Annotated in this window: 52 protein-coding genes and 1 pseudogene (2 of these 53 only partly in view); 28 read left to right on the top strand and 25 right to left on the bottom strand. The window is 72.4% G+C overall.

What is annotated here, in order from left to right:
• From ACQEVU_RS51535 to ACQEVU_RS51520, 4 genes and pseudogenes are all read left to right on the top strand, one after another.
• On the top strand, window positions 1–1,319 hold the 3' portion of the coding sequence (locus ACQEVU_RS51535; RefSeq protein WP_433337952.1) for an NlpC/P60 family protein. 223 nt of this gene lie to the left of the window's left edge; only the last 1,319 of its 1,542 coding nucleotides appear in the window; its start codon lies off the left edge, out of view; the stop codon is at window positions 1,317–1,319.
• Window positions 1,320–1,495: 176 nt separating this feature from the next.
• A complete protein-coding gene (locus ACQEVU_RS51530) occupies window positions 1,496–6,559 on the top strand; it encodes a hypothetical protein (RefSeq protein ID WP_433337950.1) in 5,064 nt (1,687 codons plus the stop codon).
• A gap of 78 nt (window positions 6,560–6,637) precedes the next feature.
• Window positions 6,638–7,924: pseudogene (locus tag ACQEVU_RS51525) on the top strand (DEAD/DEAH box helicase); the annotation flags it as partial.
• Window positions 7,925–7,989: 65 nt separating this feature from the next.
• Window positions 7,990–8,595, top strand: coding sequence for a putative glycolipid-binding domain-containing protein (locus tag ACQEVU_RS51520; protein WP_433337948.1), 606 nt, complete (start codon window positions 7,990–7,992; stop codon window positions 8,593–8,595).
• 5 nt (window positions 8,596–8,600) lie between these two features.
• Here the strand turns inward: ACQEVU_RS51520 and ACQEVU_RS51515 are convergent, their stop codons facing one another.
• Window positions 8,601–9,047, bottom strand: a complete 447-nt coding sequence (locus ACQEVU_RS51515; RefSeq protein WP_433337946.1) for an Lrp/AsnC family transcriptional regulator — start codon at window positions 9,045–9,047, stop codon at window positions 8,601–8,603.
• 185 nt (window positions 9,048–9,232) lie between these two features.
• Between ACQEVU_RS51515 and ACQEVU_RS51510 the strand changes: the two genes are divergently transcribed.
• Window positions 9,233–9,460, top strand: coding sequence for a BldC family transcriptional regulator (locus ACQEVU_RS51510; protein ID WP_350610253.1), 228 nt, complete (start codon window positions 9,233–9,235; stop codon window positions 9,458–9,460).
• Here the strand turns inward: ACQEVU_RS51510 and ACQEVU_RS51505 are convergent.
• Together ACQEVU_RS51505 and ACQEVU_RS51500 are read right to left on the bottom strand one after the other, a co-directional pair.
• Window positions 9,423–10,055, bottom strand: a complete 633-nt coding sequence (locus ACQEVU_RS51505) for a UbiX family flavin prenyltransferase (RefSeq protein WP_433337942.1) — start codon at window positions 10,053–10,055, stop codon at window positions 9,423–9,425. The two genes, ACQEVU_RS51510 and ACQEVU_RS51505, sit on opposite strands and share 38 nt — an antisense overlap.
• 72 nt (window positions 10,056–10,127) lie before the next feature.
• Entirely contained in the window at window positions 10,128–10,622 is a 495-nt protein-coding gene (locus ACQEVU_RS51500; protein ID WP_433337940.1) for an LPXTG cell wall anchor domain-containing protein, read from the bottom strand.
• 299 nt (window positions 10,623–10,921) lie between these two features.
• Between ACQEVU_RS51500 and ACQEVU_RS51495 the strand changes: the two genes are divergently transcribed.
• From ACQEVU_RS51495 to ACQEVU_RS51475, 5 genes are read left to right on the top strand one after another with little or no spacing between them, the layout of a single operon-like run.
• Window positions 10,922–12,382, top strand: coding sequence for a menaquinone biosynthesis decarboxylase (locus ACQEVU_RS51495; protein ID WP_433337938.1), 1,461 nt, complete (start codon window positions 10,922–10,924; stop codon window positions 12,380–12,382).
• On the top strand, window positions 12,379–13,299 hold the full coding sequence (gene mqnP, locus ACQEVU_RS51490; protein WP_433337936.1) for a menaquinone biosynthesis prenyltransferase MqnP: 921 nt from the start codon (window positions 12,379–12,381) through the stop codon (window positions 13,297–13,299). The genes ACQEVU_RS51495 and mqnP overlap by 4 nt, the downstream gene beginning before the upstream one ends.
• Before the next feature lie 26 nt (window positions 13,300–13,325).
• On the top strand, window positions 13,326–14,519 hold the full coding sequence (locus ACQEVU_RS51485) for a mannosyltransferase family protein (RefSeq protein ID WP_433337934.1): 1,194 nt from the start codon (window positions 13,326–13,328) through the stop codon (window positions 14,517–14,519).
• Between the two features lie 16 nt (window positions 14,520–14,535).
• Window positions 14,536–14,997, top strand: a complete 462-nt coding sequence (locus ACQEVU_RS51480) for a PH domain-containing protein (RefSeq protein WP_433337932.1) — start codon at window positions 14,536–14,538, stop codon at window positions 14,995–14,997.
• On the top strand, window positions 14,984–16,546 hold the full coding sequence (locus ACQEVU_RS51475) for a mannosyltransferase family protein (RefSeq protein ID WP_433337930.1): 1,563 nt from the start codon (window positions 14,984–14,986) through the stop codon (window positions 16,544–16,546). Before ACQEVU_RS51480 ends, ACQEVU_RS51475 begins: the two co-directional genes overlap by 14 nt.
• Window positions 16,547–16,550: 4 nt before the next feature.
• Here the strand turns inward: ACQEVU_RS51475 and ACQEVU_RS51470 are convergent, their stop codons facing one another.
• Complete coding sequence (locus tag ACQEVU_RS51470; RefSeq protein WP_433337928.1) at window positions 16,551–18,482, bottom strand: SpoIIE family protein phosphatase; 1,932 nt, start codon at window positions 18,480–18,482, stop codon at window positions 16,551–16,553.
• A gap of 92 nt (window positions 18,483–18,574) precedes the next feature.
• Between ACQEVU_RS51470 and ACQEVU_RS51465 the strand changes: the two genes are divergently transcribed.
• Both ACQEVU_RS51465 and ACQEVU_RS51460 read left to right on the top strand, forming a co-directional pair.
• Complete coding sequence (locus ACQEVU_RS51465) at window positions 18,575–22,957, top strand: HAMP domain-containing protein (RefSeq protein ID WP_433337926.1); 4,383 nt, start codon at window positions 18,575–18,577, stop codon at window positions 22,955–22,957.
• Between the two features lie 39 nt (window positions 22,958–22,996).
• Entirely contained in the window at window positions 22,997–23,575 is a 579-nt protein-coding gene (locus ACQEVU_RS51460; RefSeq protein WP_433337924.1) for a response regulator, read from the top strand.
• A 663-nt stretch (window positions 23,576–24,238) separates the two neighbouring features.
• Here ACQEVU_RS51460 and ACQEVU_RS51455 read toward each other — a convergent pair.
• Window positions 24,239–24,562: an STAS domain-containing protein gene (locus ACQEVU_RS51455; protein ID WP_433337922.1), complete on the bottom strand. Its 324-nt coding sequence runs from the start codon at window positions 24,560–24,562 to the stop codon at window positions 24,239–24,241.
• Between the two features lie 100 nt (window positions 24,563–24,662).
• Between ACQEVU_RS51455 and hemL the strand changes: the two genes are divergently transcribed.
• From hemL to ccsB, 6 genes are read left to right on the top strand one after another with little or no spacing between them, the layout of a single operon-like run.
• The gene (gene hemL, locus ACQEVU_RS51450) at window positions 24,663–26,012 is read left to right on the top strand and encodes a glutamate-1-semialdehyde 2,1-aminomutase (protein ID WP_433337920.1); all 1,350 of its coding nucleotides are present in this window, start codon (window positions 24,663–24,665) and stop codon (window positions 26,010–26,012) included.
• Complete coding sequence (locus ACQEVU_RS51445) at window positions 26,009–26,653, top strand: histidine phosphatase family protein (protein ID WP_433337918.1); 645 nt, start codon at window positions 26,009–26,011, stop codon at window positions 26,651–26,653. Before hemL ends, ACQEVU_RS51445 begins: the two co-directional genes overlap by 4 nt.
• Window position 26,654: 1 nt before the next feature.
• Window positions 26,655–27,194: a TlpA family protein disulfide reductase gene (locus ACQEVU_RS51440; protein ID WP_433337916.1), complete on the top strand. Its 540-nt coding sequence runs from the start codon at window positions 26,655–26,657 to the stop codon at window positions 27,192–27,194.
• Window position 27,195: 1 nt separating this feature from the next.
• Window positions 27,196–27,954 (top strand): cytochrome c biogenesis CcdA family protein, encoded by a 759-nt coding sequence (locus ACQEVU_RS51435; RefSeq protein WP_433337914.1) that lies wholly within the window; start codon window positions 27,196–27,198, stop codon window positions 27,952–27,954.
• A complete protein-coding gene (resB, locus tag ACQEVU_RS51430; protein ID WP_433337912.1) occupies window positions 27,954–29,525 on the top strand; it encodes a cytochrome c biogenesis protein ResB in 1,572 nt (523 codons plus the stop codon). The genes ACQEVU_RS51435 and resB overlap by 1 nt, the downstream gene beginning before the upstream one ends.
• Window positions 29,525–30,487, top strand: a complete 963-nt coding sequence (gene ccsB / locus ACQEVU_RS51425; protein ID WP_433337910.1) for a c-type cytochrome biogenesis protein CcsB — start codon at window positions 29,525–29,527, stop codon at window positions 30,485–30,487. Before resB ends, ccsB begins: the two co-directional genes overlap by 1 nt.
• On the opposite strand, the gene ACQEVU_RS51420 is transcribed toward ccsB, so the two are convergent.
• From ACQEVU_RS51420 to ACQEVU_RS51365, 12 genes are all read right to left on the bottom strand, one after another.
• Window positions 30,464–30,688: a DUF397 domain-containing protein gene (locus ACQEVU_RS51420; protein ID WP_433337908.1), complete on the bottom strand. Its 225-nt coding sequence runs from the start codon at window positions 30,686–30,688 to the stop codon at window positions 30,464–30,466. The two genes, ccsB and ACQEVU_RS51420, sit on opposite strands and share 24 nt — an antisense overlap.
• A gap of 139 nt (window positions 30,689–30,827) precedes the next feature.
• On the bottom strand, window positions 30,828–31,028 hold the full coding sequence (locus tag ACQEVU_RS51415) for a DUF397 domain-containing protein (protein WP_433337906.1): 201 nt from the start codon (window positions 31,026–31,028) through the stop codon (window positions 30,828–30,830).
• 54 nt (window positions 31,029–31,082) lie between these two features.
• Window positions 31,083–31,967 carry a helix-turn-helix domain-containing protein gene (locus tag ACQEVU_RS51410; protein ID WP_433337904.1) on the bottom strand — a complete coding sequence of 295 codons (885 nt, stop codon included), beginning with the start codon at window positions 31,965–31,967 and terminating at the stop codon, window positions 31,083–31,085.
• Between the two features lie 122 nt (window positions 31,968–32,089).
• Window positions 32,090–32,512 (bottom strand): DUF6232 family protein, encoded by a 423-nt coding sequence (locus tag ACQEVU_RS51405; RefSeq protein WP_433337902.1) that lies wholly within the window; start codon window positions 32,510–32,512, stop codon window positions 32,090–32,092.
• A 309-nt stretch (window positions 32,513–32,821) separates the two neighbouring features.
• Window positions 32,822–33,592: an oxygenase MpaB family protein gene (locus ACQEVU_RS51400; RefSeq protein WP_433337900.1), complete on the bottom strand. Its 771-nt coding sequence runs from the start codon at window positions 33,590–33,592 to the stop codon at window positions 32,822–32,824.
• Between the two features lie 24 nt (window positions 33,593–33,616).
• A complete protein-coding gene (locus ACQEVU_RS51395) occupies window positions 33,617–34,300 on the bottom strand; it encodes a hypothetical protein (RefSeq protein ID WP_433337898.1) in 684 nt (227 codons plus the stop codon).
• 99 nt (window positions 34,301–34,399) lie between these two features.
• On the bottom strand, window positions 34,400–35,617 hold the full coding sequence (locus ACQEVU_RS51390) for an ABC transporter permease (RefSeq protein WP_433337896.1): 1,218 nt from the start codon (window positions 35,615–35,617) through the stop codon (window positions 34,400–34,402).
• Window positions 35,614–36,348: an ABC transporter ATP-binding protein gene (locus ACQEVU_RS51385; protein ID WP_433337894.1), complete on the bottom strand. Its 735-nt coding sequence runs from the start codon at window positions 36,346–36,348 to the stop codon at window positions 35,614–35,616. Before ACQEVU_RS51385 ends, ACQEVU_RS51390 begins: the two co-directional genes overlap by 4 nt.
• Before the next feature lies 1 nt (window position 36,349).
• On the bottom strand, window positions 36,350–37,585 hold the full coding sequence (locus ACQEVU_RS51380) for an efflux RND transporter periplasmic adaptor subunit (protein ID WP_433337892.1): 1,236 nt from the start codon (window positions 37,583–37,585) through the stop codon (window positions 36,350–36,352).
• Between the two features lie 285 nt (window positions 37,586–37,870).
• Window positions 37,871–39,418 carry a sensor histidine kinase gene (locus tag ACQEVU_RS51375; RefSeq protein ID WP_433337890.1) on the bottom strand — a complete coding sequence of 516 codons (1,548 nt, stop codon included), beginning with the start codon at window positions 39,416–39,418 and terminating at the stop codon, window positions 37,871–37,873.
• Between the two features lie 11 nt (window positions 39,419–39,429).
• Window positions 39,430–40,161 carry a response regulator transcription factor gene (locus tag ACQEVU_RS51370; protein ID WP_433337888.1) on the bottom strand — a complete coding sequence of 244 codons (732 nt, stop codon included), beginning with the start codon at window positions 40,159–40,161 and terminating at the stop codon, window positions 39,430–39,432.
• Window positions 40,162–40,172: 11 nt separating this feature from the next.
• Window positions 40,173–41,330 (bottom strand): efflux RND transporter periplasmic adaptor subunit, encoded by a 1,158-nt coding sequence (locus tag ACQEVU_RS51365; protein WP_433337886.1) that lies wholly within the window; start codon window positions 41,328–41,330, stop codon window positions 40,173–40,175.
• A 169-nt stretch (window positions 41,331–41,499) separates the two neighbouring features.
• On the opposite strand from ACQEVU_RS51365, the gene ACQEVU_RS51360 reads away from it, so the two are divergent.
• From ACQEVU_RS51360 to ACQEVU_RS51335, 6 genes are all read left to right on the top strand, one after another.
• Window positions 41,500–42,075: a hypothetical protein gene (locus ACQEVU_RS51360; protein WP_433337884.1), complete on the top strand. Its 576-nt coding sequence runs from the start codon at window positions 41,500–41,502 to the stop codon at window positions 42,073–42,075.
• A gap of 256 nt (window positions 42,076–42,331) precedes the next feature.
• A complete protein-coding gene (locus ACQEVU_RS51355) occupies window positions 42,332–42,829 on the top strand; it encodes a hypothetical protein (protein ID WP_433337882.1) in 498 nt (165 codons plus the stop codon).
• A 136-nt stretch (window positions 42,830–42,965) separates the two neighbouring features.
• Entirely contained in the window at window positions 42,966–43,652 is a 687-nt protein-coding gene (locus ACQEVU_RS51350; protein ID WP_433337880.1) for a response regulator transcription factor, read from the top strand.
• On the top strand, window positions 43,645–45,003 hold the full coding sequence (locus ACQEVU_RS51345) for a HAMP domain-containing sensor histidine kinase (RefSeq protein ID WP_433337878.1): 1,359 nt from the start codon (window positions 43,645–43,647) through the stop codon (window positions 45,001–45,003). Before ACQEVU_RS51350 ends, ACQEVU_RS51345 begins: the two co-directional genes overlap by 8 nt.
• A 9-nt stretch (window positions 45,004–45,012) precedes the next feature.
• Window positions 45,013–45,654: a hypothetical protein gene (locus ACQEVU_RS51340; protein WP_433337876.1), complete on the top strand. Its 642-nt coding sequence runs from the start codon at window positions 45,013–45,015 to the stop codon at window positions 45,652–45,654.
• A gap of 92 nt (window positions 45,655–45,746) precedes the next feature.
• Window positions 45,747–46,178: a hypothetical protein gene (locus ACQEVU_RS51335; protein ID WP_433337874.1), complete on the top strand. Its 432-nt coding sequence runs from the start codon at window positions 45,747–45,749 to the stop codon at window positions 46,176–46,178.
• Window positions 46,179–46,255: 77 nt separating this feature from the next.
• Here ACQEVU_RS51335 and ddaH read toward each other — a convergent pair whose 3' ends face one another.
• Entirely contained in the window at window positions 46,256–47,059 is an 804-nt protein-coding gene (ddaH, locus tag ACQEVU_RS51330) for a dimethylargininase (protein ID WP_433337872.1), read from the bottom strand.
• Window positions 47,060–47,127: 68 nt separating this feature from the next.
• Here ddaH and ACQEVU_RS51325 point away from each other — a divergent pair, with 68 nt between their 5' ends.
• Window positions 47,128–47,616, top strand: a complete 489-nt coding sequence (locus ACQEVU_RS51325) for an Lrp/AsnC family transcriptional regulator (RefSeq protein ID WP_433337870.1) — start codon at window positions 47,128–47,130, stop codon at window positions 47,614–47,616.
• Window positions 47,617–47,650: 34 nt separating this feature from the next.
• The gene (locus ACQEVU_RS51320) at window positions 47,651–49,441 is read left to right on the top strand and encodes a beta-propeller domain-containing protein (protein WP_433337868.1); all 1,791 of its coding nucleotides are present in this window, start codon (window positions 47,651–47,653) and stop codon (window positions 49,439–49,441) included.
• Here ACQEVU_RS51320 and ACQEVU_RS51315 read toward each other — a convergent pair.
• The 3 genes from ACQEVU_RS51315 to mobA are packed head-to-tail and all read right to left on the bottom strand — an operon-like array spanning window position 49,438 to window position 51,675.
• Window positions 49,438–50,535, bottom strand: coding sequence for a T3SS (YopN, CesT) and YbjN peptide-binding chaperone 1 (locus ACQEVU_RS51315; RefSeq protein WP_433337866.1), 1,098 nt, complete (start codon window positions 50,533–50,535; stop codon window positions 49,438–49,440). The two genes, ACQEVU_RS51320 and ACQEVU_RS51315, sit on opposite strands and share 4 nt — an antisense overlap.
• Before the next feature lie 47 nt (window positions 50,536–50,582).
• Window positions 50,583–50,819, bottom strand: coding sequence for a DUF6457 domain-containing protein (locus ACQEVU_RS51310; protein WP_433337864.1), 237 nt, complete (start codon window positions 50,817–50,819; stop codon window positions 50,583–50,585).
• Entirely contained in the window at window positions 50,812–51,675 is an 864-nt protein-coding gene (gene mobA, locus ACQEVU_RS51305; protein WP_433337862.1) for a molybdenum cofactor guanylyltransferase, read from the bottom strand. Before mobA ends, ACQEVU_RS51310 begins: the two co-directional genes overlap by 8 nt.
• Window positions 51,676–52,281: 606 nt before the next feature.
• Between mobA and fdhD the strand changes: the two genes are divergently transcribed.
• Window positions 52,282–53,064 (top strand): formate dehydrogenase accessory sulfurtransferase FdhD, encoded by a 783-nt coding sequence (gene fdhD / locus ACQEVU_RS51300; protein ID WP_433339734.1) that lies wholly within the window; start codon window positions 52,282–52,284, stop codon window positions 53,062–53,064.
• On the opposite strand, the gene ACQEVU_RS51295 is transcribed toward fdhD, so the two are convergent.
• The 4 genes from ACQEVU_RS51295 to ACQEVU_RS51280 all read right to left on the bottom strand — a co-directional run bounded on the left by ACQEVU_RS51295 (window position 53,015) and on the right by ACQEVU_RS51280 (window position 55,986).
• A complete protein-coding gene (locus tag ACQEVU_RS51295) occupies window positions 53,015–54,091 on the bottom strand; it encodes a DUF4192 domain-containing protein (protein ID WP_433337860.1) in 1,077 nt (358 codons plus the stop codon). The two genes, fdhD and ACQEVU_RS51295, sit on opposite strands and share 50 nt — an antisense overlap.
• 81 nt (window positions 54,092–54,172) lie before the next feature.
• On the bottom strand, window positions 54,173–54,706 hold the full coding sequence (locus tag ACQEVU_RS51290) for an N-acetyltransferase family protein (protein ID WP_433337858.1): 534 nt from the start codon (window positions 54,704–54,706) through the stop codon (window positions 54,173–54,175).
• Between the two features lie 209 nt (window positions 54,707–54,915).
• A complete protein-coding gene (locus ACQEVU_RS51285) occupies window positions 54,916–55,116 on the bottom strand; it encodes a DUF397 domain-containing protein (protein WP_433337856.1) in 201 nt (66 codons plus the stop codon).
• Between the two features lie 30 nt (window positions 55,117–55,146).
• Window positions 55,147–55,986: a helix-turn-helix domain-containing protein gene (locus tag ACQEVU_RS51280; protein ID WP_433337854.1), complete on the bottom strand. Its 840-nt coding sequence runs from the start codon at window positions 55,984–55,986 to the stop codon at window positions 55,147–55,149.
• 175 nt (window positions 55,987–56,161) lie between these two features.
• Here ACQEVU_RS51280 and ACQEVU_RS51275 point away from each other — a divergent pair, with 175 nt between their 5' ends.
• Window positions 56,162–56,280 carry the start of a hypothetical protein gene (locus tag ACQEVU_RS51275; protein WP_350554385.1) on the top strand. It continues 139 nt past the right edge of the window, so the window shows 119 of its 258 coding nt (coding positions 1–119); its start codon is at window positions 56,162–56,164; its stop codon lies off the right edge, out of view.

Raw genomic sequence — 56,280 nt, 5'->3', positions numbered from 1 at the left:
CGACCACGACCACCACCGTGCAGGGCCCCAAGGCCGCCGAGATCACCCAGCTGCAGATCGTCGTCGCGCAGCTCGGCGAGAAACGCAACCGCGCCTCCCTCGACGTCGAGACCGCCCAGAACGCGCTGACCGACGCCCAGGCGAAGCTCACCGCCGCGGGCGCGAAGGTCGCCGATCTCAAGGAGAAGGCCGACGCGGCCGCCGCCGAGGCGTACAAGCACGCCACCCAGCTCGGCCCGCTCGACTCCTACGCCAACGACCTGCACCAGTTCGGCCTGCTCGCCCCCGGCCTCGGCAACCAGCCCGGCGGCCAGGAGGCGGCCCGCGACCTGCTCAACGCCCAGGCCGCCGAGTCCGCCGCCCGCCAGGAGGTCCAGGACGCCCAGGCGGCGCTGCAGGCGGCCCAGACGGCCTACACGCCGGTCGACGCCGACTTCCAGACGCAGAACGCGGCCCTGGTCAAGCTCACCAACGACAACCAGGCCCTGGTCCAGCAGATCGCGGCCCAGGAGGACGCCGCCGAGTCCTCCTACAGCCCCAACCTCGTCGACAACCCGATCGTCGACGGCATGGTGGCCAACCCGAAGGCGATCCAGGCGCTCAACTACGCGCTGAGCAAGGTCAACATCGCCTGGTACGTCTGGGGCGACGAGGGCCCGGACACGTTCGACTGCTCGGGCCTGGCGTACTGGGCGTACGGCCAGGTCGGGGTGCGCGTGCCGCGCGTGGCCGCCGACATGTACCACGGCACCCACGCCATCCGCCCGAGCAAGACCTCCCCGGGCGACCAGCTGCTCCCCGGCGACCTCGTGTACTTCGCCACCGACATGAGCGACTGGCGCACCATCTACCACATGGGCATCTACATCGGCGGCGGCAAGATGGTCAACGCCCCGACGAGCGGCCAGAAGGTCAAGATCGCCGAGGTCCGCTGGTCGAAGCTCTTCGGCGCGACCCGCATCTTCGAAGCCGTGCCGGCCCCCGGCCGCACCGCGACCCCGACGACCACGGCCCCCGGCAACGGCGGCACGACCAGCGCCTCGCCGACGCCGTCGTTCACGGTCGGCCCCAGCCCGTCGCGGACCACCACGAAGCCGCCGTCGACCCCGCCGTCCGACCCCCCGTCGTCCGATCCGTCGCCGACGCCGACGAAGGAGACGCCGTCGGATCCCCCGGCCGACAAGCCCTCGGACCCGCCGGCCGACAAGCCGTCGGACAACCCGAGCCCGGCCGCGTCGGCCCAGGCGTCGCCGTCGACCACCCGCTCCACCGCCCCCAGCGCGGTGGCCAAGCCGTCCACCAGCACCTCGAGCAACTGACACCCGTCCGGCGGCCATCTGGCACGGCCGCCGGTCCGGCGTGATCCAAAACCCGACGGACGCCGACCCGGCAACGCGTGACGCAATGTGGCACCGTGGACCCGTTGACCGACGGAAGGGGGGCCGTCGGGCACGCAATGATGCCCGGCAGGGCACCCGGTTCATGGAGGTCAGCGATGGACGAGCGGGAGACACGGGACGGCACACGCGGCGAGGCGGTGCAGACCGGCCCGTCGTTCGGCGGATCGGCCCCGGCGGGCGGCACACCTGCGTCGTTCGGCGGCTCAGAGCCGGCAGACAACACACCGGCGGAGGACAACGGCGACCTGCCGCCGCTGCCGCCCCCGCCCCCGGTCGGCGCGGAGCTGCCGCCGGAGCCTGCGGACGAGGACCTGCCCGACCGGGCGTACGAGCCTCCGCCGACCCCGCTGGACGGCCTCTGGCCCGGCGCGGCGCCGCTCGCCGGCGCGGCGGACGACGAGGAGGACCCGGAGGTCGCGGCCCTGATGGCCGCCTTCTCGGACACCTCCACGCCCGCCCCTTCGCCTGAGGCCCCGGCCCCTTCGGCTGAGGCCCCGGCCTCGGGCCCTTCGGCTGAGGCCCCGACCTCGGCCCCTTCGCCCGAGGCGCCCGCGCCCGAGGGTCCTGTCTTTACTCAGGCGGCCCCGGATGTGGAGCCCGAGGAGGAGGTCATCGCGGCCGCGGTCGACGAGGCCCCCGCCTACCAGCTGCCGAGCCTGGAGCCGGCCGCCGGCGTGTACGGCCCGCCCCCCACCGACTCGACCCCGCCCCCGCCGTCGGCGGCGCCCGCCCAGCCCGAGGTCAAGGAGTCCGACAGCCTCGCCAACCCGTTCGGCCCCGCCCCCTTGGAGGGCTTCGCGCCCGCCGCCGCGGAGGAGGAGCCCGACTCGGCGGACACCCCCATCGGCACCCCCGTCGTGGGCCGCGCGACGGTCGCCTCGTTCAGCACCCCTGCGGGTGATATTCCGGAGGTACGTCACGAGGCCGGCACCTACCGCGCCGGCGCCTACTCCGTGCCCGCCTCGGCGGACGACAGCGCCGCCCTCGATGTCCCGCCAGCTTCCTCGCCGGCCGATTCCGGGCCGTTCGCCGCCGAGCCCGCCGGTTCCGGTTCGCCGTTCGCGTCCGAGCCGTCCGTCGCCCCGTCGTTCGAGCCGCCCGCCGCGCCCGAGCCGGCGCCGTTCCAGCCGATCGCGCCGTTCCAGGCGGCGGCTGACGAGCCCGCGCCGTACCAGCCCGGCGCTGCCTACGAGCCCGCAGCCGGCGCGGAGGAGCCTGCGCCGTACCAGCCCGGCGGTGCATACGAGCCCGCGGCCGCCGCGGAGGAGCCCGCGCCGTACCAGCCGGTGAGCCCGTTCCAGCCGGAGTCGAGCGAGGAGCCGCCGCCGCTGCCGAGCCGCCTGCGCACCCCGCGGCCCCCGGTCGAGTCGTCGTGGGACGCCTTCGCCCGCCCCTGGGCCGCGCAGTCGTCCACGCCGGCCTCGGAGCCGGAGTCTTCCGCTCCGGCCGAGTCGTCCTCCGAGGCGCCGGCCCCGTACGCGGCCGCCGAGCCGCCCGTCGTCCCGGCCCCGGCGTCGTACCCGATCCCCGGCGTCGACCCCGCGCCGTCGTACCCGGCCCCGGCCAGCGAACCCGCGCCGTATGCGGCCGCCCAGCCGCCCGTCGTCCCGGCCCCGGCCGCCTACCCGATCCCGGAGCCGGCCTCGGCCGCCGCCGAGCCGCCCGTGGTGCCGGCCCCGGCCGTCTACCCGATCCCGGGCGTCGAGTCGGGGTACCCGCCGGCCGCGTCGGCCTACGGATCGCCGGAGGCCGGCCCGGGCGACCGCGGCAATGAGCACCCGGCGTACGAGCCGCAGCCCGTCCGGCACCCGTTCGCGGCCTCGGCCCGGCCGGCCCCCGCCGCCGAGCCGGCCGTACCCGCCGGAGCCGGCGCCGCGGCCGCCGTGGCCGCGGTCGCCGCCGCCCGGGCCAGCGCCTCGGTACCCGGCCTGCACACGGTGAGCGCCGCAGAGGCCGCCGAGGCCGCTCGGGGCACGACCGCGGGCCCGACGGTGTACCGCGGCGGCTCCGCGATGGCCGAGCCCGCGCCCGCCGAACCGGCCCCGGGCGAAGACGAGCCCGCCGAGCCGATTCCCGGCCCGGCCCCGTCGCCGTTCCCGAGCCCCGAGCCGGTACCGCAGCCGGAGCCCGGCCCGTTCCCCCCGTCACCGGCCCCGGAGCCGATCCCGACCCCGTACCCGCCGGCCCCCGAGCCCGAGCCGATCCCGGAGCCGGAGCCGACCCCGCAGCCCGGCCCGACGCCGGACCCGTTCCCGCGCCCGCAGCCCCAGCCGCCGTTCCCGTACCCGTCGCCGTCGCCGTTTGAGCCCAGCCCCTTCCAGCCCGGCCCGTTCCAGGCTCCGGACGCCCCCTCGGCCCCGTCGTACGGCGTCCCCGACGCCCACCCGGCCCCCTCCCTCGGCGGCACACAGCCACCGCCGCTGCCCGGCGTCGCACCAGTCTCGGGCCCGCCGCCCCTGCCCGGCACCCCGCCACCGCTCCCGGGCATGCCGCCCGTCGGGGGACCTCCGCCGCTGCCTGGCATCGCGCCGGTCTCCGGCCCGCCACCGATCCCCGGCGCGCCCGTCTCCGGCCCGCCGCCGATCCCCGGCGCGCCCGTCTCCGGCCCGCCGCCCCTGCCCGGCACGCCGCCCGTCGGCGGACCCCCGCCGATCCCGGGCGCACCGGTCTCGGGCCCGCCGCCGCTGCCCGGCACCCCGCCGCCGATCCCCGGCGCGTCGCCCCTGGGCGGACCTCCGCCGCTGCCCGGCATCGCACCCGTCTCAGGCCCACCGCCCATCCCCGGCGCACCCGTCTCCGGCCCGCCGCCCCTGCCCGGCACCCCGCCGCCGTTCCCTGGCGCTCCGGTCTCGGGTCCGCCGCCGCTGCCGGGCACCCCGCCGCCGCTTCCGGGCGCGCCCGTCTCCGGTCCGGCGTCGTCCGAAGGCACCGCATCGTCTCCGGATGAGCCGGCCGCGCCGTCCTACGGCCTCCCGGACTCGCAGCCCGCGTCCTCGTTCGACGGCAACGCCGCCGGGTCCTACGGCGTGCCGAGCTCGGAGCCCGCGTCCTCGTTCGGCGGCAACGCCGCCGGGTCCTACGGCGTGCCGAGCTCGGAGCCCGCGTCCTCGTTCGGGGGCGACTCCGGGCCGTCCTACGGCGTGCCCAGCTCCGAGCCGGCCGCGCCGTTCGGGGCCACGTCCGCGCCCTCGTACGGTGTGCCCGACTCGCAGCCCGCGGCGCCGTTCGGTGCCGGGTCCGCGCCGTCGTACGGGACGCCGGACGCCCCGCCCGCGGCGCCCTTCGGCGGCCGCGACGAGGCGCCGCCGCCCGTGTCCAGCTCGCCGTTCCTCGTAGCCGAGGAGCCGCCGCCCCTCCCCGCCGGCGGCGACGCCGATCGTGACGGCGGGCCGGCCGGCGGCGGTGACGACAGCGCGCCCAAGGCGGCCGAGGAGCCCCAGGGGCCGACCGCACCCGCGTACACGACGCCGTCCGCCGAACACCCCTGGGGTCACGACGACCCCTCCGCGCCGCCGCCCGGTGGCGCGCCGTGGCAAGGGGCCGGGCAGGGGCCGCCCGTGTGGAGCCCGCCGCAGGGCAACCGCCTCGGGTACGTCGCGCCGCCCCCCGGTCAGCAGAGCTGGGTGCCCAACCCGGGTCAGCCTCCGCAGCCGGGATGGCAGGCCGGACAGCCACCGGGGCAGCCGGGCTATCCCGGTCAGCCGGGACAACCCGGGCAACCCGTCCAACCCGGACAGCCGGGCTGGGGACAGCCGCCGGCCGCGCAGGGCTGGAACCCGCCGCAGCCGGGCGGATGGCAGCCGGGCCAGCCGGGCCACCCCGGACAGCAGCCCGGTCAGCCGGGTCACCCTGGTCAGCCGGGCGTGTACGGCCAGCCGGGCCACGCCGGTCCGCATGGCCAGCCTGGGCAGCCGGGTCAGCCCGGGCCCTACGGCCAGCCGGGACAGCCGGGTATGCACGGCCAGCCGGGTCAGCCGGGCCAGCAGCCGGGATGGAACCCGCCGCCCGCCCAGCAGGGGTGGAACCCGCCGCCCGCGCAGGGGTGGCAGCCCGGCGGCAACCAGCCGCCCCAGCAGGGGTGGACGCCGCCGCCCGCCTCGGTGCCGCCGGCCCAGCAGGGCTGGAACCCGCCCCAGCCGCCGCCCGGCCAGCCGCCGTCGTGGGGGCAGCCGCCCGCCCAGCCGGGGTGGACGCCGCCGCCCGCGTCCGCGCCGCCGGCCCAGCAGGGCTGGGGGCAGCCGCCGGCCTCGACCCCGCCCGCGCAGCAAGGGTGGGGACAACCGCCGGCCTCGACGCCGCCCGCGCAGCAAGGGTGGGGGCAGCCACCGACCTCCACGCCGCCCGCGCAGCAGGGCTGGGGGCAGCCGCCCACCTCGACCCCGCCGGCGCAGCAGGGGTGGGGGCAGCCGCCCACCTCGACGCCGCCCGCGCAGCAAGGCTGGGGACAACCGCCCGCGCAGCAAGGGTGGGGGCAGCCGCCGACCTCGACGCCGCCCGCCTCCGGGCCGCCGGCCTCGGACGCGGGGTGGCCGCCGCCCGCGTGGACCCCGCCGCCGATGCCGGGCTCGGGGGGTCCCTCGCCCGCCGCCGGTGCACCTGGAACGGAGAGCAGCGATCATGACGTACCGCCGCAGCAATGGCCCGGAAGGAACGACTTCCCGCCGCCGGCCAACCGGGCGCCGGGCAGCGTCTACCCGTCTACCGGGGCGCCCGCTCAGCCCGCGCCGGAGCACCAGCAGCCCCCGGCCATCCCTCCGCCCGACGAGGAGCCCGCTTTAGCGGAGAAATCCGACGAAGCCGAGGAATCCGAACCGGCCGCCCCGGCGGCCGAGAGCTATGGGAAGTGGGCCCGCGGCGAGCGGGCCTCCGCCGGCACCATCTATGGCGGTAAGGGCGGCGCCTCGGCGTCGACCGGACCGGCCGCCGGCGGGGGCAGTCCGCTCGAGAACTCCGGCTCACTCACCGGGCACATCCTGAGTCAAGGCACCGCGGAGTCCGATGACGACGACGAGGGGCCGGAGCGGTCCGGCAACCGTCGCGTCATGATCATCATCGCGGTGATCGTGATCGTCTTGCTCGTCGGCGGCTACCTGGCCGTCACGCTCGCCCAGAACTTCATCGACGACATATTCGGCGGCGTCACCGCGCCGAAGAAGTGACCGTGCGCACCACGGCTGGGATCGGCCATGGGGGATCGGATACTCTTAACCGTTCTCCAATCGGAAGGTCCCAGCTCCTTGCCGCTCGCTGATGCCAGCTCGTTCCCCTCACTCTTCGATACGCCCGACGCTCCGGGCTTCGCCCGCCTCGGCCTCCCCGCCCGCCTCGTGCGGGCACTCGCCGACCAAGGCATCACCGAGCCGTTCCCGATCCAGGCGGCGACCGTCCCCGACGTGCTCGCCGGTCGCGACGTGCTCGGGCGCGGCCGCACCGGCTCCGGCAAGACGCTGGCGTTCGGCCTGCCGCTGCTTGCCCGGCTCGCCGCCTCCGGCCGCTCCCGGCCCCACGCGCCCAAGGCGCTCGTGCTCGTGCCGACGCGCGAGCTGGCGATGCAGGTCAACGACGCGCTGACCCCGCTGGCCAAGACCCTGCAGCTGTACTGCAAGACGGCCGTCGGCGGCGTGCCGTACGACCGCCAGATCTGGTCCTTGGAACGCGGCGTCGACGTCCTCGTGGCCACGCCCGGGCGCCTCGGCGACCTGATCAAGCGCGGCGCGTGCCGGCTGGACGCGGTGGAGATCACCGTGCTCGACGAGGCCGACCAGATGGCCGACATGGGCTTCCTGCCGGAGGTCACCGAGATCCTCGGCCAGACGCCCGCGGGGGGCCAGCGGCTGCTGTTCTCGGCGACGCTGGACAAGGACGTGGACGCGCTGGTCGAGCGGTTCCTGGTGGACCCGGTGGCGCACTCGATCGAGCCGCCGGTGGCCTCGGTTGGGTCCATGGACCACCACGTGCTGCTGGTGCCGCCGCACGACAAGTTCGCCATCGCCGCGTCGATCGCGGCGCGCCAGGGCCGCACGATCCTGTTCGTGAAGACCCAGGACGGCGTGGACGAGCTGGTCGAGCAGTTCGCGCGGGTCGGGGTCCGGGCCGGCGCGCTGCACGGCGGCAAGACGCAGCGGGTGCGCACGCGCACGCTGGCCGAGTTCCGCGAGGGCACGGTGGACGTGCTCGTCGCGACCGACGTGGCCGCGCGCGGCATCCACATCGACGACGTCTCGCTGGTCGTGCACGTCGACCTGCCCCGCGACCAGAAGGACTACCTGCACCGGGCCGGGCGCACCGCGCGGGCCGGCGCGGCGGGGACCGTGGTCACGCTGGTGCTGCCCCGGCAGCGACGGCGGGCCGCGGCGCTGCTGGCCAAGGCCGGCGTGACGCCCAACGAGCTGCGCGTCCGCGCGGGCGACGCGGCGCTGGCCGAGGTCACCGGCGCGCGCCAGCCCAGCGGGGTGCCGGTGCGATCCGCGCCGCACCACCACGCGCCGGCCTCGGCCCCGGGGCGGCGCCGGGTGAACGACCGCCGGCCCCCGCGGTATCGGTAAACGCCTGGACAGCACGAACGCGCGCGGTCTTGTACGGTCCGGTAATGACCGTGCTACCGCGCGCGTTCGCTTGGCAGCGCACCGACACCACCGGGGGCGAGTTCGTCACCCTCGACGACCGGCGCGGGCTGCGCGCCAAGGGCATCGCGTTCGCCGCCGACAACGGGCTGTACTCCTGCCGCTACGAACTGCACACCGACGAGCACTGGGCCAGCACGCGGTTCGAGGCCGCCGTCGAGGGCGCCGGCTGGCTGCGCACGCTGCGCATGGAGCGGGCCGCCGGCCGCTGGCGGGTAACCACCAGCGAGCAGGGCGACCTCAACCGCGCAGTGCCGGCCGCCCCGCTGTCCGGCATCGAGGATCCCGACCGCCTCCACGCCGTGCTCGACGTCGACCTCTACAACTCCCCGCTGACCAACACCCTGCCGGTGCGCCGGCTGGGGCTGCACCGCGCCGAGAAGGGCACCACGGTGCAGATCGAGGCCGCGTGGGTACTGCTCCCAAGCCTCGCCGTGCTCCCCTTCCAGCAGAGCTACGAGGTGCTCGGCCCGCGGCGGGTGCGCTACCGCTCGGAGACCTTCACCGCCGACCTGGATCTCACCGACGACGGGTACGTCGCCGAATATCCGGGCCTCGCCACCCTCGCGTGATGGGTTCAGCTCGCCGGCTGGATCCGGCCCTCCCATTTCGTCGAAAGCGCAATCGTCGTGCGCGTCCGGGCCACGCCCTTGACCCGGTTCAGGTCCACGATGAGCCGTTCCAGATCGCCGATGGTTTTCACCCGCGCCTTACACAAAAACGATTCCTCACCCGCCATGAAGTAGCACGACTCGATCTCCTCGCGGGCCCGAAGGGCCTCGAGAACGGAATCGGCATCACCGCTGCTGTCCTGCACGATTCCGATGACCGCGGTGAGCGGAAGGCCGAGGGTCTCGGGCTCCACCTCGACGCGGTAACCCCGGATCACGCCGGACGATTCGAGCTTGGCGATGCGTTCGTGCACGGCCGGGGCGGAGAGGCCGACCTTCCGGGCGAGCTCGGCATATGGAAGCCGGGCGTTGTCGCGCAGGAGGTCGATGAGCTGACGATCGATCGCGTCCATCGCGACAAGCCTAACGGTCCGGCTTTTAACACAGCTAATTACCCAGAAGTGCGTTTTCCTCGTTTCCCGGACACGGCACGTGAGCGGTGCTGTAATGGGCGTACATCCCAGGATGACTCGCGCTTTCAGCTTCGCAGCATGGGGGTGCGCGGGCCCGGCGAGCCACCCAGGGTAAAGGAGGGGCCGTGGAGACGGGAGATCGTCTACTGACGCCCGGTGAAGTCGCAGCCTTGTTTCGCGTCGATCCGAAGACGGTGACGCGTTGGGCCGCGGCCGGCCGGATCAGTAGCATCCGAACCCCGGGTGGACACCGGCGGTTCCGGGAATCCGAGGTGAGGGCGTTGCTCGAAGGCGACGACGCCCTGGATGACACCTCTAACGGGAATGGCCGAGCTCACCCGACCAACGAGTGAACAGGCTGTGCGACACGCCGGCGGCATCAAGAACCTTGCCGGCGACGAAGTCGACCAGCTGCGCGGCCGTGGCCGCGGCGCCGGCGGCGTAGAAGCCGGGGCTCGCGGGCAGGATCACCGCACCCGCGTCGTGTAGTGCGATGAGGTGCTCCAGGTGACTGCGGGTCACCGGGGTCTCGCGTGGCACGACCACGACGGGGCGGCGCTCCTTGAGGTTCACCTCAGCGGCGCGCTGAAGGAGGTCCTTGGACAGTCCGATGGCGATGCCGGCACACGCAGCGGTGCTCGCCGGCACCACCAGCATGCCCTTGACCGGGTATGACCCGCTGCTCGGGCCGGCCGCCAGGTCGCCGGCCGGCCAGTGGGCTACGTCCGCGCCGTCGAGCGGGCGGCCGAGCCAAGCGGCGAGGTCGTCCTTCCAGTGCGCGTCACGGAAGGACACGCCGGTCTCGTCGAGGATCGTGAGGCGGGCGGCGCGGGAGACGACGAGGTCGACGGCCTCGCCGGCGTCGAACAGCGCCCGGATGACGGCCGCCGCGTAGGGCGTGCCCGATGCCCCGGACACCCCGACGACCCATGGCCTGCGCTGATCCACGCACCCACTCTGCCACGGCAAAGGGGCGGCCCCGCTGGGAGCCGCCCCCGTGCAAGGGCCGTGTTGGTCGGCTTACTCGGCGCCGCCGTCCTTGGGCGTGACGAGCACCACGCGACGCCGGCGGGCCATCATGAAGATGACCGCCCCGCCGACGAGCAGCGCGGCGCCCGCACCGGCCACCGCGGCTGTCTGCGTGCCGGTGACCGGCAGGCTGCCGCCGCCGCCCCCGTTGGGGTTGATGACGACCTCGGCGATGTCGTTGGCCGGGTTGTCGTCCTCGAGCTCGGCCGGGTTACGGAACGGGTTGTTGAACGACACCGTGCCGGTCGCGTGCGCGATCACCTCGGTGATCTTCAGCCCGAACTCGGGCTGCGAGGTCTTGCCCGGCAGGAACAGCGGGTCGTAGTTGTAGCACTCGTAGAACCGCTTGCCGGCGAGGCCCTGCTGAGCGTGGTCGCCGTCGCTCTCGTGCCACATGGCCGAGCAGTTGGACGGCACGTTCACGACGTCGGTGCCGTCCGGCACCACGAAGTCGTACGCCCACGACAGCTCGCCGCCGGTCCGCACGGCGTCGAGCGTGGCCGGGCCGTTGTTCTTGACCCCGATCTTGACCGAGGCTCAGGGCCCGGACGCGCTTGGCTTTGTGCATGGTTCGTCCTCACATCGTGGCAGGAAGCACGCAGAAAAGGACTCACATCCCTGGATGGCCGAAGCTGGGAACCGGCGCAGCTCAACCAAAACGAAAGACTTTCATTGCCCCGTGGCGGCGCCGAACAGGCGGCTCAAGAACGGCCGTTCGGACGAGGCCGGGCAGGCGGGCGGAGGCCGCTGCGGGAAATGTCGTACCCGGTTGGGAGGATGGCGCCATGGCGCGTGGATTTCCCTATGCAGACCTCAACGAGTTCCTGGCCGCGCTGGAGAAGGCGGGCGACCTGCACCGGGTCAGCGCGCCCGTCGACCCGCACCTGGAGATCAGCGAGGTCGTCACCCGCACCGTGCGGGCCGGCGGGCCGGCGCTCGTCTTCGACAAGCCGACCCGCGGCGACATGCCGGTGGCCATCAACCTGTTCGGCACCGAGCGGCGCATGGCCATGGCGCTCGGGGTCGAGCACCTCGACGAGGTCGGCGCGCGCATCGGCGAGCTGGTCAAGCCGGAGCTGCCGGTCGGCTGGGCCGGGATCCGCGACGGCATCGGCAAGCTGATGCAGCTCAAGTCGGTGCCTCCGAAGCACGTGAAAACCGCGCCGTGCCAGGAGGTCGTCTACAAGGGCGACCAGGTCGACCTCAACCGGCTGCCGGGGCTGCAGGTGTGGCCCGACGACGGCGGGATCTACCACAACTTCGGCCTGACCCACACGAAGCACCCAGAGACGGGCAAGCGCAACCTCGGGCTCTATCGGCTGCAGCAGCACAGCCACAACACGCTGGGCATGCACTGGCAGATCCACAAGGACTCGACGGCCCACCACGCCGTCGCGGAGCGGCTGGGGCGGCGGCTGCCCGTGGCCATCGCGATCGGCGCCGACCCCGTCGTCTGCTACACGGCGAGCGCGCCGCTGCCGTCCGACATCGACGAGTACTTGTTCGCGGGCTTCCTGCGCGGCGAGCGGGTCGAGATGGTCGACTGCCTGACCGTGCCGCTGCAGGTGCCGGCCAACGCGCAGATCGTGCTCGAGGGCTATCTGGAGCCCGGCGAGCGGCTGCCCGAGGGCCCGTTCGGCGACCACACCGGCTTCTACACGCCGGTCGAGGACTTCCCGGTGCTGCACGTGGAGTGCATGACGACGCGCAAGTCGCCGATCTACCACTCGATCATCACGTCGAAGCCGCCGCAGGAGGACCACGGCCTGGGCAAGGCGACCGAGCGCATCTTCCTGCCGCTGCTCAAGCTGCTGATCCCGGACATCGTGGACTACGACCTGCCGGCCGCCGGCGTGTTCCACAACTGCGTGATCGTGTCGATCCGCAAGCGCTACCCGAAGCACGCGCAGAAGGTGATGAGCGCCATCTGGGGCGCCCACCTGCTGTCGCTGTCGAAGCTGATCGTCGTCGTGGACGAGGACTGCGACGTCCATGACTACGCCGAGGTGGCGTTCCGCGCCTTCGGCAACGTCGACTACGCGCACGACCTGTTGCTCACGTCCGGCCCGGTCGACCACCTCGACCACGCCTCCTACCAGCAGTTCTGGGGCGGCAAGGCGGGCCTGGACGCCACGCGGAAGACGCCGGCCGAGGGCTACCATCGCGGCTGGCCGGAAGAGATGGTGATGTCGCCCGAGGTCGTGGCCCGGGTCGACAAGCGCTGGAAAGAGTATGGGTTCAAGTGACGCTCACTGAGGCACGCCCGAGCCGGGTCAAGGCATTCCTGCGGCTCGTCGCGATCGAGCACTCCGTCTTCGCGCTGCCGTTCGCCTACCTGGCCGCTCTGACCGTGATGACGACGACCGGCGCCCCGGCGGGCGGCCATCCGCACGTCGGGTGGCTCGACCTGCTGCTGGTGACGATCGCCATGGTCGGCGCGCGCACGTTCGCGATGGCCGCCAACCGGATCATCGACCGGCGCATCGACGCGCGAAACCCGCGCACCGCCGGGCGCGAGCTCGTCACCGGCGCGGTGAGCGTGCGCACCGCGTGGACCGGCGCGGCCGTCGCCCTGATCGTGTTCCTGGGCGCGGCCGCCCTGCTCAACCCGCTGTGCCTGGCGCTGGCGCCGCTCGCGGTGGTCCCGCTCGTCATGTACCCGTATGGCAAACGCTTCACCAACTGGCCGCACGCCCTGCTCGGCGTGGCCCAGCTCGTCGGGCCCGTCGGCGCCTGGCTCGCGGTCACCGGCGACCTGCGCGGCTCCGGCCCGGCCTGGGTGCTCGGCGCCGCGGTCGGCCTGTGGATCGGCGGCTTCGACCTGATCTACGCCTGCCAGGACGCCGAGATCGACCGCGAGATCGGCGTGCACTCGGTCCCGTCGCGCTACGGCGTGCCGTTCGCGCTGCACCTGTCCACCGCCGCGCACGTGGTGACGTTCGGCCTGTTCGTGTGGTTCGGTCAGCTGGTCGGGCTGGGCTGGCTGTGGTGGATCGGCCTGGTGGTGACGGCGGTCGCGTTCGTCTACGAGCACGCCATCGTCCGCCCCGGCGACCTGTCACGGGTCAACCGCGCGTTCTTCACCGCCAACGGCTTCGTCGGCATCGCGCTGTTCGTGTTCGCGCTGCTCGACCTCATCGTCCGAGGGGGCCTGCGCCCGTGAGCACGAGCCTGCCTACGATGCCGCCGATGGACGACGCGGAGGAGGCCGGGGCGTCGGCGCCGGAGCGGGCCGATCGGCCGTGGCGGCGGGCGGTGCTGTCTGGGCTGGGGATCTTCCTGGCGAGCAAGGTCGCGCTGGCGTTCGTGTCCGCGTTCGCGTGGATCGGGGTGAAGCGGCCCGGCGTCACGACGACCTACATCGCGGCCCAGTGGGCGGCCCAGTGGGACTCGGTGTGGTTCCGCAAGATCGCCGAACACGGCTACTACCACGACTACTACGACGCGCCGGCGGCCTTCTTCCCGCTGTATCCGGCGCTGATCCGGGCCTTCACGCCGCTGTGCTTCGGCAAGGACTGGATCGCCGCGCTGCTCGTGGCCAACCTGGCGACGCTCGGCGCGCTGATCGTGCTGTGGCGGCTCGTCGAGCACGAGTTCGACCGCGCGGTGGCCGGGCGCACGGCGTTCTACCTGGTGGCGTTCCCGACCGCGCTGTTCCTCACGGCCGCCTACAACGAGGGCCTGTTCATCGGGCTGATGCTCGCCAGCGTGTACTGCCTGCGCCGGCAGGCCTGGTGGTGGGCGGGGGCGTTCGGCGGGCTGGCCGCGTTCACCCGCTCGGCCGGGATCCTGCTGGCCGGGGCGTTCGTCTACGAGTACGTGCGGGTCAACCGGTTCGCCCTGCGCCGCAGCGCGCTCGCCGTGCTGCTCGTGCCGCTGGGCGTGGCCGGCGTGGCCGCGGTGTCGGCCGCGTATTACCGCGCGCCGCTCGCGTTCCTGCACGCCCAGCGCTACTGGGGGCGGCACCTGGACTGGCCGTGGGCGACGGTGTGGCGCGGGTTCCAGTCGCTGCACAACGGCGCGAGCCTGCGCTACGGCTTCAGCGACGAGTGGGTGCACAACCTGCTGGAGCTCGCGTCGGTGCTCCTGGTGATCGCCATGCTGGTGCTGTGCTTCGTCGGGCCGTGGAAGCTACGGCGCGATCAGTGGATCATGCCGCTGATGGGGATCGTGCTGACCTTCCTCATGATCAGCTTTCCGTCGTCGCATCAGCCTTATCCGCTGTACTCCGCCTCGCGGCTGAGCCTCGAGGTGTTCCCGGCCTTCATGATTCTCGGGCGGATGGGTGCGCGGCCGGCGGTCGATCGCCTGCTTCTCGCCCTCTTCCTCATGCTCCAGGGGATTCTTGCCGCTTACTTCGTGCGGGGCGGCTGGGTCGCGTAATCGTAGGGGTGTGCAGATGCGCAGCGGTGCGTTCTCCAACCAGCCGGCAGCGTCGCCGACCAGCATGCGCTGGCGGGTGTCGCCGGCCTTCACGGCGCTCAAGTGCGCCGTCGCCGTCGCGCTGGCGATCGCCGCCGTCTTCTTCGCCGAGGACCGGCCGGCGCTGAGCGCCGCGCTGGTCGCCGCCGTCGTCGCCGGGGCGTATGCGCTGCGCGACCTGCTCGCGCCGGTCCGGCTCGCGGCCGACGCCGGAGGGGTGACCGTGGTCACCGGCTACGCGGGCCACCGGCGGCTCGAGTGGGCGCAGGTCGAGCGGATCCGCATCGAGGCGCGGACCCGCGCCGGGCTGCGCAGCGAGTTCCTGGAGATCGACACGGGCGACATGCTGTACCTGCTGAGCACCTACGACCTCAACGCCCGCCCGGCCGACGTGGCCGACGAGCTGGGCCGCCTGCGGACCGCCGGTGGGAGCGGCTGACGGGCCCGGCTCGGCGCACGGGGTCTCCGCGGCGAGCAGGGCCGGAGTCCCCGCCGCGAGCGCAGTCGGAGACACCGCCGCGAGCACAGCCGGGATCGCGGCCGGTCTGTGGCGGCCGCTCGGCGCCGGGCTGAGGGCCCTCGCCGCGAGCAGGGCCGGCGTCGCCGCCGGGCCATGGCGCCGCGCGTTCGGGGCGGGGCTCGGGTTGTTCGCCGCGAGCAAGGTCGGCCTCGCCGCCGTCTCGGCGTTCGCGTGGATCGGCGACCCGGACCGCGGGCGCTCCACCCGGCATGTCGCCTGGCTGTGGGCGACCCGCTACGACTCGCCCTGGTTCATCGCGATCGCCGAGCACGGCTACCAATACACCTCGGATGCCTCGCCGGCGGCGTTCTTCCCGGTGTACCCCATGCTGATCCGGCTCTGCACGCCCCTGTGCCTCGGCCGGTCGTGGGTCGCGGCCCTGCTGGTCGCCAACGCCGCCCTGCTCCTGGCGCTGATCGTGCTGTTCCGCCTCGCCGAGCACGAGCTCGACCGCGCCGCCGCCGGGCGCACGATCTTCTACCTGGTGGCGTTCCCGACCGGCTTCTTCCTGAGCGCGGCGTACAACGAGGGGCTGTTCATCGCGCTGCTGGCCGCGACCGTGTACTGCCTGCGCCGCGAGCACTGGTGGCGGGCCGGCGCCCTCGGCGCGCTGGCCGCGGCGACGCGCTCGGCCGGCATCCTGCTGGTGCTGGCGTTCGCGTTCGAGTATGCGCGCACCCACGGCTACCTGCGCCCGCGCACGTACTTCCGCTCGCAGAGCTACTTCCACACCCGGGCGTACGTCCGGGCGCGCGGGCTGACGTACGTCGGCACCCACACGGCGCGTCGGCAAAATATGCGCATAAATGGGGACACCATCGCGATTGCCCTCAAGGAGCGGATCGACGTGGGCCGGCCGCGCCAGCGCACGGGCGACGCCGACCGGATGGCACCGGTGGGCGGCCCCGAGCCGCCGGCCGGCCGGCCGAAGCGGCGGCTGGGGTTCCTCGCGGTCCTGCTCATCCCCCTCGGGCTGGGAGCGGTGATGGTCGTGGACCGGATCGCGTACCGGGACCCGCTCGCCTTCTCACACACGCAGGCCGCCCACTGGGGCCGGAAGCCGGCCTGGCCCTGGCAGGCGCCGATCGCCGCGGCGCGGGAGCCCGGCCCGCAGTACACCACAATCTGGGCCCACAACCTGCTGGAGCTCGGCACGGTGGCGCTGTTGGCGGTACTGCTGGTGCTCTCCCTCGCCGGCCCCTGGCGACTGCGCCGCGACCAGCGCGTGTTCCCGCTGCTCGGCGCCGCCCTGCTGATCTTCATGATCAGCTTCCCGAGCCGGTTCACGGCCGACATCCCGTACCCGCTGTACTCCGCCTCGCGGATCGGACTCGAGGTCTTCCCGGCGTTCATGGTGCTCGGCCGCATCGGCGGCCGCGCCTGGCTCGACCGGGCCCTGCTGTGCGGCTTCCTGCTGACCCAGGGCCTGCTGGCGGCGTACTTCCTGCACTCCGGCTGGGTGGCGTAGAGCCTCAGGCGTCGTTGCGGACCGCGAAGATCGCGATGTCGTCGCGCGGGGCCTCCGGCGAGAAGTTCAGCGTCCGGGTGCGCAGGCGGGCCACGACCACGTCGGCGGGGAAGCCGGCGAGGGTGGCCGCCTCGTCGCGGATCCGGTCGATGCCGAACAGGTCGATGCCCCGGCGCCGCTCGGTGACGCCGTCGGTGAAGAAGATCAGCGTGTCGCCGGGGTCGAGGGAGATCTGCGTGCGCGGGGTGGCGATGTTGTCGAGGAGGCCCAGCGCCGTGCCGCCGGCGCCCACCAGCTCCGTGTGCCCGTCCGCGCGCAGCAGCACCGGCTGGTCGTGCCCGGCCAGGTGCAGCGTCACGTCGAGCCGGCCGTCCTGGCGGCGCAGTACCTGGGCCAGGCACAGCGTGCAGAAGCGGCCGCCGCCGCGCTCCAGCAGGGTCTCGTTGAGCCGCAGGAGCACCTCGGGCAGCGGGCGGCCGTCGCGGACGAGCACCCGGGTCACGTCGCGGACCAGGCCGGTGACGGTCGCGGCCTGCACGCCCTTGCCGGAGACGTCGCCGACGACCACGAGCCAGCGGCGGTTGGACAGCGGTACCACGTCGTAGAAGTCGCCGCCGACGTCGACGCCCTCGCCGGTGGGCACGTACTCGGCGCCGAACTCCACCCCTTCGGCCTTCGGCAGCTGCGGCGGCAGCAGGGAGCGCTGCAGGGCCTGGGCGACGCCGCGCCGCTCGGCGTGGATGTTGGCGTTGTCGATCGCGAGCGCGGCGCGGCGGGCCACGTCCTCGACGACGGCCACCTCCTCGGCGCGCTGCCAGGTGTCGCGGTGACCGCCCACGGTCAGCGTGCCGAGGTGCTGGCCACGGGCGATGAGCGCGATGACGTAGCCCTCCAGGGGCGGCCCCAGGGGTACCACGGCATCGGTCCCCATGGCCTCCTTCAACTGCGGCATCGCCTGCTCGAGGTCGTCCAGAAGGCCGCTGAGCATCGACTCGTCCGAATGGGCGGCGGCGGCCAGGCCAAGGTCCCCGCCCGCGTTCACGGCGTGGATCGCGCACCACTGCCCGAGGCGCGGCACCACCAGCCGCGGGATCAGGGCCAGGGTCAGCTCGACGTCGAGGGACTGCGCGAGCAGCTCGCTCGCCTCGGCCAGGAACGTGAGCCAGGCGCGCCGCTCGGCGTCGGCCCGGCGCAGCCGCTCGTTCTCGACCAGCAGGGTGAGCCGGTCGACGGCGAGCGAGGTGAGCGGGCGGGCGAACGGGTGGCCGGCACCGCCGGTGATGAGCAGCTCGGCGCGCCACGGGCGGGCGACGCGCAGCGGCACGCGGCGGCCGGTGTCCGCGGCGCTGACCCGGCCGAACGCGGCGGCGGTGCGCGGGCCGTCGCCCTCGTCGACGGCGAGCGCCGCCCCCGAGGCGCCGATCGCCCGGCACAGCCGCTGCAGGAGCTCCTCGCCGATCTCTTCCAAGGTCGTACCGCGGCCGGACCACGTCAGCGCGTCGACCGCCGACGGCAGGTCGAGCGCCGGCACGCCGGGCCGCGCGCCGGGCGCGAGATCGAGGCGGAACCACACGCCCTTGCCGCCGGCGAAGTGCGTCGTGCCCCAGGCGGTGGCGAGCTGCTCCACGAGCACCAGGCCGCGGCCGCGCTCGGGCAGCTCGCCGCCGCCCTCGCGGTACGTTGGGGTGACCGTGCCGGGACGGAAGTCGAGCACGGCGACGGTAAGTCCGCCGTCGCTCGCGGTGATCTCCAGGTCGACTTCCGTGCCGGCATGCACCACGCTGTTCGTGGTGAGCTCGGTGACCAGCAGCAGAGCCTCGTCCAGAATCGGGCCTAGGTCCCGTTCGTGCGCGATCGTCCGGATCGCCTCGCGGGCCAGACCGGGAGAGCTATGGTCGGCCGGGAGCCTGATCCTCCGGACGGTCTGGGTTGTCACATATCGCAGTCTCCACGCAACGGTGGTAACAATCCAACCTGAAGGACGACGATGGGTGGACACCGCCTGCCCCCCGAGACCGGTGGAGAGTCATGACCACAGTCGAAGAAGTCACCCAAAAGAGTCCGGAGACGATGCTGCTCGAGGAGCTGTCCTCAGCGCTCGACCGGCTCCTGGCCGGGGACCTCAAGATCCGGCTGAGCCGCCGCGACGGGCTGCCGGGTGAGGTGGTCGAGCGGTTCAACCGGCTCGCCGACATGAAGCTGCGCCACACCCGTGAGCTGCTGCGCATCAGCCGGGTCGTCGGGCGCGAGGGCCGCATGACCGAGCGGCTCGACGAGGAGGGCTTCGAGGGCGCCTGGCTGGACCGCATCCACGCGGTCAACTCGCTCATCGACGACCTGGGCCGCCCGACCACCGAGATCGCCCGCGTGATCGTGGCGGTGGCCGAGGGCGACCTGTCGCAGCAGCTGGCGCTGGAGATCGACGGGCGGCCGCTGCGCGGTGAGTTCCTGACGATCGGCCGCACGGTCAACACGATGGTGGACCAGCTCTCGTCGTTCGCCGACGAGGTGACCCGCGTGGCCCGCGAGGTCGGCACCGAGGGCAAGCTGGGCGGCCAGGCCCAGGTCACCGGCGTCGCCGGCACCTGGCGCGACCTCACCGACTCGGTGAACTCGATGGCCGCCAACCTGACCGGCCAGGTCCGCTCGATCTCGGCGGCGGCGACCGCGGTGGCCCGCGGCGACCTGTCGCAGAAGATCACGGTGAGCGCGAAGGGCGAGATCGCCGAGCTGTCCGAGACGATCAACTCGCTCGTCGACACGCTGCGGATCTTCGCCGAGCAGGTGACCCGGGTGGCCCGCGAGGTCGGCACCGAGGGCAAGCTCGGCGGCCAGGCCGACGTGCCGGGCGTGGCCGGCACCTGGAAGGACCTGACCGACAACGTCAACTCCATGGCGTCCAACCTGACCAGCCAGGTCCGCAACATCGCCCAGGTGGCCACCGCCGTGGCCCGGGGCGACCTGTCGCAGAAGATCACGGTGGCCGCGCAGGGCGAGATCCTGGAGCTCAAGGACACCGTCAACACGATGGTGGACCAGCTCTCGTCCTTCGCCGACGAGGTGACCCGGGTGGCCCGCGAGGTCGGCACCGAGGGCAAGCTCGGCGGCCAGGCCCAGGTCACCGGCGTCGCCGGCACCTGGCGCGACCTCACCGACAACGTCAACTTCATGGCGTCCAACCTGACCAGCCAGGTCCGCAACATCGCCCAGGTCTCGACGGCCGTGGCGCGGGGCGACCTGTCGCAGAAGATCACCGTCGACGCCCGAGGCGAGATCCTCGAGCTCAAGAGCACCGTCAACACCATGGTCGACCAGCTCTCCTCCTTCGCCGACGAGGTCACCCGCGTCGCCCGCGAGGTCGGCACCGAAGGCAAGCTCGGCGGCCAGGCCCAGGTCACCGGCGTCGCCGGCACCTGGCGCGACCTCACCGACAACGTCAACTTCATGGCGTCCAACCTGACCAGCCAGGTCCGCAACATCGCCCAGGTGGCCACCGCCGTTGCCCGCGGCGACCTGTCGCAGAAGATCACCGTCGACGCCCGAGGCGAGATCCTCGAGCTCAAGAGCACCGTCAACACCATGGTCGACCAGCTCTCCTCCTTCGCCGACGAGGTCACCCGCGTCGCCCGCGAGGTCGGCACCGAAGGCAAGCTCGGCGGCCAGGCGCAGGTGCGCGGCGTCGCCGGCACCTGGCGCGACCTCACCGACAACGTCAACTTCATGGCGTCCAACCTGACCGCCCAGGTCCGCAACATCTCCCAGGTCTCGACGGCCGTCGCCCGGGGCGACCTCTCGCAGAAGATCACCGTCGACGCCCAGGGCGAGATCCTGGCCCTGAAGTCGACGGTGAACACGATGGTCGACCAGCTCTCCTCGTTCGCCGACGAGGTCACCCGCGTCGCCCGCGAGGTCGGCACCGAAGGCAAGCTCGGCGGCCAGGCCCAGGTGAAGGGCGTGTCGGGCACCTGGCGCGACCTGACGGACAACGTCAACTCGATGGCGTCCAACCTGACCAGCCAGGTCCGCAACATCGCCCAGGTCACCACGGCCGTGGCCCGGGGCGACCTGTCCCAGAAGATCACCGTTGACGCGCACGGCGAGATCCTCGAGCTGAAGAACACCGTCAACACCATGGTCGACCAGCTCTCGTCGTTCGCCGACGAGGTCACCCGCGTGGCCCGCGAGGTCGGCTCGGAGGGCAAGCTCGGCGGCCAGGCGCAGGTGCGCGGCGTGGCCGGCACCTGGCGCGACCTCACCGAGAACGTCAACCAGCTGGCCTCGACGCTGACCACGCAGCTGCGGGCCATCTCGCAGGTGTCCACGGCGGTGACCCGCGGCGACCTGACCCAGCGGATCGCGGTCGAGGCGCTCGGCGAGGTGGCCGAGCTCAAGGACAACATCAACCAGATGATCGTGACCCTGCGCGAGACCACGAAGAAGAACGCCGAGCAGGGCTGGCTCGACTCCAACCTGGCCCGCGTCGGCGGCCTGCTGCAGGGCCAGCGCGACCTCGGCGAGGTCTGCCGCATGATCATGGCCGAGGTCACGCCGCTGGTCGACGCGCAGATCGGCGCGTTCTTCCTGTCGGGCGCCGACGCCAACAGCGGGCTGCGGCTGCGCCTCGAGGCCTCGTACGGGTACGTGGCCCCCGGCACCGACGTCAGCTTCGCCCCCGGCGAGGGCCTGATCGGCCAGGCGTCGCTGTCCCGCCGGGCGATCCGCGTGAAGGCCGCGCCGGACAGCCGCCTGCAGGTGCGCTCCGGCGTCGCCGACACCCCGCCGGTCGACCTCGTCGTGCTGCCGGTGCTCTTCGAGGGCGAGCCGCTCGGCGTCATCGAGTTCGGCAGCGTGTCGCCGTTCAGCGAGCTGCACCTGGCGTTCCTCGACCGGCTCGTGGTGACCATCGGCGTGGCGCTCAAGACGATCCTCGCCAACCGGCGCACCGAGGAGCTGCTGTCCCAGTCGCAGCGGCTGGCCCTCGAGCTGCAGGACCAGTCGGCCGAGCTCCAGCGCACCAACGCCGAGCTGGAGGAGAAGGCGACGCTGCTGTCGGAGCAGAAGGGCAACATCGAGAAGCAGAACCGCGAGATCGAGATGGCCCGCCTCGGCCTCGAGGAGAAGGCTCAGCAGCTGGCGCAGGCTTCGCAGTACAAGTCGGAGTTCCTGGCCAACATGAGCCACGAGCTGCGGACCCCGCTCAACTCCATGCTGCTGCTGTCCCGGCTGCTCGCCGACAACCCGGACAGCAACCTGACCGCCCGCCAGATCGAGTTCGCGGCGACGATCCACAACGCCGGCTCGGACCTGCTCGCGCTCATCGACGACATCCTGGACCTGTCCAAGATCGAGGCCGGCCGCATGGACGTCGAGCCGGGCGAGGTCTCGTTCGAGGAGATCCGGGCGTACGTCGAGCAGGCCTTCGCCCCGCAGGCCGAGGACAAGGGCCTCGACTTCACCGTGGCGGCCGACCTCGCTCTGCCCCCGGCGATCATCACCGACCCGCAGCGCCTGCAGCAGATCCTGCGCAACCTGGTCTCCAACGCGGTGAAGTTCACCGACCACGGCTCGGTCACCCTGGCCATCGGCGTCGCGCCGGCCGAGCTCGAGTTCACCGCCCCGACGCTGGCCGGCGCCCGCCGCGTGATCCAGTTCGCGGTCGCCGACACCGGCATCGGCATCTCCGACGACAAGGTGGCGCTCATCTTCGAGGCGTTCCAGCAGGCGGACGGCACCACCAGCCGCAAGTACGGCGGCACCGGCCTCGGCCTGTCGATCAGCCGCGAGCTCGCCCGGCTGCTGGGCGGGGCGATCGGCGTCACGTCCGAGCTCGGGCGCGGCGCCACGTTCACCCTCTACCTGCCGGACGTCATCGCCACCGAGGCCATGCCGCCGGTACACCAGGTGCCCGCCCAGCCGCTGTCCCTCCCGCCGGCCGCCCGCCCGCTCGCCGCCCCGATGCCGTCGGCGATGCTGCGCTCGCTCCCATCGCCCGAGCGCCGCTCCACCGCGGCCGCCCACCAGCTCGACGGCGCCACGGTGCTCATCGTCGACGACGACGTGCGCAACGTCTTCGCCCTGACCAGCGCGCTCGAGCTGCACGGGATGACGGTGTTGTACGCCGACAACGGCGCCGACGGCGTCCGCATCCTCTCGGAGCACCCCGGGGTGGACATCGTCCTGATGGACGCGATGATGCCCGACCAGGACGGCAACGAGACGACCCGGGCGATCCGCCGCAACCGCCGCTTCGCCGATCTGCCGGTGGTCTTCCTCACCGCGAAGGCCATGCCCGGCGACCGCGAGTCCTCGCTGGCCGCCGGCGCCAGCGACTACATCACCAAGCCCGTCGATCTTGATGAGCTGCTTGACGTGATGGCCGCCTGGGTAAATGGAGAGGGTCGTGCGGTGTAGGTTGCCGGTGTTGTTTGTGCGTGAAGGGAGCGGCATCTCTTGACTGGACCGGATCGGCCGGCGAAGGTGCTGCTCGTCGACGACCGGCGGGACAACCTGCTGGCCCTGGAGGCGATCCTGCAGGGCCTGCCGGTCCAGACCGTCGGCGCCGACAGCGGCGAGGACGCGCTCAAGCGCCTGCTGACCGACGACTTCGCGCTGATTCTGCTCGACGCCCAGATGCCCACGATGGACGGCTTCGAGACGGCCCGGCACATCAAGCGCCGCGAACGCACCCGCCACGTGCCGATCATCTTCCTCACCGCCGCCGACCGGGACTCGCACCTGGCGCTGCGCGGTTACGCGGTCGGCGCCGTGGACTACCTCACCAAGCCTTTCGATCCGTGGGTACTGCGCGCCAAGGTCTCCGTCTTCGTCGAACTCTGGACGATGACGCAGCAGCTGGCCGCCCAGTCCGAGCTCGTACGCTCCCGCGAAATCGAGCTCCGCTCCGCGGGCCTCGCCGTCGACGAGGCCACCGCGTCGCTGAAGGCCGCGCTGGCGGTCGACGGCGAGCTGGGCCGCGAACAGGTCGAAAAGGCCATGGCGGCCCTGGCCCGCGCCCGCGCAAAAATCTGACGCCCCGCCACCGCCCGGGAGCCGTCTGGTGGGGCGCCCTCGTCCCCGCCGCCCGACCTGCCGGCCCGCCTGCGCGGGGCGCTGCGCGTCGTCGCGGGGCCGTCCTGGAAGCCTGCCGGCGTCGGCCCATCCGTGGCGCCGCGACCGCATCCCATCCTCGGCGGCGTGTCGCGCCGAATTGCCGGCGTGTCTTCGGTTGCTTCCCGGTATCTGCCGCACCGCGGGCACCACCCTGGCGCCGCCCCGGGCGCGCCTAGCGCCGCGGTCCCCACCTCGCGCCGCGATCCGCCGCCTCGCGCCGCGGTCCCCACCTCGCGCCGCGGTCCGCCGCCTGACGCCCGCGGTCCCCACCTCGCGCCGCGGTCCGCCGCCTGACGCCCGCGGTCCCCACCTCGCGCCGCGGTCCGCCGCCTCGCGCCGCGGTCCCCACCTCGCGCCGCGGTCCGCCGCCTGACGCCCGCGGTCCGCACCTCGCGCCGCGGTCCGCCGCCTGACGCCGCCCCGGTCCGACCTCGCACCGCGGACCCGGTCCAACCTCGCGCCGCACAGCCACCGAAAGGCACGAGGCGGCGCTAAACCGCCCATGCCGGATTTATCTCCTGACGGGGCATAAATCCGATCAAGTCGTGGCGCGGAGCGCCCGACTTGTCGGAAAAACCAGCGCTACGCCTCTTGGATCATCAGCGCGTTGCGCAGACCGGTGATGTCCAGGACGCGGATCAGGAAGGCGCCGACGTTCACCAGCACCAGGTACGTCTGCGCCAGCGTCGCCTTCCGGCTCAGCACGACCAGCGTGCCGAGGCCCTGCGAGTCGCAGAACGTCACCCCGGCCATGTCGAGCACCACGCGCGGCGGGGGCTCGGCCAGCACGTCGTCGACCGCGGCAGCCAGGCGGGACACCGTGGACATGTCGATCTCGCCCACCAGCGACACGACGGTCTCGGTCGGGGCACGGCGCACGGAAACCGCGAGATCGGGGCGATCCACGGCCATAGCCTATAACTGATCGCGCCCACAGTGGCGTCGGGCACATGCGGCGCGGGGCCGCGCGGAGCGGGTCCGGGCGGGCTGTCAGAATGGGCAGGCTGTGACCGATTCTGACGCTGCCGGTCTCGGCCCGTATGCGGGTGACGCGCCGGCCTCCCAGGCCCTGTTCGACCGTGCTCAGGCCATCGTGCCGGGTGGGGTGAATTCACCTGTCCGTGCATTCCGCGCCGTCGGGGGCACCCCGCGCTTCATGGTCGGCGGCTCCGGCTGCTGGCTCACCGACGCCGATGGGCGGCGTTACCTGGACCTCGTCTGCTCCTGGGGGCCGCTGATCCTCGGGCACGCGCACCCCGAGGTGGTCGCCGCGATCACCGCGGCGGCCGCGCGCGGGACCAGCTTCGGCACGCCGACGCCCGGCGAGGTGGCGCTCGCCGAGGAGATCGTCGCGCGCACGCCCGTGGAGCAGGTGCGCCTGGTCAACTCGGGCACCGAGGCCACGATGAGCGCGCTGCGGCTGGCCCGCGGGTTCACCGGGCGGCCCAAGGTCGTCAAGTTTGCCGGGTGCTACCACGGGCACGTCGACGCGCTGCTGGTCGCGGCCGGGTCGGGGGTGGCGACGCTCGCGCTGCCGGACTCGCCCGGCGTGACGGGGGCGGCGGCCGGCGACACGATCGTCCTGCCGTACAACGACGTCGAGGCGCTCGAGGCGGCCTTCGCGGCGCACGGGGACCAGATCGCGGCGGTCATCACCGAGGCGGCGGCCGGCAACATGGGCGTGGTCGCGCCGCACGACGGGTTCAACGGGCGGCTGGCCGAGATCGCGCACCGCCACGGCGCGCTGCTGATCCTCGACGAGGTCATGACCGGGTTCCGCGTGAGCCGCTCCGGCTGGGCCGGGCTCGAGCCGGTGGACGCCGACCTCTACACGTTCGGCAAGGTCATGGGCGGCGGCATGCCGGCCGCGGCGTTCGGCGGGCGGGCCGAGATCATGGGGCGGCTGGCCCCGGCCGGCCCGGTGTACCAGGCCGGCACCCTCTCCGGCAATCCGCTGGCCTGCGCGGCGGGCCTCACCACGCTGCGCCTGGCGACCCCGGACGTCTACGCCCGGCTCGACGCGACGGCGGCCACCGTCGGCAAACTGGCTTCCGACGCGCTTTCCGCCGCTGGTGTACATCACGTGCTGTCCACGGCGGGCAACATGTTCTCGATCTTCTTCATGGACCGGCCGGTGCGCTCGTTCGCCGACGCGCAGACGCAGGACGTGGCGGCGTTCCGGGCCTTCTTCCACGAGATGCTCGCCCGCGGCGTCTACCTGCCGCCCAGCGCGTACGAGTCCTGGTTCGTGTCCACGGCGATCGACGACGAGGCCCTGACGGTGCTCGAGGCGGCCCTGCCGCACGCGGCCCGCGCGGCGGCGCAGGCGATGCGCGACGCAAAGGCGCGGGCATGAAGACGATCGTCCACGTGCTGCGCCACGGCGAGGTGTTCAACCCGGAGAAGGTTCTCTACGGGCGCCTGCCGGGGTACCGCCTCTCGGAGCTCGGCGTGCAGATGGCGAAGGCCGCGGCCGAGTCGATGGCCGGCCGGGACATCACGCACCTGGTCGCGAGCCCGCTCGAGCGCGCGCAGCAGACCGCGGCGCCGTTCGCCGAGCAGCTCGGACTGTCGATCGGCGTCGACGAGCGGCTGATCGAGAGCGCCAACTTCTTCGAGGGCAAGCGGGTCGGCGTGGGCGACGGCGCGCTGCGCGACCCGCGCAACTGGTGGGTGCTGCGCGACCCGATGACCCCGTCGTGGGGCGAGCCCTACACCGTCATCGCCGCGCGCATGTTCGCCGCGCTGATGACCGCCCGTGAGGCGGCGGAGGGGCACGAGGCCGTCTGCGTCTCGCACCAGCTGCCGATCTGGACGCTGCGCCGGCACGTGGAGAAGAAGCGGCTGTGGCACGACCCGCGGCGGCGGGAGTGCTCGCTGGCCAGCTTCACGAGCTTCCACTTCGAGGACACCAAGATCGTCGGCATCGCGTACTCCGAGCCCGCCGCCCACCTCGTCGCGCTCTCGGCGTCGGCGCGCCAGGCGAAGGGTGCCTAGCATGCGTCGCGCCCTCGCCGCCGTGCTCGCCGCCGCCGCCCTCTTCGCGCTGGGGGCCTGCACGAGCAGCTCGCCGAAGGACGCCCTCGGCAGCCGCAAGATCGCGGCGGCCGACCGGGTCGCGGCGCCCGCGATGCGCGGGGAGCTCATGAGCGGCGGGCAGTTCGACCTGACGCAGCACAAGGGCGAGGTCGTCGTGGTCAACTTCTGGGCCTCGTACTGCCCGCCCTGCCGCACCGAGGCCCCCGAGCTGGAGAAGGTCCTCGCCGCGACCCGCGACCAGGGCGTCACCTTCATCGGCGTCAACGTGCACGACCAGCGCGACCCGGCCAACGCCTACCTGGCCGACATCAAGCCGACGTACGGCAGCATCTTCGACCCCTCGGCCAAGCTGGCGCTGGACTTCGACGTGCCGCCCAACTCGATCCCGGCCACGCTGGTCATCGACAAGGACGGCCGGATCGCCGCGGTGATGCGCTCCGAGGTCGACCGCAACCTGCTCGAACCGGTCGTGCGCGACCTGCTGGCCGAGAAGGCCTGACATGCCGACCGTGCTCGCCGACGCCGGGACGGTCGCCGCGAGCGGCCCGCTGCTGGCCGCGATCGCGGTGGCGGTGCTCGCCGGCCTTGCGAGCTTCCTGTCGCCGTGCATCCTGCCGCTGGTGCCCGGCTACCTCTCGTACGTCACCGGCCTCGCCGGCGCCGACCTCGACTCGGGGCAGCGCCGCGGCCGGGTGCTCGCCGGCGTCGGCCTGTTCATCGCCGGCTTCTCCGCGGTGTTCATCGGCCTGATCGTGCTGGCCACCCGGGCGGCGATGTCGCTGATGCTGCACCGCCGGCTGGTCGAGGTGATCGCCGGCGTCGTCGTGATCGTGCTCGGCCTGGCGTTCATCGGCCTGGTGCCGGGCCTGGAGCGGCAGTGGCGGATCCAGCGCCTGCCGGCGGCCGGGCTCATCGGCGCGCCGGTCTTCGGCATGGTCTTCGCGCTGTCGTGGGCGCCGTGCACCGGCCCGACGCTGGGCGCCGTGATCGCGCTCGGCTCGACCAGCGGCTCGCAGGCCCGGGCGGTTACGCTCGCCGTCGCCTACTCGCTGGGCATCGGCCTGCCGTTCATCGCCGTCGGGCTGGGCTTCCAGCGGCTCATCGGGGTCGTCAAGTTCATCCGCCGCAACAGCCGCTGGGTGACCCGCGTCGGCGGCGCCCTGCTCGTGCTGGTCGGCCTCGCCCTGGTGACCGGCGTCTGGAGTACCCTCATGATCGCCCTGCAGTCGAACATCGGCCCCGGATCGGTGCCGATCTGATGCGCCGCCTCCTCGAGGCCGTCGTGGCCGTGAGCCGGCGGGCCTGGCGCCAGCTGACCAGCATGCGCACGGCGCTCGTGCTGCTGTTCCTGCTCGCCGTGGGCGCGATCCCGGGCTCGGTGCTGCCGCAGCGCAACGTGTCGCCGGAGAAGGTGCGCGACTACCTGGCCACGCACAAGCAGTGGGGGCCGACGCTCGACCGGCTGTTCTTCTTCGACGTGTACGGCTCGCCCTGGTTCTCGGCGATCTACCTGCTGCTGTTCGTCTCGCTGGTCGGCTGCCTCGTGCCCCGGTTCCGCGGGCACATTGCGGCGCTGGTGCGGGTACCACCGAAGGCTCCGAAGCGTTTCGACCGGCTGCCGGCGCACGCCGTCGTGGCCGAGTCGGGCGCCGCCGAGGACGCCGAGCGCATCCGCGCGCTGCTGCGCAAGCGGCGGTTCCGCACGACGGTGCGCCGGGACGGCGAGGTCTACGAGGTCTCGGCCGAGAAGGGGTACCTCAAGGAGACGGGCAACCTCGTCTTCCACTTCGCGCTGCTGTCGCTGCTCATCGGCGTGGCGTACGGCTCGTGGTTCGGCTGGCACGGCAACCGCCTGCTGGTCCAGGGCGACGACTTCGCGTTCTGCAACACGCTGCTCAACTACGACGAGCACGCGCTGGGCGCCCAGGTCGGCGAGAACGACCTGCCCCGCTTTTGCCTGCGTCTGGACAAGTTCAACGCGACGTACCTGGCCAACGGCCAGCCGGTCACCTATAAGGCCAATGTCCACGTCACGCAGAACGGCCGCGAGGCCGAGCAGCTGCTGCAGGTCAACGACCCGCTCCGGCTCGACGGCGCCAACGTGTCGCTGCTCGGGCACGGGTACGCGCCGGTCCTGGAGTACACGGACAAGTACGGCAAGACGTCGACCAACGTCTCGCCGTTCCTGCCCCGCGACGGCCAGCTCACCAGCGACGGCGTGGCGACGTTCCCGGACGTCAACATCAACCCGGACACCCGCACCCGCGACGACAAGTCGCAGATCGGCTTCTCCGGCATCTACCTGCCCACGGCCCCCGACGACCCGTCGGCCGGCTCCTCGGCCTTCCCGGCCGAGCACAACCCGCGGCTGATGCTGCAGCCGTACAAGGGCGTGCTGGGCTTCGACGCCGGCGCGCCACTGTCCGTGTACACCCTGGACGACCGCCAGATCGCGGCCGGCCGCCTGACGAAGTTCGGCGACCCGGTCATGCTCAAGCCCGGCGACACCGCCAAGCTCCCGGACGGCACGACGGTCAAGTTCGCCGGCACCGTGCAGTGGATCAGCATCTCGATCCGCCACGACCCCGGCCAGCCGATCGTCCTGGGCGGCGCGGTCGCCCTGCTCGCCGGCCTGCTGGGCTCCCTGTCGGGCAAGCGGCGCCGCATCTTCTTCCGCATCGCCCCGACGGGCATCGACGCGGCCGGCCTGCCGCGCAGCGACTACCCCGGCTTCGCCGAGGAGTTCGACGAGATCGTGCAAGCCGCCGCCCCTGCCGCGAGCGTGCCCGAGCAGGTAGCGCAGACTGACAACGTCGAGGAGGTTGTGTGATGGGCGGGCTGTCGAACCAACTGTTGGTCGTCACGATCCTTTGCTATGTGCTCGCGATGATGGCGTACGCCATCGAGTACGCCTTCGGCGGCCGCAGCATCATCGCCCGCGCCGCGGTCCGCGAGCCGGCGCTGGCCACGGTCGGCGGTCCTTCTGTACTTCCCGAGTCGCACCTGCCCGAGCCCGTCCTCACGGACCGCTCGCCCGGCGCCCACCGCGCGGGCGTCACCGCGGTGGTGCTGACCGTCCTCGGCTACGCCGCCCACGTAACCGCGCTGGTCACCCGCGGCATCGCCGCCGACCGCGCCCCGTGGGGCAACATGTACGAGTTCGTCATGACGGCCACCGCGGTCGGCGTGACGGCCTGGCTGATCGTCCTGGCGAGGTGGACCAACCTCCGCCACCTGGGCCTGTTCGTCACCCTGGTCGCCTCGATCCTGCTGGCCGTCGCCGGCATGACGCTGTACGTCCCGGTCGGCCCCCTGGTGCCCGCCCTGCACTCGTACTGGCTGGTCATCCACGTGGGCGCCGCCTCGACCGCGTCGGGCATCTTCCTGGTCGGCTTCGTGGCCGCCGCGATGCACCTGATCCGCTCGGGCCACGACGCCGGCAAGACCCGCTTCCCGTACTCCCTCGGCGAGCGCCTCCCGCAGGCCGCAACGCTGGAGCGCGTGACGTTCCGCATCCACGCGTTCGCCTTCCCGATCTGGACCTTCGGCGTGATCGCCGGCGCCATCTGGGCCGAGGCCGCGTGGGGCCGCTACTGGAACTGGGACCCGAAGGAGGTCTGGTCGTTCATCGCCTGGGTCGTGTACGCCGGCTACCTCCACGCCCGCTCAACCCCGAGCGTGAGCCGCCGCCTGACGAGCTGGATCGCCGTAATCGGCTGGGCCACGATGCTGGTCAACCTCTTCGGCGTCAACCTCGTGGCCAACGGCCTACATTCCTACGCCGGCGTCTGAGTCCGCGGCGGCGGAACCGAGCCCGCCGACGCCCGCCACAAAGGCCCTCCAAGCGTCCGCAGTAAACCACAGCACCGCCCCATCCGGGTCGGCTCCGTCCCGCACTCCAACGTGGTCGGCACGGATCGACACCTGAACACAGGTGCTCGAGTCGCATTTGCTGCTTGATCGCCAGGCGCTCGCGATCGCCCCGTCGCTCATCGAGGATCTCCAACGTCTTGGGGGTCGAACCTCAAGAGTACGAGCGGGGCGGCAAGATCTCCGAGTGCACCATGAGACTGGCACAACCACGGCTTCGAGTGACGGCCTCGGCGACGAGCCCGGCACTCGAAGCCGTTGTCTATTCCGCGGACGCAAGCCGGCCGCTGGCCACCGCGGCCACGAACGCACCCCAGTCCCGGCGGGAAACGCCGACGACATCGCCGGCCGGAAACAGCGAGTTTCGAATCAGGATTTCCGGGCCCATGTCGGCCACCTCAACACAATTGGAAGCGTCACACCTCGAACTTTTGACCCAAACCGGGGTCGATCGATCTCGCACCTATCCGCTCTTTCTCACTGTTGTCCAACAACATCAAAATCCCGGCGGCGGGGGTCACCCACGCCTGCTCAAATCCGATCGGCGCACGGCATATTGTGCCTCAATGGCGGCGATCGTGGCCTCCGGAGTCAGGCAGAGGTTCCACATCTGCTCGAACCGTAGCCGATATTTTCCGACTTCCGCTGCGTTGTGCACAACGTCGTCGGTGACGCTGAACTCGCGGTACAGCGCAGCATTCTCCTCTTCACCCAGGTCGAAGATGGTGAACGCTCCGAGCAGCATGTACTGCGCCTGATCCTTCGGCAGCAGCCGCACGGTGATTTCGGGACGCCGAACCATTTCCAGGACGGTCTCGAACTGCCGCACGATTACGGACAGTCCACCGAGCTCACGTAGCAGCATCAATTCATCCAGCACCACGAGATACTGCGGCGGATCCGCCCTGCTCCAGACGCTCTCTCGGCGGCGAATCCGGGTTTCCAGGCGGACCTGCCGCGTCGGCTCCGGCATCGCCCACGTCACCGAACGCAAGATGGCGTCCATATAGGCTTCGTGCTGCAAGAGGGAAGGAAACAGGACCGGCTGGAAGACGCGAATCGCATCAGCGTCCTGCTCGAGCTGAATGATCTGCAGCAGGCCGGGCGTCAGGTGCTCGCGATACTGCGGCTGGTCCCACCATCCCCGCTGACGGGCCAGTCGGGCGTCGGCGACCATCCGCTCGACCTGCTTCGCGTCGCGGACCTCGAGATGGCGAAGCAACGCGTCCAGGTCCGTGATCGAGATCCGGACGTCGCCGCTCTCGATACGCTGGACTTTGGACAAAGACCAGGTCAGGGCCTCGGCGATGTCGGACTGCGTCCGACCGGCGGCCTCGCGGGCCTTGCGGAGGGCGAGGCGTAGACGCCGCTGCGCGCCCGCAGGCGAGTCGCCCGTCGACATGATCCGCCGTCAGCCCTCTCGAACTTGCCGCACCGCAAATCGCCACACCGCAGATTGCGGTACCGCGACCAGCCTTTCAGAACCGCGACAACATCACAAGGACGCGCCGCGGCGCGCCGGCGTCAGGTTGTCAGGCCCTCGTTCCACTCGATCGCGCGGATCAGGGCGCGGCGGACCTTGCCGAACTCGGCGCGGCTCGTGGTCGCGTAGAGGCGGATGGCCCGGCCCCGGCCCCGGTCGAACGCCCACAGCTCGTACCGCCGGGACTCCCGCCGGCGCGATACCCTGACCTGCTGGGCGACAGTTCCCGCGGCGAGCAGCAGGCACACCCACCCGGCGGGGTGGCTCAGGTCGGTCTCGGCGAACGAGACGGCGGCGGCGACGATCGCCGTGCCGGAGCACGAGACGCGCAGCACCACCACCGGGCGGCCCGAATCGGGCTCGACGACCCACAGTTGCCGCAGGTCGGCTATCGCGTACTCGCGCGGCTCCGGGCCCAGGACCCGGAACTTCGCGTGGCTGATACGGACCTCGGGTCCGCGCATGAACACCGGCATCTCGCGCCCTCCAGACGAGTCCATTGCTCGGAGAAGGGCGGCGGGGCAGTATGGAGGTTCACGACTGGTCCTCCCTTCTCGCAGTGGGGACGACCGAAGGCAGCGCTCGGTGGCCGCCGAGCGCTGCACTCGTTTGTAGCTACCCTCAGTATCGAGCAGATCGCAGGAGATCGCTACACTTCATTTCGCCATATGGCACGCATTGTTTGGTCGGCAAAAGCGTTCAAATCGGATATTTTCCGACGCGCCCGCGGCGCAAGTCGCAGAAAACCGCCAATATCGGGCAGGCTAAATCTGCTATATGGCGGATTGCGTTGCGTCCGGCCGCGGGGTCCGGCGACGGGTGCGAGGGGTGGTCGGCGCGATCCGGGCCGGGAGGCGGCGCACGACGACTCGACGGAGCCACAGCGCAGCCCGAACGGCGAGGCGGGCCGCCGCCGGCGGAGCCGGCAGGCCGACGGCGGCGCGGACCGGCGGGGGCAGCAGCGCCGCGATCGCCGGGCGGACCAGCGGGCGCAGCCAGGGATGGACGCGGGCGCGGGCCATCGCCAAAGTGCGCTCGCTGCACAGCCGGCCGGCCTCGGTGAAGGCGAACGTCGACTCCGCGCGCTCCAGGAACGCCGCCAGGGCGGCCGGGTCGCGAGGGAGGTCGCGTACGCCCATGCGCCGGCCCAGCTCCGCGTAGAAGACCGTCAGGGCCGTGCGCTCCGGCGGCGTCAAAGGGCGCCAGCCGTGGCGGTCCAGCCAGCGGATCAGGGTCACCGCCAGGGCCGCGAGGGCGAAGGCGTTGTGCGCCGGGGTGACCGGGGTGCCGCGGTGGCTGGAGTTGACGAAGCGCAGGATCTCCCGGCCGCGCGGGGAGTCCAGGCCGTGTTCCACCAGGTCGCCGAAGGTCAGCGACGTGATCTCGGCGCGGGTGAACAGCGCGTCCGTGCGGCCGACCACCGGGGCGACGGCTGGGTTGGCGTACAGGTGCCAGATCATGAGGCGGCCGGCCATCCTGACGTCCCATGGAAACTCGTGGAACATCAGGCGGCGGACGATCGCCTCGTAGTCGTGGTGCGGCACGCCGCCGACGATAGGGAGCGGGCGCTACTTCGTCTTCGTGATCGCGGTGGCGTTGACCGCGCCGTCGGCCTGCTGGCCCGTGACCGTGACCGTGGAGCCGGCCGTCAGGTCCTTCAGCGAGCCGGGGTTCGAGACCGTGGTCTTGTCCGTGGTCTTCACGATGACCGTCGTGCCGTCGGCCGTCTCGATGTACACCGTGGTGCCGTCGACCAGCTTGACCGTGCCCGTCACGCCGCCGCGGCCGGTGCCGCCGCCCTGGCCGGTGCCGCCGCCGCCGTTGCCGCCGGGGAAGCCCTGGCCGCCGCCGCGGCCCGCGAAGGCGCTGGCCAGGGCGGCCGGGTTCACCCCGCCCGGGGTGGCCGACGCGGGTGCCTTGCCGTAGCTCTTCTGCACCTGGGCGCCGCCGATGAAGCCGATGACCAGCAGCGCGATGCCGGCCAGGGCGTACGTGGCGCGGTTGGCCAGGCGCTTCGGCGCGGCCTTCGCGATCCGGTCGTTGAGGTCGTCGTCCAGCGGCGGATTCGCCAGGAGATCCGGCTCCTCGCCATCCGGGTAGTCGGAGATGTCCGAGAAGTCCGGCAGCACGGGCAGCGTCTCCGTCTCCGCATCCGACGGGTGCGGCCGGTGGTAGGGCGAGTCGTCAACACCCGAAGGCGGCGAGCCGGGCTGAGCGTCCGGACGGCGGAAGGGCGAAGCGGCGTGGGTCACGGAAAAACTCCTCGTCGACTGCCGTGCGGGTGGGACCGGGTTGCGATGGCCGCGGGGGTCGGCCACCGCAACCGGGACCCGCCCGCACGGAGAACACGGTCACTCATAGCGGAGGGCCTCGATGGGACGCAGGCCGGCCGCCCGGCTGGCCGGATAACTGCCGAAGAACAGGCCGATCGCGACCGAGAAGCCCAGCGCCAGGGCGACGGAGCTCGGCACGATGATCGGCTTGATGCTGACGATCGTGAACTGGCTGCCGATGATCGCGGCGGCCACGCCCAGCAGGCCGCCGATCAGCGACAGCACCGTCGCCTCCACCAGGAACTGGGTGAGGATGGTCCGCTTCGGCGCGCCGAGGGCCTTGCGGATGCCGATCTCGCGGGTCCGCTCGGTGACGGTGACCATCATGATGTTGGTGATGCCGATGCCGCCGACCAGGAGGCTGATGCCGGCGACGGCGCCGAGTAGGAGCGTGAACGTCTGCGCGGTGTTCGCCCGCGTCTCGAGCAACTGCGACTGGTTCAGGATTCGGTACGCCGAAGTCGTCGACGACCCGCTGATGTTGAGCTTCTCGTTGAGGATCGACGTGATCTCGGCCTGCGCCTGGCTGACCGCGTCCGGCGAGGTCGCCTGGACGAGGAGCTGGTTGAGCGAGCCGTAGCCGGTCAGCGACTCCTGCACCGCGCTCACCGGCGCCATGGCGACGTCGTTCGGGTCGTTGAACCCGCTGCCGCCCTTCTCGGCGAGCACGCCGATGACGGTGAAGAGCTTGCCGGAGACGGTGATCTGCTTGGACAGCGGGTCGACGTTGCCGAAGAGCTCCTGGGCGACGGTCGCGCCGATCACCACGACCTTGCGGGAGTCCTTGACGTCGTCGTCGGTGAAGAGGGCACCCTTGTCGATCTTGAAGTTGGACGCCGCGACATAGCCCGGATACGTACCTACGAACTGCGGGATGGTGTGGTCCGTGCCCTCGTAGGTCGCCGACTGCGAGCCCGTCACCACCGGCGAGACGCTCTTGACGTGCGGCGCCGCGTCCTTGTCCTCCAGCGCCGGCACGAGGTCCATGTTCAGCGCGGTGTTCTGCGTCGAGGCGGCGCCGCGGGCCCCGCCGCCGGCGCCGGCGGTCACGGTCAGCGTGTTGGTGCCGAGCGACTCGATCTGCTTCTGCACCGCCTGCGCCGAGCCGTTGCCGACCGCGACGAGCAGGATGACGGCCGCGACGCCGATGAGGATGCCCAGGACCGTGAGGCTCGAGCGCAGCTTGTTGGCGGTGATCGCGCGCAGCGCGAAGCGGATGGTCTCGAAGAGGTTCACTTCAGCCGCTCATCCTGGACGATGTGTCCGTCGACCAGCCGGATCAGTCGCTTCGCGCGCTCGGCGACGTCCGGCTCGTGGGTGATCAGCACGATGGTCCGGCCCGAGTGGCTGAGCCGGTCGAACACGGCCAGCACGTCGTTGGTGGACTGGGTGTCGAGGTTGCCGGTCGGCTCGTCGGCGAGCACCAGGGCCGGCGCGGTGACCAGGGCCCGGGCGACCGCGACGCGCTGCTGCTGGCCGCCGGAGAGCTGGTTGGGCTCGTGGTCCTCGCGGTCGGCGAGGCCCACCATGTTGAGCGCGGCGCGGGCCCGGCGGCGGCGCTCGGCCGCCTTGACGCCGGCGTAGGCCAGCGGCAGCTCGACGTTGGCCAGCGCCGAGGTCCGTGCGATGAGGTTGAACGCCTGGAAGACGAAGCCGATGCGCCGGTTGCGCACGAGCGCGAGCTGGCGGTCGTTGAGCCGGCTGACGTCGACGCCGTCGAGCAGGTACTGCCCGGTCGTCGGGATGTCCAGGCAGCCCAGGATGTTCATCAGCGTCGACTTGCCCGAGCCCGACGAGCCCATGATCGCGACGTAGTCGCCGCGCTCGACGGTCAGCGTCACGCCCCGCAGCGCGTGGACCTCGGTCTCGCCCTGGCCGTACACCTTCGTGACGTCCTGGATGTCCAGCACCGGTTTCACGGCCGGCCCCAGGTCCGTTCCCGCCTCCGCGGTCAGCTGCACAGTCATGTCAGTTGCCCCCACGCCCGCCGCCACCGCCGTTGAAGCCGCCGCCACCACCGGGGAATCCGCCACCGCCGCCGGGGAAGTTGCCGCCGCCCGGGAACTGGTTGTTGGTGCCGGTGGTCGAGGTGCTCGTCGTCGTGGTGATCACGACCTGCTCGCCGGCCTGCAGGCCGGACTTGACCTCGACGAAGCCGCCGCCGGTGATGCCGACCTCGACCTGCCGCTCCTCGTTCTGCCCGTTGACCTGCACGGTGACCGTGCGCTGGCCGCCGGCGGTGCGCAGCGCGGTGCTCGGGATGCGCAGCACGTTCTGCGCCTCCGCGATCGTGACCACCGCCGTCGTGCTCTGACCCAGGCGTACGCCGTCGGGCAGCGAGTCCAGCGAGATCGTCGCGGCGTAGGTGTTGACGTTGTTGCTGGTCGTGGCCGTGGGCGAGATCGTGGCGACCTTGCCCGTGGCCCGCGTGCCGCTCAGCGCGCTCCACGTGACGTTGGCGGTCTGGCCGGCCTTGAGCTTGGTCGCGTCCGCCTCGGCGAAGCTCGCGTTGATCTGCAGCTTCGACAGGTCGGCGAGCTGGATGAAGCCGCTGCCGGAGCTCGACGACGACGAGGACGAGGCGGTGCTGTTGCCGCCCCCGCCGCCGCCCGAGGAGGACGAGGAGCCGCCCGAGGAGGAGCCGACCGCGCCGCTCACCGCGGTGACCGTGCCGGCGATCGGGGCGGTCAGCACCGTGCCGTTCACCGTCGCCTGCGCCGAGGTCACGTTGGCCTGGGCGGTGGCGACCTGCGCCTCGGCCGAGGCGATCGTGGCGTCGTCGGCGCTGTTGTTCTCGTCGCGGGTCAGCGCCGCCTTCGCCGCGGTGAGGTTGGCCTTCGCGGTGTCGAGCGAGGCCTGCGCGGCCGTCGGGTCGACCTTCGCCAGCGTCTGGCCCTTGGTGACGACGTCGCCGACCTTCACGTCGATCTCGGTCACCGTGCCGGAGGTGGCGAAGTTGGCGTTGGCCGTGGAGGCGCTCGCGACCGAGCCGGACGCGGAGACCGTCTGCGAGACGTTGCCGGTGCTGACGGCGACAACGCGGGTGCGCGTGGTGGTCGTGCCGGTGTCGGCGTTCGCGGCCGGCCCGCTGACGATCTGGTACGCCCAGAAGGCGCCGCCGGCGGCGGCGAGCACGAGCACGGAGTTCACGAGGGTCACGGAGTTCAGCCGTGGCCGGCCCAGAGACGGCAGCGACAAACGCATGAGGGGAATCCTCAGACGCGTCGCTCAGAGCGACCCTCAGCGAACCTCGGAGTTCCCTCGGAACTGTTCCCCCTCTCGGCGCCTTTGGTCGTCGGTCGTCGTCCGCGGAGACGGCCCTGACCTAGCGCCTGTTTCATTACTGGGGTGGGAGCGAGGCCGAGTCCAGATTTCGTCTGGCGGTGGCCCGCGGAAGCCTGGCTACCGGTGTTGTAACCCGGCTTTCGCGGGACGCCGCCAGGCGGAATCTGGGCCGGCCGCAGCCCCGCCTCAGTAATGAAACAGGCGCTAGGACGAAGTCGGGGTCCGACCGGGCGGGCGCGACGCCTCGTCGGCAACGGGCTCGTCGTCGGAGAAGCCGTCGTCGAAGTCCGGCATCTCCAGAGCCGGCAGCAGTACCCGGAACGTCGCGCCCTGGCCGGGCGCCGTCCACAGCTCGACGCGCCCGCCGTGGGCCTGGACGATCGACGCGACGATGGACAGCCCGAGGCCGGCGCCGCCGGTCTTGCGCGAGCGGGAGCCCTCGGCGCGGTACAGCCGCTCGAACACCCGCACCGCGTCCTCCGGCCGCATCCCGGGACCGGTGTCGCTGACCTCGACGGCGGCCAGCGGCACGCCCTCGGGCAGCGGCGCACCGACCGTGGCGATCGGCAGCATCTTCGGCGGCCCGGCGCGGCCGACCCGTACCACGACCCGGTCGTCCTCGGAGGTGTGCTGCAGCGCGTTGCTCACGAGGTTGGCCACGACCTGGCGCAGCCGGGTCTCGTCGCCCTCGACGGTCACCGCCTCGAAGGTCGCCGAGCACTCGTCGAGCGCCGCGAGCTGCACGAACCGGGTCGGCACCCGCACGTGCGCGTCGCGGACCGAGTCGGCCGCCACGGCGAGCAGGTCGACGGGGGACTGCTGCAGCGGGCGCTCCTCGTCGAGGCGGGCCAGGGTCAGCAGGTCGTTGACGAGCAGCCGCATCCGGCTGACCTCGGCGTCGATGCACTCCATCGCCTCGTCGAGGGCCGGACCGGGCGGGGCGCCGCCCCTGCGGTACAGCTCGGCGAACCCCTGCACGCTCGTGAGCGGGGTCCGCAGCTCGTGGGCGGCGTCGGCGAGGAACTGCCGCAGCCGCCGCTCCGAGGCTGCGCTCTCGTCGACCGCCCCCTCGATGCGGGTCATCATCGTGTTGAGCGCGATGCCCAGCCGCCCCGACTCGGTGTGCGCGTCGGCGTCGTCGACCCGCCGGGACAGGTTGCCGCCGGCGATCTCGGCCGCGGCCTCCTCCATGCGCGTGAGCGGCGCCAGCCCGACCCGCACCAGCGCCGCGGTGGCGAACCCGACCAGGATCAGCAGCGCGACGCTGACGCCGGAGCTGTACTGGATCATCTGATCCCGCGTCGCCTTGATGTCGCGCAGGGAGATCGCGATGCCGGTGTAGCCGTCGCCGCTGGGCGCGGGGAAGATGCGCACCCGCCACTGCGCGGTCGGGCCGTCGATGGTGAAGGGCTTGCCGCTCGCCGCGCGCTGCTTGATGTCGCCGAAAAGCTTCGGGTCCAGCAGCGGTGTCTCGCCGGGCTCGAGCGAGCCGTCGGCGTCGAAACGGTAGCCCTGCAGATCCGGACTCAGCGAGAACTGGCCATCGGAGCGGCGGGTGTTGTTCGACACGGTCGGCGGACGCGGGCCCCGGAACGGTCCCATGATCTGCTGGTCGAGGCGCTGCATGAGGTAGGAGTTGAGCAGCAGCACGCCGATGGCGTTGGCGGCGATGAGCGCGACCGCGGCGATGGACACGACGGAGACGACGATCCGGGTGCGGACCGTCCACTGTCTCCAGGGCCGCAGTCTCACCCCTCGCAGTCTCACCCCTCGGTTCTCGGCAATCGCAGCGCGTAGCCGACGCCGCGCACGGTGTGGATCAGCGGCGGGTCCCACTTGTCGATCTTGCGGCGCAGGTAGTACACGTACGACTCGACGATCCGGCCGTCGCCGCCGAAGTCGTAGTTCCACACGCGGTCGAGAATCTGGGCCTTGCTCACCACGCGGCCGGCGTTCGTCAGGAGGTACCGCAGCAGGTTGAACTCGGTGGGCGAGAGATCGACGCGGTGGCCGCCGCGGCGCACCTCGTGGGCGTCCTCGTCCATCTCCAGGTCGGCGTAGCGCAGGACCCCGCCGTCGACGAGCTGTTGCTGCTCGCCCAGGCTGCGGCGCAGGATGGCCCGGATGCGCAGCACGACCTCCTCGAGGCTGAACGGCTTGGCGACGTAGTCGTCGGCGCCGACGGTCAGCCCCGAGATGCGGTCCTCGACGGAGTCGCGCGCGGTCAGGAACAGCACCGGCACCGGCCGGCCGCTCGTGCGCAGCCGCTGGGCGACCTCGAAGCCGTCCAGGTCGGGCATCATCACGTCGAGCACGACGAGGTCGGGGCCGTACTCGGCGGCCGTCGCCAGCGCCTCCCGCCCGCCGGTGGCGACCCGCACCTCGAAGCCGGTCAGCCGCAGGGTGGCCGACAGCAGGGCGCGGATGCTCGCCTCGTCGTCCACGACGAGGACCTTCGGCTGGCGTTCGGTGGCCGGGGACGGTATTACGGGCATCGGCTCCATCGTCACTGACCCGCCGTCAGGATCTCGTCGCCTTGGGCAAGTCCGCTCTTGATCTCGGTGCTGACGTCGCCGCGCAGGCCGATCTCGACCGTCCGCTGCTCGTCCTTGCCGTTGACCCGCACGGTCACCGTGCCGTCGTGCACGGCGGTGGAGGGCACCGACAGGACGTTGTCCACGGACGCGGTGACTACCGCGACAGTAGCGCTCTGCCCGTACAGCAGCGTGTCGGGCACCTTGTCGAAGGAGATGAGGGCGGCGTATCGCACCAGGCGGTTCGACACCGTGCCGGCCGGGTCGATCTGCATGACCTTGCCGTCGTACTTCTCCGTGGCGTTGTCCGGCAGCGAGATCTTGGCCGCCTGGTCGACCTTGAGCCTGGCCACCTCGGCCTCGGTGAACTGCGCCTTGACGACCACGTCGCCGGTGCCGGCGAGCGTGATCACGTTGGAACCGGCCTGGCTGCCGACGCTGCCGTTGACCGCGAGGATCTTGCCGCCGACCGGCGCCCTGATGACGGTGCCGTCGAGCTTGGCGTTGGCCTGCGTGAGGCTGAGCTTGGCGTTGTTGAGCCGCTGCTGGGCGTTCATGAGGTTGTCGCTGGTCTGCTGGATCTGGTTGGCCCGGTTCTGCGCGGTGTTCTGCTGACCGCCGCCCCCGGTCGTCTGTCCACCACCAGTGCTCTGGCCCCCTCCGCCGCCGGCCGTGGCGGCCCGGGAGGTGCTGGTGCTGGGCGCCCGGGAGGTGCTGGTGGTCGGCGCCGCGGTCGTCGGGTTGGCGGTCGGGGTGGCCAGCGCCGCGTCGTGGGCGTCCTGGGCCTTGGTCAGGGCGTCCTCGGCGCTCGAGACGTTCTGGGAGGCCTGGTCGACCGCGTCCTGCGCCGACGAGGCGTCGATCTTGGCGAGCACCGCGCCCGGCTGGACGACGTCGCCGGGCTTCACGTCGAGCTCGGTGAGCGTGCCGCTGGTGGTGAAGCCGAGACTGCGGCTCGCCTGCGCCTGTACCGTGCCGGAGGCGGACACGGTGGTGCTCACCGTGCCGCGCGCCACCTGGACGGTGCTGACCTTCACCGGAGCCGGCTTGTCGTCGCCGGTGAGCACGACCGCCGTCACGGCCGCGGCCGCCAGCACGGCGGCGCCTCCGGCCAGCCACCAGACCTTCATGGGTCTGTAGTTCAGCCGGTCTCCCTCCCGGCCACCTAGGCCGGACCTCAAAGTTTCCTGAGAGCCTCGCCGCCCGCAAACCCGGGCATACCGCCCCTGCCGGTTGTAAGCCAATTTTGAGGTTCGGTCGACTTGCCATCGAGGTTGGCGCCGTTGCATCACACGGGTGATGAACAAGCGGATCGGCGGCGCCGCGCTCGCGCTCGCCGCGGTGGCCTTCTTCGCCGCCGCCTGCGGCTCCTCCGACGACAAGGCTCCGGCCGCCGCCGGCGCGGCGGGCGGCTCCGACTACGCGTCGTGCCTGCGCAACAACGGCGTCGACCTCCCGCAGTTCAACGCGTCGAACCGCCCGACCGCGCGCCCGTCGGGCTTCCCGACCGCCCGCCCCTCCCGCTCGCCCGGAGAGCCGCGCCCGTCGGGCAGCGGCGGCTTCCGCGGCGGCGGTGGCGGCCCGGGCGGCTTCTTCGGCACGGCCGCGCCCAACGGCGTCGACCAGCAGACCTGGGAGAAGGCGCAGAAGGCGTGCGAGTCGCTGCGCCCGACGGCGTTCCCGGGCGGGGGCAACGGCTTCGGCGGCGGTGGCGGCGGCAACGGCCGCGACGCCGCGTACCGCAACTGCCTCACCGAGCACGGCGTCACCGTGAACGGCTCGACGGACCAGCTGGACACCTCGGACGCGAAGGTCGCGGCGGCCGTGCAGGCGTGCGCGCCGCTGAAGCCGAGCCCCCGCCCGTCGGCCAGCTGAGTCCCGTTGTAACTGCCCGCCCGAGCGCGCGCCGGACCCGCCAGCGGGTCACTGCGCCCGGCGCCGCCCGGGCGGGCTGCTTGTCCCTCTCTCCTGGTCTCTCTCCCCGGGGGTGCGTCGGCGTCGCACCCACTGTGCGCCGATCTTGCGGCCGCACTCGGCCAATACGGACATTGTGGGAGTGTTCGGCGGTCGCGGCCGCGAGATCGGCGCCGCAAACGCGTGTCGGACAGCGATGCGGGTCGTTGCCCACGGTATGGAAGCGCTGGACACCTTCTCACGGACGTTCCTGCCGGCCACGGCGCTGGCGAACCTGCCGAAGAGCACGATCGCGCGGCACGTCCAGGTGCTGCGCCGCTGCGCCGGGGACCGCGACGCGGTCGCCATCCTCGCGCGCTGCACCGCCGGCGGGCGCCGCGGCAACGTCTTCATGCTGACCCGCACCCGCCTGGTGGTGACCAGCGAGTCCGGCCTGCTGCGCCGCGTCAGCCTTCACCTCAACGCCGACCTGCACCAGCTCGCCGACGTCGCGTGGACGCCCGAGCCCGGCCGCGCCGGCATCCAGCTCGGCGTGACCGCGATCGACGGGGTACGGGAGAACTTCTGGGTGCGCCTCGGCAGTACCGCCGAGATGTGGCGCCTCGACGAGGCCCTCCGCCAGGCGTTCCGCGTCCCGCTCGGCGTCATCGAGCCGGCCCGCCAGACGGTTCGCGCCGCCGCGGTGGCCCCGCGTCCCGAGCTGAGCCTGGCATAGGCAGGGGATCGGCCCACTCGGCGCGGGCGCTGGCTGCCACGGCGAGCGGACCGACCGCCAGGTGGATATCCGCCCCGGGTGATTCCCAAACATCCTCCGAACACGGGGCGGCCGCCGCAGCCGTCAGAATGGGACGGTGGCGGATCAGGGCAAGGGGCTGGTGCTCGTCGTCGAGGACGAGCGGCCGATCGCCGACCTGCTGCGCATGTATCTGGCCCGCGACGGCTTCGGCGTCCACGTCGAGCACGACGGCGCCGCCGGCCTCGCCGCGGCGCGCAAGCTGCGGCCCGTCGCCTGCGTCCTGGACATCGCGCTGCCCGGGCTCGACGGCACCGAGATCTGCCGGCGCCTGCGCGAGGCCGGCGACTGGACGCCCGTGCTGTTCCTGACCGCCCGCGACGACGAGGTCGACCGCATCCTCGGCCTCGAGCTCGGCGGCGACGACTACGTCACCAAGCCCTTCAGCCCCCGCGAGCTGGTCTCCCGCGTCAAGGCGGTGCTGCGGCGCACGCAGGGCCCGCCCGACGTCGAGCAGGTGCGCACCGTCGGGCCGATCACGATCGACCCCGCGCGGCGGGAGTGCCGCGTCGACGGGCAGCCGGTCGCGCTGACCTCCACCGAGTTCTCCCTGCTGGCGCACCTCATGGGGCGGCCCGGGCGGGTGTTCACGCGCGAGGAGCTGCTGGGTTCCGTGTGGGGGTACGCCGCACACAGCGGGACCCGCACCGTGGACGTCCACGTCGCCCAGGTGCGCGGCAAGCTCGGCGACGCCGCCGCGGTGATCCGCACCGTGCGCGGGGTCGGGTACACCGCCGATGCTTAGGTCCCTGGCCGCCCGCACCGCGCTCGTCACCTGCGTCGTCGCGGTCATGTCGGTCGTGGTCACCGCCGCGGTGGGCGCCCCGCTCGCGCTGAGCCGCGACAACAAGGCGGCCCAGCAGCGGCTCGAGGACGACGCCACCCTCCTCACCGTAACGCTGCGCCCCAGGTTCAACACCGTGCGCAACCAGGCGGACGAGGAGGCGGTCGTCAAGCAGCTGGCCGCCAAGAACATCGACGTGTACCTCATCCGCGCCGGCGTCGCCGACCGCGCCGGCCTGCCCCCGGCCGTGGTGAAGGCGATCGCCGCCGGCAACGGCGTGAAGGCCCGCCGGTTCATGGTCGACGGGCGGATGCGGATGCTCGTCGGGCGCGCGATCGGCAAGGACGGCAACGGCTTCGTGGTGACCGAGCCGCCGCCGTCCGGCACCCTCGCCCGGTTCTTCGGGCAGCTGTGGATCGCGCTGCTGGCCGGCCTCGCCGCCGGGCTCATCGCCGGCCCGCTGCTGGCCCGGCGCATCTCCCGGCCGATCCGCACCGTCGCCGCGGCGGCCAAGCGGCTCAGCGACGGCGACCGCACCGTGAAGCTCTCACCGGACGGGCCGGCCGAGGTCGCCGAGCTCGCCCACGCCGTCAACGGGCTGACCGCGGCGCTGGCCACGAGCGAGGGGCGGGAGCGGGAGTTCCTGCTGTCGGTCTCGCACGAGCTGCGCACGCCGCTGACCACCATCCGGGGCTACGCCGAGGCCCTCGCCGACGGCGTCGTCGCCACCGACGGCGCGCAGCGGGCCGGGCGCACCGTGCTCGACGAGGCCGAGCGCCTCGACCGGCTCATCGCCGACCTGCTCGTCCTCGCCCGGCTCGAGGCGGCGGACCTGCCGATCGAGATGGTCGAGGTGGACCTCTGCGCCCTGCTCGCCACGACCGCGGAGGCGTGGGGCGGGCGCGTCGCCGGGGCCGGGTTGGTGCTGCGCACCGAGCTGCCGCCGTTCGCGGTCCCCGTCGTCACGGACCCCGGCCGGATCCGCCAGATCGTGGACGGGCTGCTGGAGAACGCGCTGCGGGTGGTACCGGCGCAGGCCCCCCTGGTCCTGGCTCTGTACACCGGCCCGTCCGCGGCCTGGCTCGAGGTGCGCGACGGCGGCCCCGGCTTCACCGACGAGGACCTCGCGGTGGCGTTCGAGCGGGGCGCGCTGTCGAAGCGGTACCAGGGCATCCGCAAGGTCGGCAGCGGCCTCGGGCTGGCGCTGGCCGCCCGGCTGTCGCGCCGGCTCGGCGCACGCATCGACGCCGGCCACGCCCCCGAGGGCGGCGCCCGATTCACGGTGACGTTCCCGCTGCGCACCGTGTCATGATGCTTGTCTATGCATACCTGGTGGGTGGTCCTGGGGCTCGCCGGCGCCGGCGCGGCGCTGGGCATCCTGCTCGTCCAGGTGCTGTTCTGGCAGCGCCTGCGCCGGGTGGGTAGGGATCCGGTCGGCATCTTCACCCAGGGCGTCGCGCTGCGCTGGGTCGGCGTCCCGCTGGCCTTGCTGCACGTGGCGCTGTTCCTCGCCCTGACCCGTCTCGACCAGCCCGGCTGGTGGCTCGGCGGCGTGGTCACCGTGCTGTCGATGCCGATCCGGCGGCTGCTCAACCTCAAGGCGATCGCGGTGATCGTGCGCGGGGTCGGCTTCGAGCACGGCCCGGTCGTCGACCGCGACGGGGTACAGGTCAGCACGCAGCCCTACTGGCGCATGGTGCGCAGCTGGTACCGCCACGAGTACACCGGCCGCGGCGTCGGCGACGTGGTCGCCATCAAGATCGTGGGCCTGCTGGTGCACCTGCTCGCCTGGCCGGTCGCCGCGCTCGGCGCCCAGGCCTCGCACGTGCTCATGTGCCAGGACCCGGCCGACGCGCTCGGCCACTCGACCGACGGTCACGAGCGCCCGGGCGACGCCTTCCGCGCGCTCGGCACCCCATATGTCAGGTTTGCCGCAAGTGATCCGCGGTATGGGGCGGACTAGCCCCATTCCGAGGAGGTCCCCCGATGAAGCGCTCACGGATAGGCTTGCTTTTGGGTGCTGCGGTTCTTTCGGTCGCCGGCACACTGCCCCCGGTGATGGCGAACGCGCAGCCGACCCCGCAGCCCACAGCACCCACCGCCCCGGCGTCGCCGATGCCGACGCAGAACGGCGGCGGAGGCGGCGACCACCACGAGATGCTGTCCGGCGTCCTGCACGGCGAGGGCATCGTGCAGACGACGAAGGGGCCGGTCCGGGTGGCATTGCAGCGGGGCGAGGCGTCGAAGCTGACGACGACGTCGCTGACGGTCGTGTCGACGGACGGCTACAGCCGGACCTGGACGCTCAACAACAGCGTCCGGGTGTACGACGAGCGGCACACCCTGCAGCCCACCTCGCTGAAGGCGGGCGCGCAGCTGACGGTGGCCGGTACGGCCTCGGCGACGGCCACGACCGCGCCGGGCAACCAGTTCACGGCGAAGTGGATCGTGGTCAAGACGCCGCAGGCGTCACCTCAGCCGTCCTAGCCCTCCCGCAGCCGTCCTAGCCTCCCGCTGAACAGGTCCGGCGACTTGGTCGCCGGACCTGTCGCATCGGTCGAGGGTCAGCCGCGCAGCTCGGCGATGCAGCACTTCACACTGCCGCCGCCCTTCTTCAGCTCGGACAGCTCCACCGGCACCGGCGTGTAGCCGGCCTCGCGCAGCCGCGCCGCGAGCGCCGTGGCCTCGCTGTTGAGCACGACGTTGCGGCCGTCGGAGACGAGGTTGAGGCCGAACGCGAGCGCGTCCTCCTCGGTTGCCAGGATCGCCGCCGGGAACAGCTGCGCCAGCACCGAGCGCGACGCCTCGGAGAAGGCGCCCGGGTAGTACACGACGTTCTCGTCGTCGATCGGCGCCAGCGCCACGTCGAGGTGGTAGAAGCGGGGATCGACCAGGCGCAGCGAGACCACCGGCCGGCACAGCGCCTCCTGGGCCTCGGCGTGCGCGGCCACCTCGGTGCGGAAGCCGTGGCCCGCCAGCACCAGGCCGCCGAGCGCGCCCGGCACGTAGGTGAAGTCGCCCTCGCCCTCGTTGGTCTGCGACGGCGTGACGTAGCGCCAGCCGATGTTGTCGTAGAACCGCCGGTGCGCCGCGGCCTCGGCCGTGCGCTGCGGGTACTTGAACCGGGCGCCGTAGACGACGCCGTCGACGGAGAAGGCGCCGTTGGCCGCGTACACCATGTCCGGCAGGCCGATCTCCGGCGTCAGCACATGGACCTCGTGACCGAGGCGGACCAGCGTCTCGCGCAGGCCCTCCCACTGCTTCACGGCCAGCTCGGTGTCGACCGGTGCGGTGGTGTCCATCCAGGGATTGATCGCGTACTCCACCACGAAGTGTTCGGGTGGCGACATCAGGTACGACCGCGTCACGAGATCAAACGGTAGAGACCGTGTGTTACACAAAACAGCAAGAAAAGTTGCTTTCAAGGAGGGATTCGTTGCGGCTGGACCCGATTGATCAGCGAATCATTGCGTTGCTGCAGGAAGACGCCCGCTCATCGTATGCCGACATCGGCGAGCGGGTGGCACTGTCGGCCCCGGCCGTCAAGCGACGCGTCGACCGGCTCCGATCCAGCGGAGTGATCCGCGGCTATACGGCCCTCATCGACCCGGGCGCCGTCGGCTGGACCACGGAGGCGTTCGTCGAGCTGTTCTGCACCGGGCGCACGTCGCCGCAGCAGCTGCGGGCCGCGGCCAAGCGCCATCCGGCGGTCGTCGGGGCGTACACCATCTCCGGCGAGGCCGACGCGCTCGTGCATCTGCGGGCGATGGACATGGCCGGGCTCGAGGAGGCCCTGGAGCGACTGCGGGCCGAGCCGTTCGTCACCTCGACGCGCAGCATGATCGTGCTGTCGCGGCTGGTGGAGACCCTCGCCCCACGGATGGTGGAGGAGCCGGGAACCGGGGCGGCCCCGCCGCCGTCCTAGTGCCATGAACCGTGCCGCCGTTGCGCTGGGTGCCGTGTTGCTGCTGCTTGCCGGGTGTACGGCGGAACGGGCCCCTTCCGGGCCGTCCACGAGCGCCGGGGACGCGCCCGCCCCGGCGCCGGCGCTGCGGCTGGTCGCCTACGACTCGTGCGCGGACCTGCTCACCAGCCTGCGCAAGGCCACGCGGGAGGCGGTCACCCCGTGGGGCCTCGGCGGCCCGCCCGTCGACTACCGCACCCTCAACGACGGGGCGGCCACGAAGGCCAGCGTGCCGGAGGCGGCCGCACGGACCGGCGGCAGCGACCAGGCGTACTCCGGCACCAACACCCACGAGGCCGGCGTGGACGAGCCCGACCTGGTCAAGACCGACGGCAAGCGGATCGTGACGGTCACCGGCGACGGGGCGCTGACCGTCGTCGACGCCGCGTCGCGCAAGGTCACCGGCACCGTCCCGGTCGGCTCGGGCGGCGAGTTGCTGCTCTCGGGCGACCGGGCGCTCGTGCTGGGCTACGGGCGGGTGGAGGGTGGCCCGCTGCTCACCCTCGTCGACCTCGCCGGGCCGCCGAAGATCGTCGGCAGTTACCACATGGACGGCTCGCTGGTCGACGCCCGCCAGGTGGGCTCGGTCGCCCGGATCGTGATCCGCTCCTCCCCGCGCATCGACTTCCCCCAGCCGGGGCCCGCCGGCATCCAGGAGGGCGAGGGCCTCGAGGACAACCGCGCCGCCGTCGACGCCGCGCCGATCGAGGCCTGGCTGCCGCGATGGACGTCGGTCGACGCCGCCGGGAAGCGCACCGACGGCCACGTCGACTGCGGCGCGCTGAGCCTGCCCGACACCTACTCGGGCACGTCCGTGCTCACGGTCGCCACCTTCGACCTCGCCGCCCCGGCGCTCGGCTCCGGCGACCCGGTCGCGATCGCGGCCGACGGCGGCATCGTCTACGCCAACGGCCCCAGCCTGTACGTCGGCAACGACCAGCGCTGGCGCACCTACGCGCCGATGGGCAAGCGGGCCGGCAGCGTGGCCCCGGTGCCGCAGCGCACCCAGCTGTTCAAGTTCACGATCGCGGGCGCCGCGAAGCCGCGCTACGTCGCCGCCGGCGAGGTGCCGGGCTGGCTGCTCAACCAGTACTCGCTGTCGGAGTGGGACGGCCGCCTGCGCGTGGCCACGACCGCGAACGACGCCTCGGCCGTCTATGTGCTGGAGCAGCGTGGCGGGGCGCTCGCCGAGGCGGGCAAGGTCGGCGGCCTGGGCAAGGGCGAGAAGATCTACTCGGTGCGGTTCATCGGCACCGCCGGATACGTCGTCACGTTCCGCCAGACCGATCCGCTGTACACCCTGGACCTCTCCGACCCGTCGGCGCCGCGGGCCGTGGGCGAGCTGAAGATCACGGGCTACTCGGCGTACCTGCACCCGGCCGGCACCGGGCGGCTCATCGGCGTCGGGCAGGAGGCCAACGAGAAGGGCCGCGTGCAGGGCCTGCAGGTGTCGCTGTTCGACGTGCACGACATGGCCGCACCGGGGCGCCTGTCGCAGTTCCAGGTCCCCGGCACCGCCTCGGCGGCGGAGTGGGACCCGCACGCGTTCCTCTACTGGCCGGCCACGGGCCAGCTCGTCCTGCCCATGACCAGGTCGGGCGCGCTGGTGCTCTCCGTCGGGGACAAGGCCATCGCCAAGACGGGCACGATCACGCACCCGGGTTCGCAGTACACCATGATCGAGCGCTCGCTCGTGATCGGCGGGACGCTGTGGACGATGTCGGCGGCGGGCCTGCAGGCCAACGATCTGTCGACGCTCGCGCAGCAGGCCTGGCTGCCGTTCTAGAGGTACATCCCCGTCCGCTCGCTCTCGCCGGTGATCGCCGGCTTGGGCTTGTCCCCTTCGCCGAAGAAGCGCTTGCCGCCGAACTCGCCGTGCAGCCGGTCGTCCAGCTCGTCCGCGAGCCCGGTCATCACCTGCACGGCGAGCATGAGGTGGGTCGCCTGGAAGTCGCGCCCGAACACCGGGACACTGGCCCAGACGGTGTCGTTCGTGCAGTACAGCCGCCCGATCGGCATGCGGTTGGTGAGCTCGGAGAGCTTCACGTAGAGCCGCTCGGTCGGCTCGACCTCGGTGAGGATCGGCGAGAACACGTCGACCAGCGGCGGGTTGTCGCGCACCCGCACGAACACCATCGCCGAGCCGGACCGGATGCCGATGTCCCCGTCGGGGTCGATGGGCAGCTCCTCGGGCGTGGTCTTCATGAGCCGGGCGACGACCGTGGTCACCTTGTCGTACAGCGGCAGGTCCTCGGTCTGCTCGGCCAGCTCGGCAAGCGCGCCCCCGCCCCCCGTCCGGACCACGTCGACGACCCCGTCGCCGTCGGCGTCGACGATGGACGCGAGCGACCGCGCGACCCCGAGCGCCGGCACGGGCGCGACCCGCCCCTCGGCGTCGTGCGCCAGGTACGTCAGGAAGGCCGGGTGCGGCGCCCCGTAGCTGTCCCGCAGCGTGCGCATGATCAGCCGGCTCAGGTGCGCCGACTCGCTCTTGCCGACCCGCAGCCCGAACGACTCGCCCGAGCCCGCCACCACGCCGGGCGGCGACCACCCGAGCGCCACGATCTCGGCGATCACGGACCGGTCCAGCCGGTAGGCGCTGGGCAGGTCGGCATTGCTCACCGCCGTGGCCGAGAGCTCGTCGCCGTCCTCGCCGGTGACCTGGATCGAGTAGACGGCGTCACCCGTCCCGGAAGCCGTGGGATCGAGCGTCAGGTCGAGCGTGGTCCCGCTGTCCAGCCCGCGCAGCGCATCCACGAGGTGCCGCGCGAAGTCCCGCCAGGCCTCGGCGACCTTCTCTTTGAGGTTGCCGCCCGCGGGGTCCTCGTCGTCGAACAGCGCACTCTCGAACGACGCGGCCTCGTCCCGGTCACCAGCCATGATCGCCTCCCTATCCCCCCGCCCTCACCCTATCCAGAGTCGATCGCTCACCCGGACCGGGTCGCCAGACCCCGCAGCACCTCCCCCATACGCTGCGGATCCGCCCCGCGCCCGACCGCCACCCCGAGGAGGAAGGCGGTCAGCGGCGCCCCCGGCCGCGCCACGTTGTGCGCCACGTCCCGCGCCACGTCCAGGACCTCGTTGCGCACCTGCGCATCGGGCGCGTCCACGCCGAGCGCCGCGGCCGCCTCGTCGAGCCACCGCTCGAGCACGTTCTCACTCATCGTCGATCACCCTGCGTAGATCCTCCTCGGTATCGCAGTCGAAGTAGGGCGGCCGCCCTCCCTCCCACCGCACTTCCACCACGTTCATCGCCTCGGTGAGCGCACGCATGGAGGCCCCCTGCACGCTCGCCAGCCGCCGGACCGCCTCCCGCAGCGCGCGGGCCCGCCAGACCCCGCACAGCACCTGCCGCCGCCCGCTCTCGTCCACGAACACGGCCCCGTCGCTCTCTCCGAGCGCACCCACGAGCCGCTCGATCGCATCGGCGCTGAGCCACGGCAGATCCCCCGCCAGCAGCGCGACGACTTCGACCTCGGCATCGAGCACCGGCAGCCCCACTCCGGCCTCGGCGTTGAGCACCGGCAGCCCCACTCCGACCTCGGCGTCGAGCACCGGCAGCCCCACGACTCCGGCCTCCGCGTCGGACGCCGCCAGGTCGCTAGCCTGCCGCGCCGCGACTGCCGCCTCGGGGTCGAGCGCCGCCAGGTCGCCGGCCCGCAGCGCCACGACTCCGGCCTCGGCATTGAGCGCCGCCAGGTCGCCCGCCCGCCGCGCCGCGACTCCCGCCTCGGCGTCGAGCGCCGCCAGTCCGGCGGCGACCGCCGCTACCGGCCCCCCGCCCGGCGGCTCCTCTTGCACGACGACGACGCCCGCCGGCAGCCCCTCACGCGGGGGCCCGACCACGACGCGGGGCGCCATCCCGGCTTCGGCGGCGGCGGTCAGCACCCGGCCGACCATCGGCTGCCCACCGACGGCGACCATCGGCTTGTCCCGCCCGCCGAACCGCCGGGCCTGCCCGCCGGCGAGCACGACCGCCGCAAGCCTTACCGGTCTCGCTTCCAGGTGGCCGTCGCGCACATGCAGAACTTACCGTCGAACGAGTCCGGCAAGACGCTCCAGCAGAGAGGCGCCACCATGGGCCGCGTAACCCAGCGCCGCACCATCGCCCGCGTAGCCCTCCGTACCGACATTTCGGATTTGTCGGACAACGCCGACCCTCACGCCGGCGGAAGCTCCTCTTCGGCCGCCGCCGCGCTCCGGTCCTCGGCGGGGAACACCGCCAGTCAGCCAGCCGCACCCCAAGGCGCCACGGCCGGAAGCGCCACGACCGCAAGCGCGACGGCCGGAACCCACGGCGCGATGCCCGGAAGCGCGGCCATCACCCACGACCCGGCTGGCCCGCTCACCGTGCCCCACGGCGCCACGGCCGGAAGCACCGCCACCACCTACGACCCGGCTGGCCCGCTCACCGCGCCCCACGGCGCCACGGCCGGAAGCACCGCCACCACCTACGACACCGGTGGCCAGCCCACCCCGACCCAAGAGGCGCCGGCCGGGAGATCTACCGCCGGCAACCACCGCGACGCGGCCGATCGAACAACTTCACGCTCTCATCCCGACGCGGCCCCGAACGCCGGAACCGCCACCGGAAGCCCAGCGGCCGACGTCGAGCCCAGGGTCGAGGTGCGGATCGGGCCGGACACGCTCGCCGCCGAGGAGCCCCTCGAGATCCGCGTCGCCGGCGCCCCGCTCGCCGTCACCATGCGCACCCCCGGCGACGACCTCGACCTCGCCATCGGCTTCCTGCTCACCGAGGGCGTCATCCGCCGCGCCGAGGACGTGGTCACGGCCAAGCTGTGCGCCGGCGACGAGGAGCCCAACTCGTACAACGTCGTCGACATCCGGCTCGCGCCGCACGTCCCGGCGCCCGAGGCGGGCAACGCGGCCCGGAACTTCTACACCACCTCCTCCTGCGGCGTCTGCGGCAAGGCGAGCATCGACGCCGTGCGCACCCGCTCGTCGTTCGACGTCGCCGCGGACGACGTCACCTTCGACCCGAGGGTGCTGACGGCGCTCCCCGACGCCCTGCGCCGCCGGCAGCGGGCCTTCGACGCCACCGGCGGCCTGCACGCGGCCGGCCTGTTCACCGCGGACGGCGACCTGGTGTGCCTGCGCGAGGACATCGGCCGCCACAACGCCGTCGACAAGGTGATCGGCTGGGCCGTGCGCCAGGAGCGCCTGCCCCTGGCCGGTCACGTGCTGATGGTCAGCGGCCGGGCGAGCTTCGAGCTGTGCCAGAAGGCCTGGATGGCCGGCCTCCCGGCGCTCGCCGCCGTGTCGGCGCCGAGCACGCTCGCCGTCGACCTGGCCGCGGAGGCCGGCCTGACCCTGGTCGGCTTCCTGCGCGGCCCGACCTTCAACGTGTACTCGTGCGCCCATCGTGTGCGAGGGCTGCCGGCGCGCTGACCCGCCGCCGCGGCCGGCGACGGCGGCGCCGGGGCGCGATCGGCGGCACCTGGCCGGGCGAGAGGCCGCGCCCGAGGATCTCCGCCATGAGGCCGGCCGCCGAGTATCCGGGATCGGCGTCCAGCGCCCGGTCGAGCGCGATGGACGCGTGCAGCCCGTTGCCGCAGCGCCAGCTCAAGTACGACAACAGGGTCGCCGCGGGTGCGACGGACGCCGGCTCGCAGCGACGGACCAGGTCCGTCCACAGCCGCCGGTGCGTCTCCTCGAGCTCCTGGTCGCGCCGCACGTCGCGGTCGAGCCGCTCCCAGGCCCGGTCCCGGAACGTCACGACGTGCAGCAGCACCTGCAGCCACGCCACCTCGTCGTCGGTAAGCCGGTGCCCGGCGCCGTAGCGGGTCAGCGCCCCGTCGAGCGCGGCCCGCCCGGCCCCGGCCAGCAGCGCCTTGGCCGCGGCGGCGTCGCGCCCGGCGACCAGGCGCAGGACGCGCAGGTTGGCCCGGTTGCCGGCCTCCTCCATCGCCTCCAGCGCCGGCCCGTCCGGCCCGGCGAACGCGGCCGCCACCGCGGCGCGGTCGGGCAGCGCGACGAGGCCGGCGAGCGTGGCCTCGGCGGCGGCGACCGAGGTGGTCGGGTCGAAGCGGCGCCCGTCCGGCGGGCAGCACCCGGGCTCGTCGCACAGGAGCGACCAGTACCGCCCCTCGTGCGTGCGCAGCAGGTCCAGCAGTGCGATCCCGCAGCGCTCGAGCGCGGCGGCCACAGCGCGCAGGAACGGCTCGGCCCGGCCCGGCGGCCCGTAGCCGATCAGCAGGGCGCCGTCGATCCCGTTGCGGCTGAACAGCCCGGCGTAGTGCTCGGCCAGCACCTCGCCGGCGTCGCGGTCGCCGGGCAGGTCGCCGCGCAGCTGCAGGTGCAGGCCCGAGCCGCGCAGGCCCAGGGCGACGAGGCTGTCGGTGGGGTGGAAGCCCATGAGATACGGCATGGCCGAGAGAAGCTCGGCGGGTCCGCGCAGGCGCAGTCGGGAAGCCATGCAGGAAGCCTCGCCCGGGCCCCGCCCGCGCGTGAATGAGCGCTTTTCGGCTGTGGATAACGCAGAAAAACCTGTGGATAACTAGAGACGGAACCGCAGATCGTGTAGTTCGATGCCGTCCTCGAAGACCGAGCCCTTGCGCCCGAGGTCGATGGCGAGCGTGACGCGGGCCAGGGCGTCGTACCCGGCCGCGTGCAGGCATCGGATGGCGTCCAGGTTGCGGGCGGCCGGCGAGATGCTCAGCTGCCCCAGCCCCCGCCGCCGGGCCTGGTCGGCCACGTGCGACAGCAGCGCCCGGCCGATGCCCTCGCCGCGCCGCGCCGACGCGACGACCAGGGGCTCCACCTCACCGCCGCGGCCGTCCAGCAGCAGGCCCACCATGCCGACGACCCCGCCGCCCACGTCTGAGGCGACCCACATCCCGGACAGGTCGAGGCGCGTGAGGTACTCCTCGAACGCCGCCCCCGAGTCGTCCTCGGAGGTCGCGCCGTAGAGCGCGGCGTCGGACGCGGTGAGCTCCGCCCACAGCTGGCGGCACTCCCGATGGTCGGTCGGGCGGTAGGCCCGGATCGTGAGAGCCGACACCTGGGTGGCCGGCGTCACCTGTGTGGTCATAACTCATAGTTACTCCGCCGGGCCTCGCCGCGACACCCACATCGCAGGATTGCTACCCGGCCCGATTCGCGACTTTTTGCTGCATCGCGCTACTGAAGACCTTGATGTACCCGTCGAATAGGACCGCGGGATAACATCAAAAACGGCTCGCAGCTACGACGAAGGGACGGCCGGTCGGGGCCGTCCCTTCGCTGTTTACAAGAACCTGGTTACGGCAGGCGGAATTCGCCGTCCTGGTCGACCGCGGCGATGAACGTCTCCCATTCGAGGCGGGTGAAGCGCACCAGCCCCGCGTCCGGCGCGTTGGAGTTGCGGACCTCGACGACGCCGTCGACGAACCGCGCTTCGACGCACTGCCCGTTGTTGCCGCTGCGGGTGGGCTTGTGCCACCGCTCATTCAGCGCAGCCATCTGCGCACTCCTTCTGGGTCGGGGCCGAACTCAGTTCGCGGCGTCCTCGATCATTTTGATCGACTCCAACGGGCTGAGCGCGGCAGCTCGCAGGTTTTCGAACACGTCGTGATAGCGCTGGACATCATCGGCGGCGGGATAGATGTCGCCGGCCATGGCCTCGGCATATACGACGCTTGGTGCATCCTTGAACTTCAGGATCGCGAACGACCCGGCCATGCCGGCATATGCCCCTCCGGAGAACGGCAGGATCTGGATCGTCACGTTCCTCACCCGGCCCATGTCGGCCAGGTGCTTCAGCTGCGACCGCATGACGTCGGGTCCGCCGATGCTGCGCCGGATGACGCTTTCGTCGAGGACCGCGATGAATTGCAAAGGTTGTTCCGGGCGGGTGAGCAGGTTCTGCCGGTCGCGGCGCGCGGTCACGTGCGCCTCGACGGCGTCCTCGGACTCTGCGGGCGACGCGGCGAGCAGGGCTCGCGTGTACTCCTCGGTCTGCAACATGCCAGGCACCACGAGCGCCTCGTAGTCGCGCATCTCGGCGGCGCTGGACTCCAGGCCGATGTACCGGGAGTAACTGGCCGGAAGATCGCCGTATCGAGCGAACCAGCCTCGCGTCTTGCCTTCCCTCGCGAGGATGACCAATGTGTCGATCTGTTCCTGATCATGAACGTCGTAGATCTCGAGCAGGCGCTCCAGCGTGCTGCGCCGGATTCCGACCTTGCCGCCCTCCATCCGGCTGATGGTGCTCGGCGAGCAGTCGAGCTGCAGCCCGACGTCCTCCGTGGTAAGCCGTGCACGCTCGCGCAGCTCCCTCAGTTGCTTACCCAACTGAAAGCGGGGGAACGTGGGGCTATGGCCGGTGGACACGGGTCACCTCCATTACTCAACACGAGTGTGTCCGTTACCGGGTTGACGCGCAAGCAGCTCCGAGTCTGAGCGATTGCCTTGCTCTACTCAACTTTGACCCGGCGTATTGCCGCGAGAAACCTGCACGTGCATTCTGGTTGGGTCAGATCGCACCTCGGCCGGAGGGAGATCAGTGGTGTTCGAGGACGACACGCTCCTGCTCGAAGGCGCACCACGACTCTTCGGCATTGTCGCCGATCCACTCGACGACGACCACCCGCAGGTCGTCGCCTGGGGGCACGAGCTGCCCGATCA

The sequence above is a fragment of the Dactylosporangium sp. CA-139066 genome, assembly GCF_050936175.1.
Classification (GTDB): domain Bacteria; phylum Actinomycetota; class Actinomycetes; order Mycobacteriales; family Micromonosporaceae; genus Dactylosporangium.
Note: the sequence above shows the minus strand (reverse complement) of the source record. Positions and strands in the feature narration are given on the sequence as shown.

What these genes read in the sequence shown, in the direction of transcription:
- ACQEVU_RS51530 (WP_433337950.1), top strand. Translation starts at nt 1,496, where the DNA reads ATGGACGAGCGGGAGACACGGGACGGCACACGCGGCGAGGCGGTGCAG.
- ACQEVU_RS51520 (WP_433337948.1), top strand. Translation starts at nt 7,990, where the DNA reads ATGACCGTGCTACCGCGCGCGTTCGCTTGGCAGCGCACCGACACCACC.
- ACQEVU_RS51515 (WP_433337946.1), bottom strand. Translation starts at nt 9,047, where the DNA reads ATGGACGCGATCGATCGTCAGCTCATCGACCTCCTGCGCGACAACGCC.
- ACQEVU_RS51495 (WP_433337938.1), top strand. Translation starts at nt 10,922, where the DNA reads ATGGCGCGTGGATTTCCCTATGCAGACCTCAACGAGTTCCTGGCCGCG.
- ACQEVU_RS51485 (WP_433337934.1), top strand. Translation starts at nt 13,326, where the DNA reads ATGGACGACGCGGAGGAGGCCGGGGCGTCGGCGCCGGAGCGGGCCGAT.
- ACQEVU_RS51480 (WP_433337932.1), top strand. Translation starts at nt 14,536, where the DNA reads ATGCGCAGCGGTGCGTTCTCCAACCAGCCGGCAGCGTCGCCGACCAGC.
- ACQEVU_RS51465 (WP_433337926.1), top strand. Translation starts at nt 18,575, where the DNA reads ATGACCACAGTCGAAGAAGTCACCCAAAAGAGTCCGGAGACGATGCTG.
- ACQEVU_RS51445 (WP_433337918.1), top strand. Translation starts at nt 26,009, where the DNA reads ATGAAGACGATCGTCCACGTGCTGCGCCACGGCGAGGTGTTCAACCCG.
- ACQEVU_RS51440 (WP_433337916.1), top strand. Translation starts at nt 26,655, where the DNA reads ATGCGTCGCGCCCTCGCCGCCGTGCTCGCCGCCGCCGCCCTCTTCGCG.
- ACQEVU_RS51435 (WP_433337914.1), top strand. Translation starts at nt 27,196, where the DNA reads ATGCCGACCGTGCTCGCCGACGCCGGGACGGTCGCCGCGAGCGGCCCG.
- resB (WP_433337912.1), top strand. Translation starts at nt 27,954, where the DNA reads ATGCGCCGCCTCCTCGAGGCCGTCGTGGCCGTGAGCCGGCGGGCCTGG.
- ccsB (WP_433337910.1), top strand. Translation starts at nt 29,525, where the DNA reads ATGGGCGGGCTGTCGAACCAACTGTTGGTCGTCACGATCCTTTGCTAT.
- ACQEVU_RS51420 (WP_433337908.1), bottom strand. Translation starts at nt 30,688, where the DNA reads ATGAGCGACGGGGCGATCGCGAGCGCCTGGCGATCAAGCAGCAAATGC.
- ACQEVU_RS51410 (WP_433337904.1), bottom strand. Translation starts at nt 31,967, where the DNA reads ATGTCGACGGGCGACTCGCCTGCGGGCGCGCAGCGGCGTCTACGCCTC.
- ACQEVU_RS51405 (WP_433337902.1), bottom strand. Translation starts at nt 32,512, where the DNA reads ATGCGCGGACCCGAGGTCCGTATCAGCCACGCGAAGTTCCGGGTCCTG.
- ACQEVU_RS51385 (WP_433337894.1), bottom strand. Translation starts at nt 36,348, where the DNA reads ATGACTGTGCAGCTGACCGCGGAGGCGGGAACGGACCTGGGGCCGGCC.
- ACQEVU_RS51380 (WP_433337892.1), bottom strand. Translation starts at nt 37,585, where the DNA reads ATGCGTTTGTCGCTGCCGTCTCTGGGCCGGCCACGGCTGAACTCCGTG.
- ACQEVU_RS51370 (WP_433337888.1), bottom strand. Translation starts at nt 40,161, where the DNA reads ATGCCCGTAATACCGTCCCCGGCCACCGAACGCCAGCCGAAGGTCCTC.
- ACQEVU_RS51365 (WP_433337886.1), bottom strand. Translation starts at nt 41,330, where the DNA reads ATGAAGGTCTGGTGGCTGGCCGGAGGCGCCGCCGTGCTGGCGGCCGCG.
- ACQEVU_RS51360 (WP_433337884.1), top strand. Translation starts at nt 41,500, where the DNA reads ATGAACAAGCGGATCGGCGGCGCCGCGCTCGCGCTCGCCGCGGTGGCC.
- ACQEVU_RS51355 (WP_433337882.1), top strand. Translation starts at nt 42,332, where the DNA reads ATGGAAGCGCTGGACACCTTCTCACGGACGTTCCTGCCGGCCACGGCG.
- ACQEVU_RS51345 (WP_433337878.1), top strand. Translation starts at nt 43,645, where the DNA reads ATGCTTAGGTCCCTGGCCGCCCGCACCGCGCTCGTCACCTGCGTCGTC.
- ACQEVU_RS51340 (WP_433337876.1), top strand. Translation starts at nt 45,013, where the DNA reads ATGCATACCTGGTGGGTGGTCCTGGGGCTCGCCGGCGCCGGCGCGGCG.
- ACQEVU_RS51315 (WP_433337866.1), bottom strand. Translation starts at nt 50,535, where the DNA reads ATGGCTGGTGACCGGGACGAGGCCGCGTCGTTCGAGAGTGCGCTGTTC.
- ACQEVU_RS51310 (WP_433337864.1), bottom strand. Translation starts at nt 50,819, where the DNA reads ATGAGTGAGAACGTGCTCGAGCGGTGGCTCGACGAGGCGGCCGCGGCG.
- ACQEVU_RS51295 (WP_433337860.1), bottom strand. Translation starts at nt 54,091, where the DNA reads ATGGCTTCCCGACTGCGCCTGCGCGGACCCGCCGAGCTTCTCTCGGCC.
- ACQEVU_RS51290 (WP_433337858.1), bottom strand. Translation starts at nt 54,706, where the DNA reads ATGACCACACAGGTGACGCCGGCCACCCAGGTGTCGGCTCTCACGATC.
- ACQEVU_RS51285 (WP_433337856.1), bottom strand. Translation starts at nt 55,116, where the DNA reads ATGGCTGCGCTGAATGAGCGGTGGCACAAGCCCACCCGCAGCGGCAAC.